The sequence below is a fragment of the uncultured Corynebacterium sp. genome, assembly GCF_937999985.1.
In the GTDB taxonomy this organism is placed as follows: Bacteria; Actinomycetota; Actinomycetes; order Mycobacteriales; family Mycobacteriaceae; genus Corynebacterium.
The window spans coordinates 1-55824 of record NZ_CALLDG010000201.1 but is presented as its reverse complement, the minus strand read 5'-3'; the positions used below and the strand labels follow the sequence as shown (position 1 = coordinate 55824).

Sequence of the window (55824 nt, the reverse complement as noted above, 5' to 3'; positions counted from 1 at the left end):
GAGCAGCTCGGTAGCTCGCTGGGCTCATAACCCAGAGGTCGTAGGTTCGAATCCTGCCCCCGCTACAAATTAATCCCCTCGCTGGTTGAAAGACCGGCGAGGGGATTTTGCGCATGTGGGGTTGTGGCCGGAGGCCTAAGGTTGTTGACATGTTTGAATCGACCAGTCTGGATGATCTGAAATACTCCTTCGACAGCATCCCCACCCGTCCTGCTCTTGCGCTTAAGGAGAGCACGCGGCCTGATACACCGACCACTTCGAAGGTGTGTGGCACTCCCTACCTGCCGGAGCATGCGCCCTACCCGTATTACGGTGGCCGGCCCATGTTCTTCATTGCCCAGTTTAATTTCTCCGAGCTAGAGCCCCTTCCAGGGTTCCCTACGGTTGGGCTTCTTCAGCTTTTTGTACCTGAAGACGATGGGTGGGGCATGGATGAATGGCTACGGAAAGACAGCCAGGGGCTGGGGGATGAGGCCACTCCGTTCGCCCGATACTTTGAGGATTTCTCTGCGCCGCATGTCGGCGAGATGCCCGAAGAAGAGATCGAGAATTCGGGCGAACATCCAGCCCCTAATCCATTCGATCCCTTCACTATCGACGGAGTCCGATTCGATCAAGAAGTGAATTGCAGCACTCACGAGTACGGTCGTGTCATTCTTGATCCGAAAGGCCCTCGTGCCTTGCTGAGGAGGGGGCGGGATTACGTGGATATTCACACGTATGAAGGAAACCTGGTTTCGCGATGGGTGGTCGGAGGGGAGACGACAATTGAGCAGCCCCACCTTAACCTCGGGAGAACGACAAAGGATGCGTTTGACGCGGCCGTCGCCCGTGCAGAAAAAGAGGGCTTCACTGTCTACCCTCACGCCGATGAATACTTGGAGCCCATTGGCTTTCCACAAGCAAACGGATCCTCGCTCGGTGGCTACACGATCATGCTGAACGGTAGCCCACTACTCCCATCGGATCCTCGGATCGTGCTTGCGACGATTGACCAGGATGGCCCATGTGAGTGGGGCGATTGCGGAGTTGGAAACTTCTACATCCATCCCGATGATCTGGCAGCACGTAACTTCGATCGGGTTATTTTCAGCTGGGACTGTGGATAGGGGGCAATCGCGCTGTCCGCGGCTTCCGCACTCTGCCGTTAATCTTCTGCTCAATCGTCGAGAGCACGTAGGTAGAAGCGGCGGATCAGGGCACGCCGCGGCAGGTCGATGACTGGGCGTAGGACGGGAAAACGGGCGGGCTGGGACTTGGCGTCAATAAGAAAAAGAACCCTACCGTCCTGCAACCGCTCGAGGGTGAAAGTCTCCTCGCCCCGCTCGACGTGACCGGGGAGAGTGCCATAAGTAAAGCCGCAGCGGCCGGGCGTGGAGAAAGTATCGACAACCCGGCAGCGGAACGCGCACGGCCCGAAGCCCAGTGCGACCTCGGCGCCAGTCTCCACAACCTCGTGGGTGGGGAGCACGCGGAAGAGGCCACTGCGCTGCACACCCCAGCGGAAAAGCCTGGCCGCGGCGGTCTCGAAGTCCGCAGTGATGACCCGCGACATGTGTAGCTCCGGAAAGCCGTCAGTCGAGGTATAGGAGAGGGGAGTCATAGAAAGTCCCAGGCTACTTGATGTGCCCGGCAATCTGCGCGTGCTCGGGGACATACGGGACGAAATCTTGCACGTAGGCACCCATGGCGATCAGGGCGTTGACCCTTTCCCAGATCGGCGGGTGGGTAGCGGAAAAGTTTCGTTTCTTCGTCATGGCGCGCTTGAAGACGGACCCCTTCTTGCCTGCGTCGGAATTGTGGAAGCCCTGGATGATGTCCTGCTCCGGTGCGTACAAAGCCAGGGAGCCGGGCGTGCCGTACATGGAGTTCTGCACCGTAGAAGGGTTCGTCTGGTGGAATGCGCGGATAGTGATCAAGGCTTGCGCCAGTGCGGTGGGGTTACGGCACAGGGAGACTCCTTGGCTATCGGCCTGCTGCTCGCGGTGGCGAGACATGTAGGCCCGGGCGATATTGGCCAGCGCTGGGGCGGCGAGGATAACGCAGAAGGAGATCAGCAAGATCACGATGGCAGCTACGGCATTTCCGCCACCGTTCGAGTTGGAGCTGGAGCGGCTCCGGTTGTTGTTGCTGAAACTGCCGTAGATAAACACCGACTGCAGGATGGAAATGACGGACGCGATGGCCACCAGCTGCGTCATCACGCGATTATCGTCGGCGGTCAGGTGGCTCATCTCGTGGGCGATGACCGCCTGCATCTGCTCGCGGTTCAGCAGGTACCCAAGCTCTTCGGTGACGACGATGGTGCCGGTGTGAGGCTTGTTGCGCTTGCCTCCCAGTGCGTAGGCGTTGGGTACTCCGGTGCCGATGAGCACATAGACCTTGGGTGGGGAGGGCATGCCCGCGGCGATCGACATCTCCTCCACAATGTTGTAGACCATGCCCTTTTCCACCTTGCGCTTCTCGCCACCGATGGCGGAGATCACGGTCTTGGTGGAAAAGAAATACGAATACAGCAGGATAAGCGCGGCAACCGGGATGGCGACCCCGGCGGAGATCAGGATGACCTTGCCCAGGGTGTTGTAGTCAATGTCGCTTCCTTGGATGCCAACGTAGGCTGCACAGGCACACGCGACGATGGAAAGCTGCAGAACAAATACGTTCGCGATCCACGCGACGGCGATGCCTTTGCGTAGCTGCGAAAGCGATTCGTCAAAGGTTCTTGGCTGGTTGGCCATTGTCCGTTATCCGTCCTTTCAGCCTCTTAGTGCGCAAGCGCGGCCGGGCAGAGCAAGAAGGCTAGAAAGAAACGTCCGGAGCCTGGCGCTTGGACTCTTCCACCTGGAAGAAACCAAAGGGCTGGAAGCCGTGGACGGAAGCGACAATGTTGGTCGGCACGGACTGGATTGCGGTGTTGTAGGTGTTCGTGGAGGCGTTGTAGTACTGGCGGGCGAAACCCACCTTGTTCTCGGTGGAGGCGAGCTCTTCCTGCAGCTGCTGGAAGTTGCGGGAGGCCTGCAGCTCCGGGTACGCCTCGGCGGTGGCGCGCAGGGTAGCCATGGTGCGACCGAATACGGCGTCGGCCTGGGAGGCATCCTGCACGTTGCCGGTTGCCTGCGCGCGTTCGGTGGCGGTGCGTAGCTCCGCGATGTCGTGGAATACCTTGGCTTCGTGGCTGGCGTAACCCTTGACGGTGGCCACCAGGTTGGGGATCAGGTCGCCGCGGCGCTGCAGCTGGGTATCGATCTGGGCGTAAGCCTCGTTAACTGTGTTCCGCTTCTTGACGAGGCTGTTGTACATGGCGAACCAGATGATGGCGAGGACTACGAGGATGGCGAGGATGATAACTGCGATGATCATGTAAGCAATACTTCCTTGGAAAACTCTTGAACGTACCTATCTAGAAATTCTCGGCGCGTGGCGGTTCGGTAGTGACCCGCACAGGCTAACAGTGTTGGAATGTATTATCGCTAACGTTTGTTCCCGGCGCAGGCCGGAAAACTTGGAAAAATCTCTAGCTAGGGTTGGGGCCATGCCTAAAAACACAAACTCTATGGTCGAACGCCAGCTTTCCCACCGCACGATCAGGGAGTTCACGGATCAGCCGGTGGACGGCCAGACCCTGGAAACCATCTATGACGTAGCCATGCGCACGGCATCTTCCCGCGGTATGCAGCAGGCCAGCATCATTCGCGTGACAGATACGCAGTTGCGGGAGCGCCTGGCGGAGATCGGCAACCAGGAGTATGTTCGCCGCGCACCGGTGTACCTGTTGTTCTTGGCGGATACGGCGCGGAATGCGCAGATCCTGCAGGAAAATGGCGGCGACCCGCGAGCCGCTGGGCGCACGAAGGCTTTTGTGGAGGCCTTCACCGACGCCTGCCTGATGGCACAGAACGTGGTGAACGCTGCCGAGTCCTTCGGCCTGGGCGCCAACTTCCTGGGCAATATCCACAACCACACGGCCGGGGTTATCGAACTGCTCGATCTGCCGCGCTACACCTTCCCGGTGGTTGGCCTTACCCTGGGCTGGCCGAACCAGGATCCGCAGCTGAAGCCTCGCATGCCGCGCAAGTTCCGCGTGATGGAAAACGGCTACCAGACCAGCGAGAACCTGACCGCCGACCTGGCGGATTACGATGCGGAGATGCGGACCTACTACGACCTGCGCAACGCCAACCAGCGCGTGGATAGCTTCACCAATCAGGTCTTAAAGAACTTCCCCTTCACCCGTGACAGCAACGATGACTCGCTGCAAGCCGCGCGCTGGCAAGGCTTTATTGTTTAGTGCTTTTCTTCCTGTCTTCTTTTTTGACGCCCACAGTGTCACTCGCGCCTAACCTCAAATTAACCTGACGTTCAGAAACCTGGGTTAGTGTCCGAAGGAGTTTATAAAACTATTGCAATAGTCGCCGGGCGGGCCTGGAAGCTTGGCGTCAAAAAAGAACTGCAGGACGAGACCTCAAAGGTGAGAGAAAAGTGACCAAGAATAAGAGCCTCAAAATCACGATGGCCACCGTGATGGCAACAACCATGTCCCTTTCCGCAGTGAACGTCGCGCCGGTGGAGGCTGCACCGAGCGTGCCGGCGGTTGCTGGCTCCGAGGGAGTGCCGGGCTACCCGCACCCGGTACAGCACCCGGGCGCCCCGACCCCGCAGCCTTTCGGTCCGGAGTACCTGGGCGGCTACATTTCTGACATCAGCTCCCACGGCTACGGCATTTACCTGGACGTCGTGGATGGCTTCAACGATGTGCGCGCCAACCACCCGGCGATCATGAAGCAGAACCTGGACAAGGTTGTGGAGATCAACAACGCTGCGCAGAGCAATCCGTCTGCTATCCAGCGCGCACAGAAGGACGCTCGCGCGGACAAGGCGGGCGTGCTGGATGCGTTCTCCGACTCGCTGGGCGACGAGCTTGGCCGCCACTTCCGCGACGCCCTGCGTGAGAATCGTCTGCCGAAGACCCAGTACCTGCTGGGCAACGGCTACCTGGCACGCGCAGGCGGAGTTGCATCCTCCACCTTCGTGGAGAAGATGGTGTTCGGTTACGACCGTCCGTTCGTGGTCGCCCCGGATCGCATCAAGAAGTACGAGGATGGCCAGAACAAGTACTACGGCACCTCCAAATCCTACCCATCCGGCCACACCAACCAGGCCGTGTGGTCCACCACTCTGCTGGCGCTGACCCTGCCGGAGCTGGCTCCGCAGATCCTGGCTCGCGGTTCCGAGGCTGGCAACAACCGCGTTGTCATGGGCGTGCACTACCCGCTGGACGTCATGGGTGGCCGCATGTCCGGCACCGCTGCTGCCGCCGACCGCTGGAACGATCCGAAGATGCGTGACGCGGTCCGACAGGCGGGCAAGGAGCTGCGCGCGGAGCTGGAGTGGCGCGCGGGTCGTCCGATTGCCGAGGTTGTGAAGAGCGACAAGGCATACCGTTCCACCGACCAGGCTGTGCGCGAGTACACCGACCGCATGACCTACGGCTTCCCGAAGATCTACCGCAAGGATGCGCCGATGATCGTGCCGCAGGCTGCGCCGGATCTGCTGCTGCCGAAGTTCCCGAAGTTGACCTACAAGCAGCGCGCCTCCATCCTGCGCCAGACCGCCATCCCGTCCGGTTCCCCGCTGGACGATCAGGGTCCGCGCGGATCCTGGCAGCGCCTGAACATGGCCGCCGCATTCGCCGCTAAGGTCAAGGTCAACGGCGACGGCAGCGTCACCGTTCTGCGCTAGTTGCCCGCTAACCGGCAGATGGTCGGCAGCTAATCGGCGCCTAGTCGGTGCCGCGCAGCACGAGGCGGGGGAGCAGGGGTAACCTTGTCCAAATTGTTACCTCTGTGACGCATGTGAAACCGAGCTTCTGCGCTAGGGTTAGGTGCATGTCAGCCGCATCTGTATCCACTCGCACCTCACCTGGGCGCTCCTTCCGCAGCGCCACCCGTCGCCGAATCGGAGCCCTGATGGCGGGCGTGGCGTTGGCTACCTCCGCCGTTTTTGGCTCCGCATTCACCGCGCCAGAGGCCGCAGCCGCGCCCGCTGGTTCCGCAGATGCATTCTTGCAGGCCACCGGCCAGCCCGGACCGCACCGCGTTCCGGGTCACTACTTCACCTCTCCAGGCATTCCGCAGGCTCAGCGTGCTGCGGCGCCCAGCGTTCTGGCTGGGCCTTCCATGCCGATCTACGTTGGCAACAACATTTGCACCCTGGGCGTGGTCGGCTACGACAAGGCCGGGAACAAGGTGGGCATCACCGCAGGTCACTGCGGTGGCCCCGGTGCCCCGGTCGTTTCTATGGACGCTGAACGCGCCGGCCAGATCGGCACCGTTGTCCGCAACGGCTACCCGGACTACGCAGTGATCAAGTTCAACAATAAGGTGCGCCTGACCCGCGGTTACAACAACGTTCACCTGAACTCCCTCGGCGGCCCCACCCCGGGCAGCCTGCAGCAGATGTGCAAGACCGGTGTGGCCACCGGTGTTTCCTGTGGCCCCATGCTGGCGATCTCCGGACCGTTCCTGGTTTCCCACCTGTGCGGCTCTATGGGAGATTCGGGTGGCCCGATCTACGTCGGCAACCGGTTGGTCGGCATCGTCAACGGTGGCGTGGCCAACCTGCCTTCCTGCACCACCCCGCTGCAGGGGCCGTTGCACGCGCCGACGGCGGGTGCAGCGTGGAACGTGATCGCCGCGGATCTTAATGCGGCCGGCGGGGTGGGAGCCGGATTCCGTCTGGCCTAGTTTAAGTTAGCCCAAGCGCCCTCTGCCTAGCTGCAGCAGGGCCTTTGCTATTTCTACGCCCTCGGAGCCAAACTCCGCGCGGAACTGGTTAATGATGGCGACCTCGCGGGTGTAGACCAGCTTCGTTCCGCCGGAGCCCAGGCGCGTTTTACCGATCGCTTTCGACACCTCGCTGCGACGGTGGATCGCGTCGATGATGACGCGGTCGAGGCGGTTGATCTCCTCGCGGTAGGATTGAATTTCTGAATCCGACAAGGGATCGTCCGTGCCCGAGGGCATGCGGACGGTGAACTCGTTGGGCTTCGACGAAGCCGCAGAATCGTTGTCGCTCATGCGTTGTATTCTACCGCTAGTCCGGAAGCTGAGATCCGCAAGAGCCCCCGGAGAGAGGCGCCAGCGGGTTTCGGGAAATTTTTGAGGGAGCACAAAGGGAAACATGAACAACCAGAACGATCCGTTCGCCGACCTGCCGCTGCCTGAAGAACCGACGCTTTTCGACGACGAGGTTCCGCCGCCAGCAGACGAGCTGCCGCCGGAAGGGTACGAAAGCGTGCTGGCGAACATGCGCTCCGATAGCTCACAGCCTGCCCCGCAGCCGTCACAGCCGCACCACACACCGGCGCAGTCGCGCAGGAATGCTGGGACGGTCGCGGGGGAGACGGAGCGTCACAAAGAAAAGCTCCTCGAAGGGCTCAACCCGCAGCAGCGGCAAGCGGTCGAGCACATGGGCAGCCCGCTGCTGATCGTGGCGGGCGCGGGCTCCGGCAAGACGAGTGTGCTGACGCGCCGTATCGCGTACCTGCTGGCAAACGGGGTGGCGCCGTGGCAGATTTTGGCGATCACCTTCACTAACAAGGCGGCGGCGGAGATGCGCGAGCGCGTGGTGGACATGGTCGGCCCGCAGGCGGAGCGCATGTGGGTCTCCACGTTCCACTCCTTTTGTGTGCGCGTGCTGCGCGCCAATGCGCACCTCGCGCCGGGGCTGAACACGAACTTCAGCATCTACGACTCGGATGATTCCAAGCGTCTGATGACGATGATCATCAAGGATGCCTCGCTGGATCTGAAGGAGTTTTCGCCGCGCGGGGTGCTGAACGTGATCTCCAATTGGAAGAACGAGCTGGTCGGTCCGGCCGGGGCGCTAGAGGAAGCGCAGCGCGACTCCAACCCCCACACCGCCCAGATCGCCACGTTGTACAAGACGTATCAGAACCGCCTGCGGGCGGCGAACGCGGTGGACTTCGACGATCTGATCGGCGAGGTCGTGGCGATCCTGAACAACAACCCGGACGTGCGCGAGCACTACCGGCGCCGCTTCCGCCACATCATGGTCGACGAGTACCAGGACACGAACCACGCACAATACGAGCTGGTGGCGGCTCTCGCGGGCAAGGGCAAGGCCGAGTGCGAGCTGTGCGTGGTGGGCGATGCCGACCAGTCGATCTACGCCTTTCGTGGCGCGACGATCCGCAACATCGAGGAGTTCGAGCGCGACTACCCGGATGCCCACACGATCCTGCTGGAGCAGAACTACCGCTCCACCCAGAAGATCCTGTCCGCCGCCAACGCGGTGATCGATCGGAACCAGGGGCGGCGCCCGAAGAAGCTGTGGACGGATTTGGGTGATGGCGAGCTGATCGGCGGCTACGTTGCGGACAACGAGCACGACGAGGCGAACTTCATCGTCGAGCAGATCGACGACTTGGTGGACAACGAGGGCTACTCCTACGGCGACATCTCGATCATGTACCGCACCAACAACGCCTCTCGCGCGATCGAGGATGTGCTGGTGCGCTCCGGCATGCCGTACAAGGTCGTCGGCGGTACGCGCTTCTACGAGCGCCGCGAGATCCGCGACATCGTGGCTTACCTCAAGGTGTTGGATAACGCGGACGACACGGTGGCGCTGCGACGCATCATCAACACCCCGCGCCGCGGAATCGGGGACAAGGCCATCGCGCAGGTCACTGTGCACGCGGAGGGCCAGGGGATCGGTTTTTCGGCTGCTCTTGGTGACGCCGCCGCGGGGAAGGTCGCCGGCCTTTCCGCACGCGGCCGCAATTCCATTGGCAAGTTCCTGGAGATGATGGACGCGCTGCGGGCGGAGACAGAGTCTATGGAGATGACGGCCTCAGACGGGTCCGGCCTGGGGCTGCCCGACCTGGGGCGGGTGATCTCCGCGGTGCTGGACGTGACCGGCTACAAGGAGCTGCTGGAGAAGTCCAACGACCCGCAGGATGGTACGCGCTTGGACAACCTGAACGAGCTGGTGAGCGTGGGGCATGAGTTCTCGCAGGAGTCGGCGAACCTGAAGGCGTACGAGGAGATGCCGGGTAGTGGCAGTACCGGTAGCGCCGGTAGCAGCGATGGCAGCGCCGACGACAGCGCCGACGCCATGCTCGCCGAAGGAGAGGCGCCGCTGGGCAGCCTGCAGGCCTTCTTGGAACGCGTGAGCCTGGTGGCGGACGCGGACCAGATTCCCGCGGACGAGCAGGACATGGTGACGCTCATGACGCTGCACACCGCCAAGGGGTTGGAGTTCCCCGTGGTGTTCCTGACCGGCTGGGAGGACGGACAATTCCCGCACATGCGCGCGCTGGGCGACCCAACGGAGCTGGCCGAGGAGCGGCGCCTGGCCTATGTGGGCATTACCCGTGCAAAGCAGCGGCTGTTCCTCACCCGTGCGATTACGCGCAGCGGTTGGGGCGCGCCGGTGAATAACCCGCCGTCGCGCTTTTTGTCCGAGGTGCCGGAGGATCTGATGGAGTGGATCCGCGAGGAGCCCGCCCGCTTCGGCAATGGTGTGGATTCCGCCTGGGGTGGCGGTGGCTATGCCGATGGCACCAGCTTCGGCAGCTCGGGTGGTTCGGGCGGTTCAGGCGGCTGGGGTACGCGTTCCAGCGGCTGGGGTGGCCAGTCCTACCGGAAGCCAGCAAAGAAGTCGAAGCCTGCCTTCGGAGCCGGAGCGAAGAAGGACCAGGATCTGGACCTGGCGGTGGGGGACAAAGTCAACCACGACAAGTACGGCCTGGGCACGGTGAAGAGCGTGGACGGTAGCGGATCGCACACGACCTGCATGATCGACTTCGGCAGTCAGGGCACGGTGCGTCTGATGCTGTTCGGCGGCGTGCCGATGGAGAAGCTCTAGCCCCTGGGGCTCTGGGGCACGCCCGAGCCAGTGTGTTGCTGGAGTGACGATTGTGTCTAATGGTGCGCAGAAAATGTTTTCTTAATGTAACGTAACAGCATCCTCTTTCGATGGGTTAGGCGTAACTAGAAGGGTATTAATGCAGAACAATCAACAAGTGACTTCCAAATTGCAAGACCTTAAGCACTTGGGCGAGGCCGCCTGGGCGGAGACACACGCTATTGCCACCGGCCTGGGAACTGCGCTGAAATCGGGCGTAGTCGTCAGGGGAGGCGGTATCAAGGGGAAAGCCAAGCTGGTCGAGAGTATTGCTCGCTACGGCTTCACCGCTGGGCGTCAAGCGTGGTACGCGGCAGAAGTGGCGCCGAACCGTACGGCCATCATCGATGACATCGGCGAGCGCACGTATGCGGAGGTTCGCAGCGATTCGCTGGCCTTCGCCCGCGCACTGCAGCGCATGGGTCTGGGGCCAGGCAAGAATATTGCGGTCATGGCCCGCAATTCCCGCGTGGTCGTCTACGCGCTGGTCGCCAAGGGATTCATCGGGGCGGACATTAGTCTGCTCAACCCGGCTTCCAGCCCAGTCCAGCTGCAGAAGAGTATGGAGGAGCTGGATGTTCACACCATCATCATTGATGAGGAGTTCGCGGACAGGCTGCCCGCGGACTATTCGCGCGCCAAGGTGATCATCGGCTATGCGGAGGATCTGGAGAACCCGCAGGCTCCGAACCCGGAATGGGAAACCTTCCAGCAGGTCATTGATCACGCCCCCTCCGAGGCGGAGGAGAAGCTGCCCACGATCCCGAAGCGCGGCTTCATCACCATCTTGAGCTCCGGCACCTCTGGCACTCCGAAAGCCGTAGTGCACCGGGAGCCGCCAATCCCGACTCCGCTGGCGGATCTTGTCACCTGGATCCCGTGGCGGGCGGAGATGATGATCCAACAGACCGCCTCCATGTTCCACTCGTGGGGCTGGGCGAACCTGAACCTGATTTTTGCCCACCGCGCGACAGTGGTGTTCCGCCGTGACTTTGATCCAGTGCAGGCAATGGAAGATGTAGAGCGCTACAAGGTCAACGGCATCATCACCTCGCCCATCTTTATTAAGGAGCAGCTCAAGGTTGCGCAGAAGGGCGACTACGACGCTTCGTCGATTGAGTTCATCGTGTCCTCCGGCAATGCCATGCACGAAGATCTGCTCCGCGGCCTGCACAAGCAGTTTGGGCCCGTGGTCTGCAACTTCTACGGCTCCACCGAAAACAGTGTGGTCGCCATTGCGAAGCGAGAGGAACTGGTCGAGAACCCGGCTCTCGCCGGACGGCCGGTTCGCGGCGTGCGCGTCAAAATCCTGGACGACGACGGCCACATACTGCCGCCGAACACCCCGGGTCGCATTTATGCCCGAGGCACTATGACTATGCGCCGTTATGCGCACACGCGCGATCAGATGAAGATAAAGCACGGCCTGCTGGAAATCGGCGACCGTGGGTACCTCGACGAGGACGGCCGCCTATTCGTGCTCGGCCGGGCGGACGACATGATCATCGTCGGTGGCGAGAACGTGTACCCGCGCAGCGTGGAAGAGGTGCTGGCGCCGATGCCTGGCGTTCGAGACCTCTACGCCAAGGGCGTGGACGACGAAGAGAGCTTCAAGCGCATGGCGGTGTGGATCGTGCGTGAAGACAACTCGGAGGGCGAGGCGCTGACCAAGGAGTCCGTACAGGAATGGGTCAGGGACAACCTGGCGGAGCACTCTGTTCCGCGCGAAGTTACGTTCCTGGATGAGCTTCCGCGGAACCCGACTGGTAAGGTCATGCCGGCAAAGCTTCCGAACAGCTAACATTTTCGATTCTCGATCGATAGCCTTAATACGGCACAAAAACACATACGGGAGAAACTGATGAAGAAATTTGCACGCATCCTGACTGCGGCGGTAGCCGTGGCGGGATCTGTCATGGGGCTGGCGCCTGCTGCCCAGGCTGCCCCGGGAAACACCGTGCTGCTTGGTGATTCCTACTTCGCTAACACGACACTCAACCAGATCATTGATGCCAAGCGTAGTGGTGCGCGTAAGTGCATCCACGGCAAGTTCCGCGTAGCCACTGAGCTGCAGCGCCTGACGGGCGCTCGCGTGGATGACTACTCCTGCAACGGCAAGGAGCTGTACCTGGGCCGCGAGCCGCTGGAGGCTCGCCTGGATCAGGCTATCCGCGACGGCAAGTTGAACCGCCACACGCGCAACGTGCCGATCATGGTTGGTGCAAACGACACCTACCGCACCCTGGATCCGATCAACAATCACGCAGCGGCTCGTTCCTACGACCGCCTCGCTAAGAAGATCAAGCGTGCTGCTCCGAACGCTCGCATCCAGTTCGTAAGCTACCCGCACCTCACGAACGATCGCGCAGGCCTGTGCCTGATCCGTCCGCACGGTTTGCCGCCGATTCAGGCTCCGTTCCCGATTGTGAAGGAAGCTGAGCGTCAGCTGTGGCGCCAGGCTCACGATGCAGCCAAGCGTAACGGTGGCGTGTTCGTTGACCTACACCGCTCCACCCGCGGGCACGATACTTGCCAGCCGGGTGGCAAGGCTTGGGTTGCCGGAGTTTTTGATAACCAGACTCCCCGCTACAACCTGACTCTGCACATGTCCCACGACGGTGTGACTAATGCAGCTAAGCAGATTGGTGCTGCTCTGAAGTAGCACGCACCGGCTTCCGGAAGGTGGGGGGGGATCCCCCTCACCTTGAAGAGTCTTGAAAAGCTGCACTGGGTAGACGAAAAACCTCCCGACCGCCGTACGGAGGCGGTCGGGAGGTTTTTTGTGGCTCTAATCGGCCAGAGGCTCAAAGCTCGGGCGTAGCGCTAAGCCTTAGAGCTGGATGCCGCGCTCAGCGAGCCAAGGCTTCGGGTCGATAGCCTCGCCGCCGTTCGGGTGAACCTCGAAGTGTAGGTGGGAGCCGGTGGAGAAGCCCAGGGAGCCCATGCCGGCGATCTTCTGGCCGGCGGTTACACGGTCGCCAACCTTAACGTCCAGGGTGGCCATGTGGCCGTAGACGGTGATGGTGCCGTCGTCGTGCTTGATGCGAATCCAGTTGCCGAAGCCGGAGGCCGGGCCGGAGTCAATGACGGTGCCGTCGTGTACGGCGCGGATGGCGGTGCCCACAGCGTTGGCGATGTCGATGCCCTTGTGGACGGTGCCCCAACGCGAACCGAAGCCGGAAGTGAAGGAGCCCTCGGCGGGCTTGACGTACTCGGGCATGCGAGCAGCCAGATCAGCCTCGGTGCGCTCCTTGGCGAAGCGCAGGGCGGAGTCGAGCTGCTGAGACAGATCGGAAACCGGCTTAGCCTGCGGAACCTCGAGGATCTGCGGAGCCTCGTTGGCGGTCGCCTGAGCGTCCGCCGGAGCTGCAGAGCCCTGAGCTCCCTCGCCCTGGGCGAGGATGGTGGTGTTCTCGGAAGCCAGGGCGATATCGTCCTTGGAGTTCTGGGATGCACCAGCGGTAGCGCCGGCAGCGCCAGCAGTAGTCACAGCGGTGGTGGCGACGGCCACGAGCGCGAAGCGGCGCTTCGCGGTGTGCTCCTGCTTGCGGTGGATGCCGGTACGGCTCGCTTCAGTAGTGTTTCGCACTGTCCTAGTAACCCTTTGACCTAATCGATGTTTCTTAACAACTGTCACATGTGATTTCGCGCTATCGCTTTCGCTCCTCCTCTAGCCTCACGGTTGGGGCTTGAGTCTGTTGCGAAAGCAATTTGTAACCACTTTGTTATCAACGAAACGTAACACTATCGGTTTGGCAACATTGCGGCAACTAAATCGGTCAAAAATAACGCTTTGGTTACATTGCGGGGGTGGTGGAGTTAGTCTTATCTGGCTATAAGAATTCATTCTCCCTGTTCTGGGCGATTTTTACTGGTTTTATGGCGGTCAAACCCCGCTAGTGATCTTGGTTACGTTACCCTCAAACCCTCAAGTATTACCTTAAGTGTGTCTGCGCTAAAGGGGGGTGGAGAGGGCACATTGTGGGTGCTGCATGGGCGCAGCGTGGGCGCAGCGTGGGCGCAGCGTGGGTGTAACGGGGTGCAGTCCGGACACACAGTGAATGCAGAACGGGCGTGGAAGGGGACCTAGAAGGTGGGTCAGTCCGCCAGGTAGCTGCCACTGTTAGGCACAATAGGACGGGTGAGTAAAGATTCTGCTGCCCAACGACCCGGATCCCGACGATCTGCGTCTTCCCGACGCCCCGGCTCCAGCCGCACCAGGCGGACGTCGGCTGCCAGCAGTGCAGACAGAGTTAAAGGCACTGGCAATAAAGGCACTGGCGCCCACATCTCCGAAGGTACGGGGCACGAACGCTTTGTGGCGGCGAAGCCCACCGGCGCCACGAGCGCTAAAGCCACCCCAAAGGCCAAGACCAAGGCCGCCGCTGATGCGTCGGTTGGCGGTGCGAAGGCTGCGGTTGTGAACTGGTGGTCGAAGTGGAAGCCCCACGTTAAGCGCTTCGGTCCCCAGCTGATGATTAATCACGCTGTAACTCTGGGCGTCATCGTCATCATCGCCGTACTTATCGGCATCGGCGCAGGTTTTAATAAGGTGCCCGCCAGCATCGCCTCGATGTGGATGGTGTTTAATCTGGCCCCCATTGAGATGGCGGGGGCGAAGCTGGGCTTTGTGCCGCTGCTGCCCGCGCTGGCGTTGGTGTGGGGGCATGCGAAGCGTGCAACCACGGTGCTGGGCAATTCGATAAGCGTGCGTGGCCTGCGGGTATTCACCACATTAAGTCTGCTGATTCCCATGCTGCTGACGTGCATCGCGTGGGTGATGCTGTGGGATGCCTCCAGGGTCTACGACATCACCCCGCCGAACCTGCTGGTGGCGCTGATCTCCACGGTGCTGGTGAACGGTGCTGCGATCGTCATCGGCATGCGGGCCCGCGTGTGGCGAGCACTGTTGCTGCGCCGTGGTTGGTCCACGTGGCCGGTGGAGTCGATGCTGCTGGCCGGGCGCTTCCTCAAGTGGATGGCCGCAGCCGGTGCTCTCGCTGCTGCCGTATATCTATTGACGAACATGGAAGCAGTCGGCAAGGCCTACGAAATCACTTCCTCCACCATGGGCGTGCTGGGTCTGACCTTCGTCGCGTTGCTTTATGTGCCCAATGTGGTGGTCGCGGCGATGGCGGTGCTGCTGGGCGGCGAGTTCCACGTCGGTAACGGCGCGGTCAGCCTCTTTACCGCCAACAATGTGAACCTGCCGCCGTTGCCGGTCTTGGCAGCGATCCCCAACGATCAGATTCCTTTCGGCGCTGTGTTGCTGGCTGTCCCCGCTTGTGTGGCGGTAGCGTGCGTTTACACGTTCCTGCGCGGCCGCACCTATGTGGAGGCGCCGCTGTTGCAGGGGGTGGGGGCTAGTGCCTGCGCCGGGCTGATCGGCTTCTGCGCCTCCTGGCTGGCCGGCGGTGAGCTGGGCGTGTACGGGCGCGCGGGTGCGGTCGAGTGGCTCTTTGCCGTGGAGCTCGCCTCCTGGCTGCTGGTGCCCGCCACCGTGATGTTCTTCACCGCCCGTCGCGGCGAGTCCGTGGTTGAAGACATCCCGGAGGCCGAGGTTGTGGAGCCGGGTGCATCCCAGCAGGCTCAGTCTGAAGATGACGCCCCTACGGAGGAACCGGAGGACGGGGAAGATGGGGGCGTCACTAAGAAAGAACAAGAAGACACAAGAAACACAGAAGACACAGAAGACACAGAAGACACAGAAACAGAGGAAGAAGCAGACGATGAGGATAGTGATTCTGGCGAGCGGGACGGGGACTCTGCTCCAGAGCGTGATTGATAACGTCGACCGCTCGCGGGTGGAGATCCTCGCCGTGGGTAGCGACCGACAGTGCGAGGCGCTGGAGCGCGCCGAGCGCGCGGGCATCGAAAACTTCCTGGTCGAATACGTGCCGAAGCAGACCGACCGGGAGAAGTGGAACGAAGAGCTGGCGGACAAGCTCGCCAGCTACGATCCTGATCTGGTGGTGAGCGCCGGCTTCATGCGCATCATCGGCCCGAAGGTGGTTGAGCGTTTCGAGGGGAAGATCATCAACACCCACCCGGCGCTGCTGCCCGCATTCCCCGGGGCGCACGCTGTTGAAGACGCACTAAATTACGGTGTTCGCGTAACCGGGTCTACAGTTCATGTTGTAGATAGTGGCGTGGACACGGGACCGATCATCGCCCAGAAGGCGGTGGAGGTCGCGCGGGACGACACGGTCGACAGCTTGCATGAGAGAATCAAGAAGGTGGAGCGCGCACTCTTGGTAGAGGTGCTGCACGATTTTCAAGAACAGGGAACCTTCTAAGAACGAAAGGCCAGGATCCAAAACCATGAGTGATGGCACTACAGCAACCAATGGCGCAGACAAGAAGGAAATCCGTCGCGCGCTGATCAGCGTGTACGACAAGACCGGCCTGGAGGAGCTGGCCAAGGGGCTGCACTCCGCGGGCGTGGACATCGTCTCCACCGGCTCCACCGCCAAGAAGATCGCGGAGGCCGGAGTGCCCGTGACCGAGGTGGAAGCGCTGACCGGATTCCCGGAGGTGCTGGAAGGCCGCGTGAAGACGCTGCACCCGCGCGTGCACGCGGGCATCCTGGCCGATACCCGCAAGGAAGACCACCTGAAGCAGCTGGAGGACCTGGACATTGAGGCCTTCCAGCTGGTCGTTGTGAACCTGTACCCGTTCACCGAGACCGTGGCCTCCGGCGCTGACTTCGACGCCTGCGTGGAGCAGATCGACATCGGTGGCCCGTCCATGGTCCGCGCCGCAGCGAAGAACCACCCGTCCGTGGCCGTTGTGGTGGACCCCAACCGTTACGAGGACGTCGTGGCTGCCGCCAATGCCGGGGGCTTCACCCGCGCCGAGCGCACCGACCTGGCCGTCGATGCGTTCCGCCACACCGCTGCTTATGACGTGGCCGTCGCAACCTGGATGGGTGAGCAGACCGCTGCACAAGCCGGGGCAGACGCAGAGTCTGATGCCGGCGTACAGTTCCCCGAGTGGATCGGCGCCTCCTATGAGCGCGCCAGCGTGCTGCGCTACGGCGAGAACCCGCACCAGGCTGCGGCGCTGTACTCCGACGGCACCGGCCTGGCCGGCGCCAAGCAGTTCCACGGCAAGGAGATGAGCTACAACAACTACACCGACGCGGATGCCGCCTGGCGCGCTGCGTGGGATCACAAGCGCCCGACCGTGGCCATCATCAAGCACGCCAACCCGTGCGGCATCGCGGTCTCTGACGAGTCCATTGCCGATGCCCACAAGAAGGCACACGCCTGCGACCCGATGTCCGCATTCGGCGGCGTGATCGCAGTGAACCGTGAGGTCAGCGTTGAGATGGCCAACCAGGTAGCCGAGGTGTTCACCGAGGTCATTATCGCGCCGGGCTACGAGGAAGGTGCTGTCGAGGTCCTGTCCCAGAAGAAGAACATTCGCATCCTGCAGGCAGATGCCCCGAGCGAAGAGCCGGAGCTGCAGGGGCGCGAGATCTCCGGCGGCCTGCTGGTACAGCAGGTGGACGCCATTGACGCGAAGGGCGACGACCCGAGCAACTGGACCCTGGCCGCTGGCGAAGCTGCCGACGAGGTCACCCTGCGCGAGCTGGAGTTCGCGTGGCGCACCGTGCGCGCGGTGAAGTCGAACGCCATCTTGCTGGCCAAGGATGACGCCACCGTGGGCGTGGGCATGGGACAGGTAAACCGCGTGGACGCTGCCAAGCTGGCCGTGGAGCGTGCAAACTCCCTGGCCGGTGACGAGAAGCGCGCCGAGGGTGCGGTTGCGGCATCGGATGCTTTCTTCCCCTTCGCCGACGGCTTTGAGGTGCTGGCTAATGCTGGCGTCCGTGCAGTTGTGCAGCCGGGCGGCTCGGTCCGCGACGCGGAGGTCATCGAGGCGGCGGAGAAGGCGGGCGTCACCATGTACCTCACCGGTGAGCGCCACTTCGCGCACTAGAGTGCGCACTCGCGGTGAGTGGGCTTAACGGTTCGCTACCCGCGAGGCCGGGAGAGCGCCTAAAGTTGGATTAGTTTAAATACTGACAAGACGTTTCAACGCAGGAGTTCCCCGGTTATGTCTAACGAGCACCCCACTGATCCCGGCGTCGGGAAAAACAACCCAGATCAGCCGGAACCGCCGCAGTACCGCCACAACGAGCAGGGTGCGGGGAAGAATCAGTGGCAGGTACCGTCGCAACAGAGCGGTAGCCCGGGTGCGCAGGGGACGCAGGGGGATCAGAGCCAGCAGCGCTGGCAGCAGTGGGAGGCTTCGCAGCCGCCCCAGAATCAGCAGCAGTACCGGCAGTACCAGCAGCCCCAGCAACCCCAGTACCAGCCCGACCAGCAACCCCAGCAGTATGCCTACGCGCAGGAGTCGGAGAAGGAAAGCAAGTTCCTGCCGATCTTAGGTGTCGTGCTGGCTGTGCTCCTTGCCCTTGCCCTGGTCGCGGGTGCCGCATATTACATGGGCTGGATTGGCGACAAGGACGGCACGGAAGGCAACGACGGCAAGGCTGCGAGCAGTTCCTCCCAGACGCAGGGCGAAGAAGGTGAAGGCACTGACGACGAGGATGCGGCCGCGGAAGGCGAAGACGCCGCAACCGACGATGAGGAAGAAGCCACGGACGACGAAGAGGGCACTGACGACGAGGCTAGCGAGGACGAGGAAGAGTCCCGCCCGGCTCATCCGAAACTGCCCTCTGGCGCAGTTCCGGCCAACAGCGCAGCTGAGGAAGGTAAGCCTGCGGGTGACTTCAACAACGTCTACACCGGCAGCGACCTTACTTCGAAGCCTTTCGCAGTAGCCGTACGCGATGCTTTTGTGACCCGCTACCTGGACACCGACAGGACAAACGGCACCGTTTCCGCGTATTCGTCCGTCACAGGGCAGACCTACTCCATGAAGTGCAGGGATAACGGTGAGTACGTGACCTGCACCGGAGGCAACAATGCCATCGTTTACATTTCCTAGCCCCAGCTCGCTTCGCCGCGGTCTGGTCGCCGCCGTGCTCTGCGCTGCGAGCGTTACCGTTGCGGGTTGCACGATTGGGGATGTGGAAAGGGATGACGCCACCGTCTCCGGCCAGTCAAACCAGTCCCGCCCAGCTAAACAGGACGGGAAGGCGAAGTCACGTGGTCCGCAGCCGACTACTGGGGCGTCCACACCAGAAAAACCGCAGGAAGAACCGCGCGGGGAGCTTGGCTACGACGGTGCAGCGGCCATCGCGGTAGCCGGGCTGGGTGGCGCGGGGGATACGACCGTGGCTCCGTGGTCGACCGCGAAGGTGCCGATTGCAATTGCCGCGCTGCGGAAGGATCCGAGCCTGCAGGGGGCGATGACGCAGGCGATCCAGAACTCCGACAATGCGGCCGCGGAAACGCTGTGGGGCTCGCTGGGGTCCCCGGAGCAGGCAGCGGAGGCGACCGGAGCGGTGATCCGCGAGGGCGGCAGTAGCGCACGGGTGGAGTCCCAGGTGGTGCGCCCGGGGTTTAGCTCCTTTGGGCAGAGCGACTGGTCGCTGAGCGCGCAGGCCGATTTCGCCTCCCACCTGCGATGCATTCAGGGAGCGGAGCCAGTAGTTTCCGCCATGGGCAACATCGGCAACGGCGGTGGCTATGGGCTGGGGACGATCCCAGGAGCGGTCTTCAAGGGTGGCTGGGGGCCGAACGCCGCGGGCGCGTATGGGCTGCGGCAGTTCGGGCTGATCCCGAAGTCCGATGGCGCGGGTTCGGGCTATGTGGCCGTTGCCATCGCCGTGGAAAGCCCGGATGGCAGTTACGAGGCAGGGCAGGCGGAGCTGACGGCGGCGGCGGAGTTCCTGCGGTCGAAGGTGGACAGCCTGCCGGAGGCGGCCTGCTAATCGCGGGGAAGGTATTCAGTTAGCGACGCTTAACCAGTAGGGTGTTGGTTATGCGTTCTCATTATCTGGCCGAGCCTGCCACAGAAGGCCTGTCTGCACGTGCCGCGGCAAAGGAACAGCGACGGGTGGAGCTGCTTCGCGCAGCTGCTGAGATCATGTCTGACAAGGGGTTCCACGGAACCCGCCTGGAAGAGGTCGGGCACGCAGTGGGGGTCTCCGGGCCGGCGGTGTACCGGCACTTTTCCGGCAAAGAAGAAATCCTGACGGAGCTGATGACGGGCATTTCGGAGCACCTGTTATCCGAGGCGTGCAAAATCGTCGACGGCCTGGTGGATCCGCGCGAGCGCCTGGCGGTGTTGATTGACTTTCAGGTGGACTTCGCGCTGTCCCAGCCAGAGCTAATTCGCCTGCATAACCGCGAACTTTTCCGTATGGGGGAGGAAGGTCGTGGCCGTGTGCGTTCCGCGCAGGGAAGCTATCTGAAGATGTTTGCGGAGGCGCTGGGGGAGATGGACGCGCGCTACAGGGGAGAGGCGGGGCGCATCACTGCACAGCTGGTGATGGGGATGATTAACTCCTCTGAGTTGACGCGCGGTTGGGCATCTACCGCGCTAGTGCGGCGACAGACAGTGGCTGCAGCGCGCGCGGCAGTGGGGCTGGCGTAGGGGTACCGCTTTCGGGGGTAGTTAAAGAGGGGAAACTTTTTAGATTCACTAGCAAAAGTGGTCTAGGTCACTTAAGGTGACGGCAACAAGTTAGTTAATCGCTTGTAACTGAAACTGAAGTGTGAGGCGCTCGACGGCTCTCCGGCGCTCGCATTTCGCCACCTTCCGTCATCTTCCGTTACCTTCCTAGGAGCTGCATACGTGGATACTGCAACCACCCAAGCGACAGATCCGGCTAACCCCCGTGGTGTCGCTCGAGAAATCCCGAGCCACCGCGAGCTCGTCGAAGAGCTTCGCCAGCGTCTCGCCCGTGCTCAGGCCGGAGGAGGGGAGAAGGCCCGCAAGCGCCACACCGACCGCGGCAAGCTGCTGCCGCGCGACCGCATCCGCTTGCTGTTGGACCCCGGCAGCCCGTTCCTGGAGATCGCGCCGCTGGCTGCAGAGGACATGTACGACGGCAAGGCGCCGGCGGCGGGTATCGTCGCCGGAGTCGGGCTCGTGAGTGGTCGCCTGTGCTTGATCGCCGCTAATGACGCCACCGTTTCCGGCGGCACCTACTACCCGATGACCGTGAAGAAGCACCTCCGTGCCCAGGAGATCGCCGAGCAGAATCACCTGCCGTGCATCTACCTGGTGGATTCTGGCGGCGCGATGCTGCTGCAGCAGGATGACGTGTTCCCGGACCGTAACCACTTCGGCCGCATCTTCTTCAACCAGGCCAACCTGTCGGCCAAGGGAATCCCGCAGCTGTCCGCAGTCATGGGCTCCTGCACCGCCGGTGGCGCCTACGTTCCCGCCATGAGCGATGAAACCATCATCGTGGAGAACCAGGGCACCATCTTCCTGGCCGGCCCGCCGCTGGTGAAGGCCGCCACCGGTGAGGACGTTACCCCCGAGGAGCTCGGCGGCGGCGCAATGCACTCCCGCATCTCCGGTGTGACTGACCACCTGGCAGCCGACGACGAGGACGCGCTGCGGATCATGCGCAACATCGTCGAGACCCTGCCGGAATCCAAGCCGACCCCCTGGAAGCGCAGCACTCCCGTACCGGCTCCGCGCCCGCAGGAGGACCTCTACGACATCGTGCCCACCGACCCGAAGATTCCCTACGATGCGCACGAGGTTATCGAAACCCTGTGTGACGAGGGCAGCCTGTCGGAGTTCAAGAGCGAATACGGCAACAGCATCATCACGACGTTCGCCCGGCTGGAAGGCCACCAGGTTGGAGTGATCGCCAACAATGGCATCATCTTCGCCGAAGCCGCCATGAAGGGCGCACACTTCATTGAGCTCTGCGAGCAGCGGAACATCCCCATCATCTTCCTGCAGAACACCACCGGCTTCATGGTGGGGCGTCAATACGAAGAGGGCGGCATCGCGAAGCACGGGGCGAAGATGGTGAACGCCGTGGCCACCGCATCGGTACCCAAGCTCACCGTCGTGACCGGCGCTGCCTTCGGCGCAGGCAACTACTCGATGTGCGGGCGGGCCTACTCGCCGCGCTTCCTGTGGATGTGGCCGAACGCGCGCATCGCGGTGATGGGCGGCCCCCAGGCGGCCATGACGCTCTCCACCGTCCGCCGCGCGCAGATCGAGCGCCGGGGCGAGGAGTGGTCGGCCGAAGACCAAGAGGCCTTCGAGGCTCCCATCCGCGAAATGTTCGACGAGAAATCCACCTGCTGGTACTCCACCGCGCGCCTGTGGGACGACGGGGTGATCGACCCCGCGGACACCCGCCGCACCCTTGCCATGGCTCTCGACATCTGCGCCCAGGCTCCGCGCGAGGAAACCGGCTTCGGCGTATTCCGCATGTAACTCCTGTTCAAGCTACCTAAGTATCCACCACAAGAAAGAGAATCTGACATGAGTGACACACATGCTCTCACCGGCTCGTTCGATACGGTGCTGGTCGCCAACCGTGGCGAGATCGCCCTGCGCGTGATCCGCACCGTGCACCGCATGGGGCTGAAGGCCGTGGCCGTTTACTCCGAGGCGGATTCCGCCGCGCCGCACGTGCACGCTGCCGACAAGGCCGTGTGTTTGGGACCTGCCGCCGCTGCGGAGTCTTACCTCAATATCGATAAGGTTATTGACGCCGCCAAGGCGACCGGTGCCGGCGCCATCCACCCCGGCTACGGCTTCCTCTCGGAGAACGCGACCTTCGCCAAGCGTTGCGAGGACGAGGGAATCATCTTCATCGGCCCGCCCGCCGGGGCTATCGACAAAATGGGCGACAAGATCACCGCCCGCGCCACCGTGGAATCCCGAGACGTGCCGACCGTGCCCGGTATCTCCCGGCCGAACCTGACGGACCAGGAGATCATCGACGCCGCCGATTCGGTGGGCTTCCCGGTGCTGATCAAGCCTTCCGCCGGCGGCGGCGGCAAGGGAATGCACCTGGTGGAGGAGCCAGAGAAGCTGGCCAGCGCTCTGGTTTCCGCCCGCCGCGAGGCCGCCAGCTCCTTCGGCGACGACACGCTGTTCCTGGAGCACTTCGTGGACACGCCCCGACACATCGAGGTGCAGATCGTCGCCGACTCCCACGGCAACGTCATCCACCTGGGTGAGCGCGAGTGTTCGCTGCAGCGCCGTCACCAGAAGGTCATCGAAGAGGCACCGTCGGCCCTGCTGGATGAAAAGACCCGGCAGGAGATCGGCGAGGCCGCCTGCGACGCAGCCCGAGCCTGCGGCTACTGCGGCGCGGGCACCGTGGAATTCATCGTCTCCGCTAAGCAGCCCGAGCGCTTCTTCTTCATGGAGATGAACACCCGCCTGCAGGTCGAGCACCCAGTCACCGAAATGGTTACCGGCCGCGACCTGGTGGAGTGGCAGATCCGCGTGGCTCGCGGCGAGGCTCTGCCAATTACACAGGACGACGTGCAGCTCAACGGACACTCGGTGGAGGCTCGCGTCTACGCCGAGGATGCCGCCGCCGGCTTCCTGCCCACCGGTGGTTTAATCACGGGTCTTTCCTGGCCGCGCGGGGAAGGGGTTCGTGTGGACGCCGGCGTGGTGGAGGGCCAAGAGGTCAGTTCCGATTACGACCCGATGCTGGCGAAGATCATCACCCACGCCGACACGCGTGAAGAGGCCCTCGAGCGCCTGGATCAGGCGCTTTCCCACACCCGCATCGAGGGACTGACCACCAACATCGACTTCAACCGCTTCCTGGTCACCCGCCCGGAGGTCGTGGCGGGAGACCTGCACACCGGGCTGCTCGACTCCATCGTCGAAGATTTCCAACCCCTCGAGGTCCCCACGGATACCTTCGCCGTCGCGCTGCTGCACCTGGCTGGGGCGTTGGCCGGCGGAGCCGAAGGGGCGTCCGAAACAAAGGCAACCGCAACCCCGCTGGGCAGTGTATGGACCGCCCGCGACGGCTGGCGCGGCGCTGGGCACCGCGCCCCGCTGCGGCTGGTGCTGGCGGATCCGAGTGGCGTCACGGCGCCGGTGGAATCCCGCGCGGAGTACAGCGACGGCATCTGGGAGGTGCAGCTCACTCCGCTGACCAGCGGTGACGACGAGGACGCGTCGGTGCAGACCGTGACCAGGCGCATCCAGGTGATCGCCAACCCGCAGGGCGGCGCCACCGAATGGCGGCTCTCCATTGACGGCGGCCCGGCCGAAAAGTGGAGCGCCACCGCCAACGGCAGTATCACCGGCCCGCACGGCACGCACGTGGTGGAGGTCTTCTCCGGCACTGCGCACGACGCGGAAGCCAGCTCGGAGGAGTCACCGGACATTCTGAGCCCCATGCCCGGAACAGTCATCGCCGTGGAAGTCGCCGATGGCGACGAGGTCACCGAGGGCCAGCCCGTGATCGTCATCGAGGCCATGAAGATGGAGCACACCCTCGAGGCCACCTGCGACGGACGGGTCAAGATCAACGCCACCGTCGGGCAGAAGGTCGGCACCGGAGAGGTCCTGGCGGAGGTCATCGCCGCCGACAGCGCCGATACTGCCGACAGCTAGAAACCTCACTTCACACGTATCTCCCTAACCCAGACACCCAACCCAAACACCCAACCCAGAAAGAGAACCCAAACCATGAGCCAGAGCACCAAGAACCGCAACCCCTACCTCTCCGACGAGCTGCACGAGCTGCGTGACGCAGTGGAGGACTTCGCCAACCGCGTGGTCGACCCCGTCGCCGCCCAGCACGACCGAGATCACACCTTCCCCTACGACGTCGTCCGCCAAATGGGAGAAATGGGGCTGTTCGGCCTGCCGATCTCCGAGGAATACGGCGGCATGGGCGGCGACTACATGGCCCTCGGCGTGGCCCTGGAAGAGCTCGCCCGCGTGGACCAGTCCGTCGCCATCACCCTCGAGGCCGGAGTCTCCCTGGGAATCATGCCGATCTACCGCTTCGGCAGCGACAAGCAGAAGGAGACCTACCTGCCCAACCTGGTGACGGGCAAGAACCTGGCGGGCTTCGGCCTGACCGAGCCCGAGGCCGGATCGGATGCTGGCGGCACCAAGACCACCGCCAAGCTCGACGGCGGCGAGTGGGTTATCAACGGCTCCAAGCAGTTCATCACCAACTCCGGCACGGACATCACCTCCCTGGTCACCGCCACCGCCGTCACCGGCCAGCGGGAGAACGGGAAGAAGGAAATCTCCGCCATCATCGTGCCCAGCGGCACTCCTGGTTTTACTGCCGAGCCCTCGTACAACAAGGTCGGCTGGAACGCCTCCGACACCCACCCGCTGACCTTCGACAACGTCCGCGTGCCGGAGGAGAACCTCGTTGGCGAGCGCGGCCGCGGCTTCGCCTACTTCCTGTCCATCCTCGAAGAAGGCCGCATCGCCATCGCCGCGCTGGCCACGGGTGCCGCCCAGGGCTGCGTTGACGAGTGCGTGCGCTACGCCAAGGAGCGCACCAGCTTCGGCAAGCCGATCTCCGAGTACCAGGCCATCAGCTTCAAGATCGCCCGCATGGAAGCCCGCGCCTGGACCGCCCGCCAGGCCTGGTACGCAGCGGCGGCGAAAATGGCCGCGGGGGAGAACTTCAGCAAGGAAGCATCCATCGCCAAGATGGTCGCCTCCGAGGCGGCGATGGATAACGCCCGCGACGCCACGCAGATCCACGGCGGCTACGGATTCATGAACGAATACCGCGTTGCCCGCCACTACCGCGACTCCAAGATCCTCGAGATCGGCGAGGGCACCACCGAGGTGCAGCAAATGCTCATCGCCCGATCTCTGGGCGTGTAAGCCACACGCCGATGGGCGCGGGGACGAGAAGGCGTCAATAAAAAGCACCAGCTAGCAAGCGAAAGGTATAGGAGACCAGCGACAATGAGCGCAGAAAAAGAAGTTGTGCAGCGCGGCCTGTGGTTCGAGGAGTTCACCGAGGGGGTGGTCTACCGGCACCAACCCGGGCGCACCGTCACCGAGGCGGATAACACCCTGTTCACCACCATGACCATGAACACCCAGCCGCTGCACATCGACGCGGCATGGGCCGCCACTCAGGACGGCTTCCGTGGCGAGCGGCTGGTGAACTCCATGTTCACCCTGTCCACGGTGGTGGGACTGTCCGTCAGCCAGCTTTCCCTGGGCACCATCGTGGCCAACCTGGGGTTCAGCGAGATTTCCTTCCCCGCGCCCATGTTCCACGGCGATACCCTGTACGCCGAAACGCGCTGCGTGGGTAAGCGATTGTCGAAGTCGCGCCCCGGGCAGGGCATCGTGGAGCTGGAGCACATCGGGCGCAACCAGGACGGCACCATCGTATGCAAGGCCACGCGCAAGACCTTGATGCAGTGCGCGCCGGAAGGGGCGGGTGACGATGTCTAACACTGCATGGTCTAACACTGCATGGCTACCACAGGGCCCCGCGCTGCTGTTCGCCCCGGCCGACCGTCCCGAGCGCTTCGCCAAGGCTGCCGACCGCTCCGACATGGTCATCCTCGACCTCGAGGACGGCTGCCGCGCCGAGAACCGCGCCGAGGCTAGGCAGAACGTGATCGACGCAGATCTGGACCCGGAGCGCACCATCGTGCGCATGAACCCCATCGATTCGCCCGATTTCGCCGCGGACCTCGCCGCCGTCACGGACTCGCCGTTTAGGACCGTGATGGTGCCGAAGGTGGAAAGCGCTCTTGTTCTTGGTGACGCCGACTCCAACCGCCGTGCGCTTCCCGAAGACTTTCGCGCAATCGCCCTGATCGAAACCCCCAGGGGCGTGGTGAACCTCGCGGAGATCGCGGCAGACCCGCAGGTGGTGGCCCTGTTCTGGGGTGCCGAGGACCTCACTGCGGCGCTGGGCGGGACGAGCTCCCGCTACGGCGCCGGGGAGGTTCCCACCCCCGGTGGCGGGCCGTCCGGCCACCCGGGAGGCTACCGCGAGGTCCCGCGCCTGACCCGAGCAATGGTGCTGCTGCATGCGGCCGCGGCGGGCATCGTGGCGCTGGATTCCATCCACGCGGACACCAAGGATACGGAAGGCGCCAGCGCCGAGGCCATCGACGCAGCCGCCAGTGGCTTCGCCGCCACTGTTTCGATCCACCCCGGACTGGTGCCCGTCATCCGCGAGGCCTACGCGCCCACCGAGGAGCAAGCCAGCTGGGCGCGCCGTGTCATCGAAGGGGCGGCCGAGAATTCCGGAGCGTTCGCGCTGGACGGCCAGATGATCGATGCGCCACTGCTGCGTCAGGCCGAAGTGATCGCCGCCAGGATTCGCTAGTTCCCCTTTTGCTGACCTGCTCTTTAACCCTGCCCATTCCACCCGCCCACCCGACTTTGCTTCAACGCAAGAATCCTTTCCCACGAAAAGGTTGATAACCATGACTACCCCGACTCGCAACGACCGCCCGATTGTTATTTCCGACCCGGCGGACCTGGACCCCACCCTGTCGCACCAGGTTGGACGCACCGACGTGGACCTGCTGGACGAGACTATCGGCCAGTGCCTCGCCCGTATCGTGGCCGAGTACCCGGACCACGACGCGATCATCGACTTCTACGGTGATGTGCACCTGACGTACACGGAGTTCTACCGCAAGGTGCAGCGCCTGGCTTCCGGCCTGCACGCCGCTGGCTACCGCAAGGGCGACCGCATCGGCATCTGGGCGCCCAACCGCTGGGAGTGGACGTTGGTGCAGTTCGCTACCGCCGAGATCGGCGCGATCCTGGTCTGCATCAATCCGTCCTACCGCCACAAGGAGTTGGTCTACGCCATGGGCCAGTCCGGCGTGAAGGGCTTGTTCTCCGCGGGCCGCTTCAAGGACTCGAACTACCGCGCGATGATCGACGCGGCGGAAAGCCAGTTCAGCCGCCACAACTACAAGGAGACGATCTTCTTCGGCTCCGAGCGCTGGGACGAGCTGGCCAACCACGCGATCCTGGATCTGAATCCGGTGCGCGAGCAGCTGCACCCGGACGATCCCATCAACATCCAGTACACCTCCGGCACCACCGGCATGGCCAAGGGCGCCACCCTGACCCACCGCAACATCCTGAACAACGGCTACCTGGTGGGGGAGACCCTGCAGTACACCGACCAGGATAAGGTCGTCATCCCCGTTCCTTTCTTCCACTGCTTCGGCATGGTGATGGGCAACCTGGGTGCCATCACCCACGGTGCAACGACGATCATTGCCGGCCCGGTGTTCAACCCACAGTCGGTGCTGGAGGCCGTCGAGCACGGCAAGGCCACCAGCCTGTTCGGCGTGCCGACGATGTTCATGGCAGAGCTCGACGAGATCGAGCACGCCAAGGCCAAGGGCAAGACCTATGACCTTTCCAGCCTGCGCACCGGCATCATGTCCGGCACCGCATGCCCCACCCGCACGATGCGGCAGGTGATGGACATTATGAACATCAACGAAATCACCATTGCCTACGGCATGACGGAAACCTCGCCGGTGAACCACCAGACGCTGGTGGACGACCCGATCGAAAAGCGCGTGGGTACCGTCGGCCGCCCCAACCCGCACATCGAAGTGAAGATCGTGGACCCCGAGACCGGCGAGACCGTGAAGCGTGGCGAGCAGGGGGAAATCCTGATCCGCGGATTCCTGGTGATGCAGGGCTACTGGGACATGCCCGGCAAGACGGCGGACGCCATTGACGAGGACGGCTGGATGCACTCCGGCGACCTGGGAACGATGGACGAGGAAGGCTACGCGCGCATCACCGGACGCGCGAAGGACATGGTGATCCGCGGCGGAGAGAACCTCTACCCGCGGGAAATCGAAGAATTCCTCATGACCCACCCGGACATCTCCGACGTGCAGGTCGTGGGCGTGCCGGACGAGAAGTACGGCGAGGAGCTGATGGCCTTCATCATCATGCGCGAGGACACCGAGCCGTTGGACCAGGCGGCAGTGCGCGAGTTCTGCGCTGGCGACCTGACCCGCCACAAGATCCCGAAGTACGTCGAGTGCGTGGACTCCTTCCCGATGACGCTTTCGGGCAAGGTCCGCAAGGTGGAGCTGCGCGAGCACGCAGTGGAGCTGCTCGGGATCTACCAGAAGTAGGCAACCATCCCCCCCAAAAACAGGGCCCAAACTGACTCAAACAGAAAGGAAGCAACCGTGAGCACCACAGCGCCACATCATTCAAAACTGCGCACTGCCGCGGAGGCAATCGCTGACATTAAAGACGGCGCCACCCTGGCCGTCGGCGGATTCGGGGTGTGCGGCATCCCGCAAGTTCTGCTCGAGGAGCTCAGCCGCGCGCAGGTTAAAGACCTGGAAGCGGTAAGTAACAACGCCGGCCTGGATGGCCGCGGCCTGGGGCTGCTGCTGGCGAACCACCAGCTGCGACGCATCGTGGCCAGCTACGTCGGCGAGAACAAGGAGTTCGCCCGCCAATACCTAGACGGCGAGCTCGAGGTAGAGCTCACCCCGCAGGGCACTCTGGCGGAGCGGCTGCGCGCCGGCGGTTCCGGCATCGGCGCCTTCTTCACCCGCACCGGCGTGGGCACGCTCGTCGCCGAGGGCGGCATGCCATGGAAGTACGACCAGGCGGACAAGACCAAGGTGGAGGTGGCTTCCCCTGCCAAGGAAACCCGCACCATCGACGGCGAGGACTATGTGCTGGAAACCGCCATCCGCGCCGACTTTGGCCTGGTCCGCGCCGCCGTCGCCGACAAGGACGGCAACCTGCGCTTCGCCAAGACCGCCCGCAACTTCAACCCCCTGGCTGCCATGAGCGGCAAGATCTGCATCGTGGAGGCCGAGAAGGTTGTGGAGGTCGGCGAGCTCGACCCGGACGACATTCACCTGCCCGGCGTGTTCGTCCACCGAATCGTGGAACTTTCCCCGGAACAGGCAGCCGACAAGATGATTGAAAAGGAGACCGTGCGATGACCGGCTGGACTAGGCAAGAAATGGCCGCCCGTGCCGCCCAGGAGCTCGAGGACGGCCAGTACGTAAACCTCGGCATCGGTATGCCCACTCTGGTGCCGAACTATGTGCCGGAGGGCGTGACCGTTTCTCTGCAATCGGAAAACGGCATGCTGGGCATCGGCCCCTACCCGGAAGCGGGCCACGCAGACCCTGACCTCATTAATGCAGGCAAGGAGACAGTGACGGCGCTACCCGGCACCAGCTACTTCGATTCCGCCCTAAGCTTCGGCATGATCCGCGCCGGCAAGATCGATGTCGCCATCCTCGGCGCTATGGAGGTCAACGCCCGCGGCGACATCGCCAACTGGATGGTGCCCGGCAAGATGGTCAAAGGCATGGGTGGCGCCATGGATCTGGTCGTTGGCGCGCGCCGGGTGATCGTCCTCATGGATCACACCACCAAGACCGGGGAGCCGAAGCTCATCGAGGAGCTCACTCTGCCGACTACCGGCCTCGGCGTGGTCGACCGGATCATTACTGACCTTGCGGTTTTCGACCGCGACGAAGATGGGCTGACACTGGTGGAGCTGGCACCTGGCGTCACCAAAGAAGAGGTAGAAGAAAAGACCGCAGTGCCGTTTAGGACGGCGCTGGGGTAGACCCCCAATCGGCTTCGCTGGGCCATCGTTCGTGCCATACTTGAGGGCACGACGCAGGCTTTTTTAAGCGATGACGCCACTAGTTTCGAAAGTTAGGATTTATCAGATGACCTTGCAGGAAGACCCGAAGGACATTGTCGTTGTAGGCGCAGCACGCACCCCGCAGGGACGCATGCTTGGCGCGCTGGCGAAGAAGAGCGCGGTCGATCTGGGCGCAGAGACCATCAAGGCTGTGCTGGAGCGCTCCGGTGTGGCTGCGGATGCCGTGGATTACGTGCTGATGGGCCAGGTTGTGCAGGCGGGCTCCGGACAGAACCCCGCGAAGCAGTCCGCGGTGGCCGCAGGCATCCCGATGAACGTTCCCGCTATGACGGTGAACAAGGTGTGCCTATCCGGCCTGGATGCCGTGATTAACGCCTCCCGCCTGATCCGTCTGGGCGACGCCAGCATCGTTGTCGCCGGTGGTCAGGAGTCCATGACGAATGCCCCGCACATCGCCGCGGGCGTGCGCGCGGGCAAGGGCTATGGCTCCCTGGCGCTGCAGGATTCCCTGGAGCGCGACGGCCTGTCCGACCCGAACGAGGGCACCGCCATGGGCCTGGAGACCGACGAGGGTAACGCCGAGCGCGGCATCACCCGCGAGGAGCAGGACGAGATCGCAGCCCGCTCCCACCAGCTGGCCGAGGCCGCTACCAACGATGGTGTCTTCAACGACGAGATCGTCTCCATCGAGGTCAAGGGTCGCAAGGAGACCGTGACCGTCTCCGCCGACGAGGGCATCCGCCCCGGCACCACCGCCGAGGGACTGGCGAAGCTGCGTCCGGCTTTTGTGAAGGACGGCACCATCACCGCCGCCTCTGCCTCCCAGATCTCCGACGGTGCGGCAGCCGTGGTGCTGACCACTCGCGAGAACGCTGAGGCCAAGGGGCTGGAGATCCTGGCCACCCTGGGCGAGTACGGCCAGACTGCCGGCCCGGACACCAAGCTGCACTCCCAGCCGTCGCAGGCCACCGCCGCGGCGCTGAAGAAGGCCGGCTGGGAGGCCAGCGACCTGGACTTCCTGGAGATCAACGAGGCATTCGCCTCCGTTGTCGCCCAGTCCATTAAGGACCTGGACTACCCGCTGGAGAAGACCAACATCCACGGCGGCGGCATCTCCCTGGGCCACCCGATCGGCGCCTCCGGCGCTCGCCTGGTGGTTCACGCGGCGCACGAGCTGAAGCGCCGCGGCTCCGGCAAGGCTGCCGTTTCCCTGTGTGGCGGCGGCGGTCAGGGCGACGCACTGCTGCTGTGGCGCTAGAAAGCTGACAGAGGAGAGACTGTGGCGAATATTTCAACGCATGTAGCCGAGCGGGTTGGGTTCATTGAGATAACACGGCCAGAGTCTCTCAACTCTCTGAGCCAGCAGACGCTGACGGACATACTCGAGGCCTGCATTAGCTTTGACGAATCGCGGACTGTTGGATGCATAGTCATTCACGGAAGTGAAAGAGCTTTTTCCGCCGGCGGTGACATTACAGAGATGGCGGAATACGATACGACTTCCGCCTACCTGGATGACATTTTCGACGCGAGTGAGCGCTTTTCCCGCATTAGGACACCGATCGTCGCAGCCGTCAACGGAGTTGCACTCGGTGGCGGATGCGAGCTTGCGATGGCCTGCGATTTCATTATCGCTGGTGACAAGGCGAGGTTCGGCCAACCTGAAATCAACCTCGGGATAATTCCCGGCATGGGTGGTACTCAGCGCCTAGCTTGGGCGGTTGGTAAGTCCAAGGCCATGGAAATGTGCCTGACCGGCCGCCTGATGTCTGCAGAGGAAGCCGAAAGCGCTGGCCTGGTGGCTAGGGTAGTGCCAGCTGATGAGCTGATGGATGTGGCCACCGACATTGCGAAAACCATCGCGAGTAAGTCGCTGGTCGCCTCCCGTGCCGCCAAAGAGGCGGTTAATGCGATGTTTGAAATGCCTTTGCAGCAGGGGCTGCGGTTTGAACGCAGGCTGTTCCATTCTCTGTTTGCCTCCGAGGATCAGACAGAGGGAATGGAAGCATTCATTGCGAAGCGAACCCCTGACTTCAAGCATCGTTAGTTCTTAAAACGAGTGTTCCCTTCGGGGAGCACTCTCTATTCATAATTAGGTTTGCAAAAGGAATATACCGCTGCGTGTAGCGGACTAGAAACTTTCTGAAGGAGGAGCGGATGTTCCTATCGATCCTGGGGATCATAGTCTCCCTAGCTCTACTGATTACTCTCGCCTACAAAGGCATGCCCGTCATTCTCGCGGGTCCGATTGCCGCGATCGTTTGCATACTTTTCTCTGGAGCCCCAATCCTGGCTTCCTATACGGAGATCTTTATGCCAGCGTTGGCGAATTTCGTCGGAAGCTACTTCGTTCTCTTCCTCTTGGGTGCGATCTTCGGCGTTCTGATGGCGGAGACGGGATATGCGAGGTCAATCGCAAAAACCATCACGAAATTCATCGGCTCCCGCAGTGCAATGGGAGCAGTCGTCATTACGTCGGCGTTGATGACCTACGGCGGTATCAGCCTGTTCGTCGTCGCATTCGTGATCTTCCCCATTGCGCTCGAGATTTTCCGTGAGGCCGGGATTCCCCGGCGCCTGATCCCGGGAACGATTGCGCTGGGCATTTTCACCTTTACGATGACCGCGCTGCCTGGATCGCCACAGGTACAGAACATCATTCCAGGGCAGTTCTTCGATACGAACTCTTATGCAGCTTCCGGGGTTGGCCTCTTGGGTGCGCTGATGATCTTCGGGCTGGGCCTTGCGTGGCTAGAATACCGGCGTCGCTCCCTCATTAAGTCTGGGGAAGGCTTCGAGATTCCTGAAAAGCTGAAGGGTGTTCCTCTCCTTGCAGGCGAGCAGTCCGATGAGGCCAAGACTGCTGTTGCAGTCTTGGAGCCGAAGGTGCACCCCATCGTTCCCTTCCTGCCAATTATGACCGTGATCGCAGTGAACTTCCTCTGCACGCTGGTGATCTTCCCGCGTCTCGATTGGTCGTACCTCTCGGAAGAGAAGTACGGCGGCGCTACAATTGAGGCTCGCGCAGGCCTCTGGGCTGTCATCGTCGGCATTGTATTGGCGATTCTGCTGCTCTCAGCTCTGAACCTGAAGAATATGCCGACCGTTATCACCGCAATCAACGCTGGTGCGAAGCAGTCCCTGCTGCCCATCTTCAGTACCGCATCTGAGATTGGTTACGGTGCGGTTGTGGCTTCGGTGGCAGGCTTTGCCGTTGTGCGAGATGCCGTCTTCAACATGGGTGCAAACGCCTTGGTTACGTCCGTGGTGACTACCTCCATTACAGCAGGTCTGACCGGTTCGTCCTCGGGCGGTATGACCATCGCCTTGAATGCCTTGGGCGAAGACTTGAAGACTATGGCTATGCAGGATGGCACCAGCCTTGAGCTAATGCACCGCCTGACAGCTATGGCTGCTGGAGGGTTGGATACACTTCCTCACTCCGGTGCAGTGGTGACACTATTGATCGTCTGCGGGCTTAACCACCGCCAAGGCTACAAGGACATTGGCATGGTCACCATCGTCATGCCATTGGTCAGCGTAGCGGCGCTGATGGGCCTGGTATCTATCACCGGCGCGTTCTAATAGTTGCTCTGATTTTTTGACGCCGCTTTTCCATAAAGTTACGGTTTGCGATGTGAAGCAGGTTTCTACAAAGCTGCTGCCGCTGGCAGTCGGCGCGGCAGCGGTATGTGCGTGCTGCGCCATAGCCGCAGCTGATCCGCAGACCCCGGGCGGGACGATCCCAGAATGCCCCACGAAGGCACTATTCGGATTCAACTGCCCCGGCTGCGGATCGATGCGCATGATCCAGGCGCTGGTTCAGGGAGACTTTGGCGCTGCACTGCACTACAACGCGGTGGGGATCCTCGCCGTCATCCTGCTGATTTGGAGCTGGTTAGCCTGGACCGCACGATCATGGGGGAAGCGGATTCCCAATTGGGAGCATTTCCGACATGCCCCCATGGCAGTGGGGCTAGTGATCGGGCTCTGGTTCATCGCGCGCATCCTGCCGTTCTCGCCGTTTCTAGAATTACGCGTATAGTTTCTTTCGGTTCGGGAACATTTTGCGCTGCTTTGGTATTTTAATGACGTATTTCAGTTACCAACCAACTCCAAGAAGTTAGCCGAGGAAGCTAGTGACCAACCCTTACGATCAGAACCCTTCCAACGAGGATCCTTTCGGCCAGCAGGGAAACCAGGGGTACCCCTACAACAGCGGGTACAACCAGAACCCGAGCCAGAACCAGCCCCCGAGTTACGGCAGCTATCAGAACAGCGGTTACCCGAATCAGTCCGCCGGCTACGGCGCGCAACTGGGTCAGAGTTACCAGCCGGGCGTGGGTAGCACCCCGCCGGATAACTGGATGTGGGCGACGATTCTAACTACCCTCCTGTGCTGCCTGCCCCTCGGCGCAGTAGGTATTTACTACTCCTCGCAGGTAGAAGGCCGCTGGTACCGCGGTGACTATGCAGGTGCACAGGATGCGTCGGACAAGGCGAAGAACCTGGCCATCGCATCCGCAGTGGTAGTTCCTGTCTTTATCTTCCTGTACTTCGGCATTTTCGTCGGAGTCCTGGGCCTAAGCTTGAGCGAACTATCTGAAACTTAGAAGCACCATAATCAGCGCCATCACCGGTAGCGCGAGCCCCGTGGAAACCACCGCGGTGTCTCGCGCTAGAACTTTATTCACACCGAAACGCTGGGCGTAGGTGAATACGTTTTGCCCGGTCGGGAGAGCCGCCAGGAGAACCATGGCCAAAAGCAACTGAGACGAGGCGTCACAAAGAAAGACACCGTAGAACGCGGCGACGGCGGGATGCACGACGGTCTTGACCAACGACGCCGCCCATACGGAGCGACGGGGTGATAGTCCGGGCTGGAGCACACGTACCTCCGCCATGGACATACCGAAGGCGATCAGTGCGCAGCCGACGGTGGCGTCCGCGATGATCCCCAGCGGATCCGCGACAATCGTCGGCAGGATAAAGTCCGTGTTGTGCTGCAACAGGGAGATGACGATGCCGATGGTGGCGCCGATGATCAGAGGGTTCTTCAGGATCGTCAGCAGGGTAGAACGCACAAAGTTCGTGGTCTGCTTGCCGGTGCGCATATCCAGGGCCAGTACACTCAGCGGGCCGTAGAAGCCGACCTGGAAGAGGATCACCGGAAGGGTGAGCGTGGGGTCGTCCATCAAATGGGCGGCTAGTGGGATGCCCAGGTTGGAGCCGTTGCAATAGGTACAGGCCAGCATCGCGATGATGGAATCCTCGGTGGACCGTCGCGTAATCCAGCGATAGCCGAGGAATGCCAAGAAGCCCGTGGTGAGCGTGGACAGAGCCACGACCAGAAGGTTTGGGCCGAAAAGCTGGGCAATGTCCGTCTTAGACATGAACGAGATTAGCGTGCAGGGTAGCGCGATCCAGAACACGAACATGTTCAGGGTATAGACCGCATTGGGGCCTAAAAGCCGAAGACGCCCTACTCCGAAGCCGATCGCTATGACGAAGATGACGACGGCAAACCCGGAGAGGACGTTCAACATGAGGCTATGTTAAGTGTTTGCGCCTTAAGCGCAGTAGTCGCGACCTGAGTTAACCCCGTAGTACGCGGACTTGTCCACTACGTAGGCGTTGGCGAACTTATCGGTGAAGGACTGCTTCTCCGGGCTCTGGCCAATAGTCACGCCCACGGCAATATAGATAGCCACCTGCGCAAAAGCACCTACGGTCGGGATCATACCCAGGATCGCGCCGATGATGTACCAACCGTTGCGCTTCAGCGACTCGACCGGCTGGATGTTCTGCCCGTCGGCGGTAACCACACGGGCGCCGATAGCCATCTTGCCGAGGGTGGCTCCCTTCTTGGACTCCATGAGAACACGGTAGGTCAGCCAAACGACCAGCATGATGATGCTGGAGATCATCACCTTGGTGGTCGGGTAGGGGACGTCCACGGCATCGGGGGATTCTGCATTGACGGTGGCCTGGAACCAGTCCATGAGCTCCTGACCGGCGATAGCGAACATCACAATGCTGCCGATAACCACCTGCACCAAGAGGCTGTCGATGATGAGCGCCAGAAGGCGCTTCCAGGCGCCCGGGCGGTCGTTGCCGAACATGGCACCGTTGTTGGCCGCAGCATTCGGGAATGCGGGCGCGCCATAAGCATTGGGATCCCCGGTGCCGTAGCTGCTCTGTTCAGCGCCGTAACCGGCCTGCTCGTAGGGGTTGGAGTCGCCGGAGTTTCCGCCGGTGTAGCTGTTGTAATCCGGCAGATCATTGGAACCAAAGTCGCCGTTGGGATAGTTGTTGTTATTGCTCAACTGCAGGCTTCCTAACTGTTGTTCGGCTTGCGTCCGATATGGGGCCAGCGCCCCTTCTCAACCCGGCGGGTAAGGGGAGCGCTTAAGAGTTTTACTGTGCAAGCTTAGCGAAGAAAGCCGCCAGGCCGCCGAACGGGTGGCAAAAAGGCACGAAAAAGACCCGCCGCCTAGCTCGCGCTTTCGCACGGGGCGGTGGGTCTTGATCGTGTCTGTTAAACGTCTCCAGGCTGCAGCCTTACGCTGCTAGCCCGAAAGGGCACAGCCGGCTTAGCGGCTGTGGAAGGGCAGCAGTGCCATCTCGCGCGCGTTCTTCACGGCGGTGGCAACCTGACGCTGCTGCTGCGGGGTCAGGCCCGTCACGCGGCGAGAGCGAATCTTGCCACGCTCGGAGATGAACTTACGCAGCAGGTCGTAGTTCTTGTAGTCAACCGTCTCAATGCCCTCGGCCTTGAGCGGGTTCTTCTTCGGGCGGCGGGACTGTTCCATCCGCGCCTTCTTCATGTTGGTGCGCTTCATTGTGAAAGCTCCCCCTTACCAGCTGGACTTGCGTACGCCCGGCAGCTCACCGCGGTGAGCCATGTTGCGGACACGTACACGGGACAGGCCGAACTTACGCAGGTAGCCGCGCGGGCGGCCATCAGCTGCATCGCGGTTACGGACGCGAACTGGGGAAGCATCGCGGGGCTGACGGTTCAGCTCCCACTGTGCATCCAGGCGCTCCTCGTCGGTGCTGTTCGGGTTCTTGATGATCTTCTTGAGCTCAGCGCGACGCTCCGCGTAGCGGGCGACGATTTCCTTGCGCTGCTCGTTCTTCGCGATCATGGACTTCTTAGCCATAAACTATCGCTCCTCGCGGAATTCGACGTGCTTGCGGGCAATCGGATCGAACTTCTTCAGGGTGATGCGATCCGGGTTGTTGCGCTTGTTCTTACGGGTGACGTAGGTGTAACCGGTGCCAGCCGTAGACTTCAGCTTGATGATTGGGCGGATATCGTTACGTGCCATAGTTAGATCTTCTCCCCACGGGCGCGGATCTTGGCAACGACAGACTCGATGCCGTCACGGTCAATGGTCTTCAGGCCCTTGGTGGACACGTTCAGCGTGATGGAACGGCCCTCAGAGGGCAAGTAGAACGTACGGCGCTGGATGTTCGGGTTCCAGCGACGGTTCGTGCGGCGGTGCGAGTGGGACACAGACTTGCCGAAGCTCGGCTTGCGCCCCGTGACCTGGCAATATGCCGACATGGGTTTTCTCCTTCCGCCGGAGATCTCAGGTGCCTGCGCCGCGCACTTCCAAAACCCATGGTTAGACGGGCCAAGAGTTTTAGGTGGTGGGGCGCTGCATCTAGCGTATCTAGCCTAAAATCTGTCCGGCGATGACGTTTACATAGACAACAGCGGGAGCTAACTTTACAGCACCGTCGCGCCATAACCTAATCGCTGTTTCTGACGCCCCTACGCCCCAGTTCGCCCCATTCCAGCTAGGGAAACGCGATTTTCTTTATGGCCTTATCTTTCGCTATGATAAACCCTCGTTGTGCGACCGACTTTGTCGCGCCCAAAATCCACCCGCTTAGCGGGATGGCCTGAAGGGCGTCAGTAAGAGAAGGCGCGCTGCTTTTTATGACCCGACTCAGGCACGACCCGCGCGAGTAGCGCACGGGACCGACCTGATGTACACGTACCTAAGGGAATAAGAGGAAACCATGAAGAAGGATATCCACCCCGACTACCACCCCGTAGTCTTCAAGGACGCGAGCACTGGCCACCAGTTCATCACTCGCTCCACCGCTACCTCCGACCGCACCGTTGAATGGGAAGATGGCAACGAGTACCCGCTCATCGTCGTTGACGTGACCAGCGAGTCCCACCCCTTCTGGACCGGCGCTCAGCGCGTCATGGATACCGCCGGCCGCGTGGAGAAGTTCCAGCGTCGCTACGGCAACATGACCCGCCGCAAGAAGAAGTAAGACCTCTTCACACCACGAAGATCACAAGAAACCTATTTCACACTTTCAATACCTTTAATTAGGAGGTAGAAGACAATGGCAGTTCCGAAGCGCCGTATGTCCCGTGCAAACACGCACTCCCGCCGTTCCCAGTGGAAGGCCGACAACGTTGCTCTGCAGCACGTTAAGGTTCAGGGGCAGGATGTTCAGATTCCTCGCCGTCTGGTGAAGGCAGCTCAGCTGGGTCTCATCGACCTGGATTAATACGAGCCCAGTAGCGTTACCCCGTCACACATGCACGTGTGGCGGGGTTTTGCATTGGCGAAACAGGCCTAAGAAATGCTGAGCTTTCCTTAAAAATGTGGGTCCGCACGGGCGTTATGCCAATTTCATAGGCACAATGGAGCACATGAAGATTCTTGTTGTAGATGATGATCAGGCCGTGCGCGAATCCCTGCGCCGTTCCCTGATCTTCAACGGCTACACCGTCGTCCTGGCAACGGACGGCGAGGAGGCCCTTAAGCTCATCGCTGACGAACGACCGGACCTGGCCATCCTCGATGTGATGATGCCAAAGAAGGACGGTCTGGACGTATGCCGCGAGCTGCGCAGCCACGGCGACGACCTGCCGATCCTGCTGCTAACCGCCCGCGATTCCGTCGAGGAGCGAGTCGCCGGCCTGGATGCCGGTGCAGATGACTACCTGCCCAAGCCTTTTGCTCTGGAGGAGCTGCTGGCTCGCACCCGTTCTCTGTTCCGCCGCGCGGCGCGTCCCGCGATTCAGGAAGGTGAGGCACACGAGCCGTTGCGCTTCGAGGACCTGACCCTGAACCCGGAGACACGCGATGTTTTCCGCGGAGACCGACAGATCAGCCTGACCCGCACGGAGTTCGCCCTGCTGGAGCTGCTGATGAACAACCCGCGCAAGGTGCTTTCTCGCAACACCATCCTGGAAGAGGTCTGGGGTTATGATTTCCCAACCTCCGGAAACGCGCTGGAGGTCTACATCGGCTACCTGCGCCGTAAGACGGAGGCCAACAACGAGACTCGTTTGATTCACACTGTTCGTGGGGTGGGCTACGCGCTGCGTGAGACCGCACCGTGATCCTGCGTAGGCTCCCGGAGGATTACCTCGCGGTAGAGCCCGAGCACGCCTCTGCAGAGAACGGGGGCACGGACACTCGAGGAGATAGCAGGAGGGACCGGCTGATCCAGTCCCTCCGTTTTTCCGTGCGCGGACTATCTCTGCGCACGCGACTGGCTGCCCTCACCGCCATGGTGGTGATGCTGTGTATCGCCATCATCACCATCTCCTCCTACGCCACCGTAAAGCAGGTGCTGTCGCAGGAGATGGATAAGACGCTGCAGACGCAGGCCCAGGCTTACATCGACTCGGGCTTTGAGTTTCCGGTCAGCGAGACAGGGGAGGGCGACGACTACCGCCCCCGCTTCTTCGACGCCGATAACAACATGAGTGTCCTCGTCGTGCCCGCTGACCAGGCGGGACGGCAGGCAGACGTGTACAAGTTCGAGGGCATCCTCAGCCCCAACGAGATCTCTGTCCTCGTCGGCGACGACCCCTACACTTTTGAATCGGAAGGCGACAAGCGCAGCTTCGCTATCGGCGCCCTTGACGGTCGCGTGATCGTGCTGCGCCTGGACATCGCATTTACGAACCAGACGCTGGAATCCCTCTGGTTGGTTCTGATCCTGATTGCGGTGACCGGCTTCATCGCCTCCATCATCGCGGGCATCGCGGTCGCGAACTCCGGCATTCAACCGATCACCCGCCTGCGCCGAGCGGCCGACGAGGTTTCCCGTACCGGCGAACTGCGCCAGATCCCCGTCTATTCCCATGACGAGCTCGGATCCCTCACGGACTCTTTCAATAACATGATGAACGCTCTCCAGGAGGCTCAGACGAAGCAGAAGAATCTCGTCGCGGATGCTTCGCACGAGCTTAAAACACCGTTGACTTCGCTGCGCACAAACGTGGAGCTGCTGATGTTGGCGTCACAAAGAAAAGACGGCGAAGGCCCCGGCATCAGCGAGGAAGACCGCAAGGACCTAGAGCGCGACGTGATCGCGCAGATCGACGAGATGAGTGGGCTGATCGGCGACCTGGTGGACCTTGCCCGCGAGGACTCCAACCCGGTGGTTCTAAGCATCGTCGAGATCTCCGAACTCATCACCCTGGGTATTGAACGCGTGCAGCGGCGCCGTCCGGACGTGACCTTCGATACGCACCTGATTGAGTGGCACCTGCGGGGAGATGCCTTCGCCCTGTCGCGCGCGCTGCTGAATCTGCTGGATAACGCGGCGAAGTGGTCACCAGAGGGCGGTGTGGTACGCGTCTGGATGCAGCCGATTGTTGTTGAGGAAGGGGACGCCGCAGGCTCCGATACCGGCGCTTCAGCGCATCAGGAAGTGGAGATCCGAGTGGCGGACTCTGGCCCCGGCATTCCAAAGGAGGACCGGGAGAATGTCTTCGACCGCTTCTACCGTTCGATCCAGGCGCGTTCGATGCCTGGTTCCGGCCTGGGGCTGGCGATTGTCAAGCAGGTCATCGAGCGGCACCACGGGGTGATCGTGGCCGATGAGTCGGACGACGGTGGTGCCCTGATGCGTGCGGTGTTGCCGGGAGAGCCGAGTTAGCTGGAATTAGACGGGGGTTTTGGGAACTTTTCTCTAAGGTTTTTCCTTAAACTGGCAGAAAAACTACAGCATTCGTAGTGCTGAACTACATACATAACGGACATACTGGTCGCTATGGACGAAAGGGAACACAATATGGGTGATAACAACTCGGGGGACGGGCAGCGGATGCCCGGCGAACCGGACTTTTCTAACCGTGGCCAGAAATCGGTGCGAGGGGGCGGCGGGCCGCAGGGTGGAGTTCACCGGGACCACATGCGCTGGGAGGCACAGCAGAGGCCGATGCAGGAGCCTGCCACTCAGGTAGGGCCGGCAGCGCAGCCAGCACAGCCGAGCTCGCAGCCCTTCCCACAGCAGCAGAGGCCACAGCAGTCGCCGCAGCCAACACCCGTGCAGGCTCCGCCGCAGCCGCCGCAGAGGCCTACAACACCGGCGGTGCCGGGGCAGGAAACTTTCGCAGATCCGTACCAGCCCCAGCTGAGCAGCCAGCCGCAGGAAAAGAAGCGCTGGTCCACCCCGGCTGTTGCAGCACTGCTGCTGGCGGGTGCTGTAGTTGCTTCCGCAGTCACATACGTGGGCATGGATTCGATCAACGGCAACCAGGCCAGCAACAACGCCACATCTTCCTTCGATAACTCCAACAGCGGTGGCAAGTCTTCGCAGGATAAGAAGGCCTCCAACCCGGTGAAGCCGGGCAGCACCACTGACATTGCCAACAAGGTTCTGCCCTCTGTGGTTTCCATCCGAGTTATGACGCCCCGAGGCGGAGAAGAAGGTTCCGGCTCGATCATTTCCTCCGACGGCTTGATCCTTACGAACAACCACGTAGTCGCGGGTGCCCAGGACGGGCGCGCGAAGATGGAGGTTACCCTCAACGACGGCCGTACCCTCGAGGCAGAGGTGGTGGCCACCGATCCGCCCACGGATATTGCGGTTATCAAGGCTAAGGACGTCACGGACCTGCAGCCCATCGAGTTCGGCGACTCGGACATGGTGAATGTCGGCGAGGACGTAATGGCGATCGGCTCCCCACTGGGACTGTCAGCCACGGTAACCACCGGCATCGTTTCGGCGAAGAATCGCCCCGTTCAAGCCTCGGGTGAGGACGGCGGCGAGGCCTCCCTCATCGACGCGATCCAAACCGATGCCTCCATCAACCCCGGTAACTCCGGCGGTGCCCTGGTGGACATGGAGGGCAAACTCATCGGCATTCCCTCCGTCATTGCTTCGACCGGTGGCGGGGAAGTGGCCGGTTCCATCGGCCTGGGTTTTGCCATCCCGATCAACCAGGCAGAGCGCATCTCCAAGCAGCTGATCGACAACGGCAAGGCCGAGCACCCGATCATCGGTGCGAAGGTCGATACCCGCTCTAACGAGAACGGTGCCGTCATCGCGGATGTGAACAAGGACAGTCCTGCGGATAAGGCGGGCTTGAAGAAGGGCGATCTGGTTACTCACGTGGATGACCGGCGCGTGGATTCGGGCGTGGGGCTGATCGCAGCTATCCGTTCGCACGCCGTGGGCGACAAGGTAAAGCTGAAGGTCAAGGACGGCCCCGATGGCGAGGAACGGGAGGTCGAGCTGACGCTCACCACCGCCGAGTAAACCCCCATTCCCGTTCGCCTGTACAGCCGAGGGCGAACGGGATACTTTATTAGTTACATCCATTTATCGATTCAGGAGGATCGCCGTGCCAGCTCGGAAGGCTAAGAAAGGGTCTGCGGATATCAACGCGGACATCAGCGACGTTATGGCCATGAGTTCCGTCGATCACACGCAGGTGGACCGTCTGGCAGAGGAGATCCCGGAGCCGGACGATGCACTGTTCCACACCCTGGATGCCCAGGAGCGCACCCGAGAACAGCTCAGCAACGAGCCGCCTCTGCGCGCCATGGTCGTGCTGGTCACCGACTTTCCCGAGGAAAAGGCCAAGAACGGCGAGCTGGTTGCAGAGCTGCTGGCAGAGGAAGGCTTCCTCGTCGATGCCGTGCTGAACGTCGAGTCCCGCAAGTCCGCAATCCGCAAGGTAATCCAGACCGCTGTGGTCGGCGGTGCCGATCTCGTCGTCACGATCGGTGGCACTGGCACTGGCCCGCGCGATAAGACTCCGGAGGCCACCCGCGCTGAGCTGGACCGCAAGGTCCCGGGCATCGCTGAAGCTCTGCGCGCCTCCGGTTTGGCGGCTAACTCCCTGGATGCGGGCCTGTCCCGCGGAGTCGCCGGTATTTCCGGTTCGACCGTGGTGGTCAACATTGCCGGGTCCCGCGGCGCGATCCGCGATGGCATGGCAACTCTTGGCCCCCTGGTTCGCCACGTTGTTGGCGACATGAATAACCGGGCCTAGCATGAGCACCGGCCGCTCAGGTAAGGGCCAGCCGGACCGCCGCCGTCGCCGGTTCTACGGCAAGGTAGGCAAAGCCGGCCAGGCTGGGGGTTCGGGTTCTTCTTTTATTGACACCATCGCTTCCGGCAAAGCAAAACCCCACTCAAGCCCTTCACGGGATGAGTGGGGTGACGATCGCCCTTCCGCAGAGCAGGAGCGCCGCTTCCTAGAGGAACAGCGCCCGCCGCATTGGGGCTAGCGGGGCTGGGGCACGTTAGTTTTCTGCGTGCTTGCCGGTCGGCTCTGCCTCGCCGCCACGCTGCTCCACCAGCAGGTCGCGGATCTCGGCCAGCAGCTCGGTCTCAGTAGCTGCAGCCTCCTCCGGCTCGATGCCCTTGCGGCGAGCGTTCAGCTCAGCCAGCTTGTTCATCGGCATGATCATCACGAAGTAGATGACGGCAGCGATGATCAGGAAGTTAACGGCAGCAGTCAGGACAGCGCCGATGTTGACGAACGTTGCATCGTTGCCCTCGCGGAGGTGGAAGCCCATTCCGAACTCGGGGGAGCCGCCGACTGCGGCCAGGAGCGGCTCGACGATGCCGTTGGTGAAAGCGGTGACGATGGCGGTGAAGGCACCGCCGATAATGACGGCTACGGCAAGTTCCATGACGTTGCCGCGCATGATGAACTTCTTAAAACCTTCAAGCATGGTGCAAAAGACCTTTCTTGTCCGCGACCTAGCGCAGACCTTGCAAAGCGACTAAAAAATGGGGAAGTATCCGAGGTCGTTGATCACAGCATCTACGACCAGATCGTGGTCTTGGCAGGGAACCTCGCGGGTGAATTCTTCGTGGTCTACCACAGCCCATACCTTCACATGCGATGGGCGATTGGCAAGAGTTCGATCATAGAAGCCACCGCCCTGTCCGAGCCGTGTCCCATAATAATCAATCGATAGAGCAGGTGTAACTATTACATCTGCGCATGTCGGGAAAGTGTGAATTACATTACTCACTGGCTTCCCCACCGGCTTCCCCACCGGCTCGAGTATTCCCCACGTGCCCTCGACGAGGTTTGGGTTGTCCGGCTGATATTCGATCCATTCGAGACTGGGGGCGTCACCACGAACAACGCGAGGAAGCAACACCCGCGCTCCAGTGCGCGCCAGAGTATCGGGAAGATCCGCGCCGCCCGGCTCACCCGGGAGGGGGACATATCCGCAGATGGTGGAAGGTGTGCAGGGGAGTTCCGCGAGAGCGTCCAAGAGGTGAGTCTGAATGCTTCGGTCGCGTAAGGGGCGCTCGTCGAGGCGGTCGACGCGGGCAGCGCGCACCTGGGCGCGGGCGCGCTTCTTCAGGTCAGCGGGGGTACTCATCGCCTAAGAGCCTACTGCAAAGGAAAATCTCCTTAAGTGGTGTGTAGAGCACGAAACCCGGAGCCTAAAGCGCTACTATTCCGGCATGACTTCTAGCCCTACGATCTCCACGTCCGAGCAAGCCGCACTGCGTACCGTCGTGGTCCCGGCCGCCGGGCTTGGAACCCGCTTCTTGCCCGCCACCAAAACCGTTCCCAAGGAACTGCTGCCCGTAGTGGACACTCCCGGGATCGAACTGATCGCAAAGGAAGCCGCCGATGCGGGCGCGGACCGCTTGGCGATCGTGACGGCTCCGAAGAAGGGTGGGGTGCTTGGGCACTTCGATACCGACGAAGAGCTGGAGCGCACGCTAGAACTGCGCGGCAAGACCGACCAGCTGAACAAGGTGCGCGCCACCGACGGGCTGATCGACGTGGTGGCTGTCGAACAGGAAAAGCCACTCGGCCTGGGGCACGCCATCGGGCTGGCCGAAGAGGTGCTGGATGACGATGAGGAATGCTTCGCCGTTATGCTGCCAGACGACCTGGTGCTGCCGATGGGTGTGATGGAGAAGATGCTGGCCGTGCGCAAGCAGTACGGCGGATCCGTGCTGTGTGCCTTCGAGGTGCCGCGCGAGGAGACGAGCAACTACGGAGTCTTCGAGATCGACGAGGCGGACCACGCCGACGTGAAGATCGTGAAGGGCATGGTGGAAAAACCGGCCGTCGAAGATGCTCCGTCCAACTTCGTAGCCACCGGGCGCTACCTGCTGGATCGACAGGTTTTCGACGCGCTGCGCCGTACCAAGCCGGGCAAGGGCGGGGAAATCCAGATCACCGACGCCATTGAGCTGATGATCACCGAGGGGCACCCCGTGCACATCATCGTCCACCACGGCCTGCGCCATGACCTAGGCAACCCGGGTGGGTACATTCGAGCTTGTGTCGATTTCGCGCTTCAGAATGAGACATATGGCCCCAGCCTGAAGACCTGGCTGCGGGAGCGCCTGAATCAGGAAAACTAGGGACAACAACATGCGATCGGTCGAAGAACAACTGGCAATCATCACCTCGGCGGCGGTGACCCCTGAGCCAGTGCGCATCGCCATTACCGAGACCCTGGGGCTGCGCTGCGCCGAAAGGGTCGAGGGTGCCGAACCGCTGCCCGGATTCGACCAGGCCGCCATCGATGGCTATGCCGTGCGCAGCGTGGACATCCGCCAAGCGTTGGCAGTTGCCCGGGGCGGCGACCCCGACCGTGACCCAGAAGATGCTGCGGCCGCAGAGAACACCAGCGGTGTAAAGGAAACCCTGCCGATCGTCGGCGACGTGACCGCCGGTTCCCTGCGCCCGATCCGTTTGCAGCCGCGCCAGGCAGTGCGCGTGGAGATGGGCGCACCTCTGCCGACGCTTGCGGATTCCGTGCTTCCGCTGGACTGGGTGGAAAAGGAAGGCCGCAAGATCCGTCCACTGGAGGCCATCGCCTCCGGCGAGTTCGTGCATCGGAAGGGCTCCGACGTGCAGCCCGGCGACGTTGTCGTGGAGGAAGGCGCCGTCATCGGCGCCGCCCAGGTGGGCTTGCTGGCCGCCGTGGGGCGATCCAAGGTGCTGGTTTACCCACGCCCGCGCCTGTCCGTGCTCTCCTTCGGCCGCGAGCTGCTGGACATCGACCGCGACCCGGCGGTGGGCCAGGTTTACGACGTGAACTCCTATGCCCTGGCCGCCGCCGCCCGCGAAGCCGGCGCGGACGTGCACCGCGTGGGCATCCTCAGCGGCGAGCCGCGCAAGATGCGCGAGGTGCTGGAAAGTCAGCTGTTACGCTCCGAGGTTGTGGTGATCTCCGGCGCGGTGGGAGGTGCGGCCAGCGACGAGCTGCGGGAAATCCTCTCCGAGATGGGGGAGATGGACATCCAGCGCATCGCCATGCACCCGGGTTCAGTCATGGGCTTCGGCACGCTGGGGCAGGACAAGGTGCCGACCTTCCTGCTGCCGGCCAACCCCTCCGCCGCCCTCGTTTCCTTTGAGGTCATGGTGCGCCCACTGGTGCAGCTGATCCGTGGCCGCCGTCAGGCCACCCGCCGCGTGGTGCCCGCCCGCACGATCGCAGGTATCGCCTCGGCCCCTGGCCGCCGTGGCTTTATCCGCGGCCAGTTGATGCGCGACCGGGAGACCCGCGAGTTCCTGGTGGATCCCCTCGGCGCCGTGAACGGCGGCGAGCCGACCCACCTGCTGGGCAGCCACGGGCAGGCCAACTGCCTGATCGTGGTGCCGTCCGACGTGACGGACGTGGCGCCGGGGCAGGAAGTGGACGTGCTGTTCCTCAGCAACAAGGATTAGCCCACCCGTGCTTCACCGACTGCGCGCCGCCTTCGCCCCCTCCGCGGCGCCCGAACAGCGCTCGCGAACCGTTTTGAGCCGTGGGCACATGTACGGAGATCTTAATGACGCCCCCGCGGCCGCCCTTCCGGTAACTTTGCGTCCCGTGCGAGCCACCGACGGGGCGCAGTGGAGCGCCGCTCGGATCGAAGACCAGAGACTACTGCAGCCTTTTGAGCCGACCGTGCAAGGGGACTGGGAAGCAGCGCACAGCCCGCAGGCCTGGCGGCAGACTTTCCACAACCTGCAGGTCCTGTCCGCCGATCGCCTGCTGGTGCCGATGGTCATCGACATTGACGGGGAGTTCGCGGGACAGCTGACGATCGGCAATATCCAATACGGAACCGTATCCAGCGCCTGGATTGGCTACTGGGTGCACTCACGGTTCCAGGGCCACGGTGTGGCCACCGCGGCGGTAGCGCTGGGCGTGGACTTGGGGATGCAGGTAGTGGGGCTGCACAGGATAGAGGCTACGGTCATGCCGGAGAACGTGGCGTCCAGAAAAGTCCTAGAGAAAACCGGCTTCCGCATCGAAGGGCAGCTACAGCGAAACCTGCACATCAACGGCGAATGGCGGGACCACCTACTGGTGGCGCAGACGCAGGAGGAAACGGCGCCGGACGGGGTGGTGCGCAGGCTGGTGAACCGCGGAATCTTGGGGCTGGCTGTGAACCGAAACTAGCCTCGGCGTGGCGAGCGCGGATATAGGGATTACGCGGGTAGCGTGGCAAGCACTTGACCATTCACGCTGCCCGCATAAGCTTCACAAACTTCGAGGAGAACTGATACACGTGTCCGGCTCCCTTTTGCTCATTGCCGCCGTTTGGTTGGTGCTGCTGGCGCCGCTTCTGCTGCGTAACCAGAAACCCGTGCGACGGACTGCCCAGGCACTGAGCGAGACCCGCGTACTGCACCGAGGCGGCAGCACCCTGAAGGCGAAGCGCAAGCTCAAGCCGGCCGAGGGCCTGTACATGTCCTCTGATGACGACGAGCTGGAGCTGGTCGACGCAGAGCCGGAGTATGTCCTGCTGGAGGACGAAGACTCTGTAGTCGGCACGAAGTCGGGCAAGCCGCGGGGACTGCGGGCGCTGATGAACGCGAAGGGCAGTGAGCGCAGCGCGGATAGTAAGGGCAACGAGCGCAGCGCGGATGCCGAAGTCGTTGACGGCGAAGTGGTAGACGCTGAGATGGTCGATGCTGAGGTAGTGGACGCCGAAGCAGCAGATGCCGAGGCGAAGACCACCGAAGCGACCGAGCAGACGGCCGCGAACGCCGATGAATCTGACGCAGCAGATAAGGGCTCCGGCAGGGGCGCTGAGAAGGGCTCCGAGAAGGTCGTGGCAGCGGCATCTGCGGGCAGCGCAGTGCGTTACACCGCCCAGGATGAAATGGACACCGGCGAGTTCTCCCCGGTGAAGAAGGCGGAGTTGAGCGCCGACGCTGCGGCGGCAGGCGCTGAGTCTGCTAAGTCTTCTGAGTCCGCTGAGTCCGCTGAGTCTTCTGAGTCCAGCGACTCCAGCGATTCCACGGAGCACGCCGAGCAGTCCGAAGAGCAGAGCGCCCGCCAGGCCGCATACGCCGCAGTCCCGACTGAGTACGTTCGCGGTGGGGACGTGAAGGCGTCACCAGATTTGGTAGACCACGTCGATGAAGCACCGACGGGCAAGAACCTGGACATCCTCGAGGACTCCGACGAGCTGAGCGAGGCCGACCTGCAGTACCTGGCCTCCCGTCGTGGCCGCGGCGTGTACGACCCGGTAGCCTCCGCGCGCCTGGCCCGTGAGCGACAGAACCGCCGCAAGAAGGTGCTGCTGGTACTGCTGGCACTGTGCGCCCTGACCTTCGGCGCCAGCCTGGCCCTGGGTAGCGGCGTATGGCTGACCTTCGTGGCCATGGTGGCCTTCACCGCCTTCTACCTGGTGATGCTTCGCCGCCAGGCCATCGAGGAGCGCGAGCTGCGCCACCGCCGCCTGGTGCGTATGCGCCGCGCCCGCCTGGGCGTGCGCAACACGGAGGACGACGAGCTGGGCGTGCCGGATCGCCTGATCCGCCCGGGCGCCGTGATCCTGGAAACCGACGAAAACGACCCGGCCTTCAGCAACCTGGAGTACGCCGACGGCAGCGACTTCTTCGACGTACCGGGCGGGGTCTCCGACGCGGGCGCGCCATCCGCTTCCGCCGCAGACGAGGAATACCTCGATCCGCGCTCCGGCATCCGCGCGGTCTAGGAGTAAACCTCCCGCATGCTCAACCACCCTGCAGCGCGTGACGCGGCCCTGCTGCTCCTGCGCCTTGTCACCGGCGTGATCTTCATTGCCCACGGCTGGAAGAAGGTCTTCATCGACGGCATGGGCGGAGTAACCGGAACCGTCGCCACCTTCGACCGCCTGCACATTCCACAGCCAAAGGTCAGTGCCTGGGCAGCGGCCAGTTTCGAGATGCTAGGCGGCGCGATGCTCATCGTTGGTTTGCTGACCACGGCAGTCGCAGGACTCTTCGCCATCTACAGCGCACTGGTACTGTACTTCGTGCACTGGTCCAACGGTTTCTTCGTCGCCGATGGGGGCATGGAGTTTGTGCTGCTCCTGGTCGTCTCGCTTATGATGATTGTTGTTTTCGGCGCGGGGCGCGCGAGCCTGGACAAGGCTCTCTCGCGCTTCGGCTGAAGTTGAGTCAAGCACGCAAGAGGCGGGATTAAGCGCATGGACTGTCAAGCGGTCAGAACCTCGATGTCCGCCCGGCTCGACGGCGAAACCGCCGAGCTGTCCGACGACCTAGTCGACGCGCACCTAGCCGCCTGTGAAGACTGCCAACGTTGGTATGCCACCGTCACCGCGCTGGGCCGCCGGATGAACGTTTCCGCCACCCCAACGGATGATGGCCCCACGACGGAGCCGGGCGATGAACAGAAAGCGGCGCTCCTCGCACAGGTGCTCGAACAGGCCGATCGCAACCCCCAGATCAGCGGAGACCTGCGTCGCCGTCAGTTGCCCCTTTACTTTGGTCGCTTCGCTCTTGTTGCGGTGGCGCTGGTTTATGTTGTGTGGGGCCTGTCGCTGTTGTTCGGCTCGCCTATTGGGGATGACGCCGACTCGTCTCAGCTCCGACTAGTCTCCGACGCGGCGACGATGCGCTTTGCGCTGGCCGGTGGCCTCCTGTGGGCAGCTTGGCGCCCGAAAGGGGCTGCCGCAGTGTTGCCGATCTACCTGGGGTTATGGGCTTTCGGTCTGGGGTTTGCAACGCGGGAGATCGTGCTGAGCATGGTCGGGGAAGGTGGCAGCCTGGCCACCCTCTGGCTGCTGCTGGTGCACTTGGCGGCGGTCGTGGCCCTGGTCGTGGTGTGGGCTGGCAGGCAGAACGTGTTCATGCCGCTGCAACAGTCGCTGCGCGCGCTGATGGCCCAGCCGGTGAACTTCAGCCCGAGCGACGCCCGACGCAACTCCACCTTCGAGCTCGGCGAGCCGCGACCGCGGGGCTGGGATTAGCGCCAGGAAGGCAGCCACATCCGCATGTCGAAAGCGAAATCGGAAAGTGGAGTGGCCGTGTAGATCGGCAGGAAGTAAAGAAAGTTCCAGACCACCAGCATCAGGTAGATCACTACCAGCAGCTGGCCAGGGCGAGCTTTCACGAAGGCTTTGGGGGAGGAGTGCGGCTGGGCGGCAACGCCCGGGCGCTGCCAGCACAGTAGCTGCCCCAGAGCCATCGCCAGCGCAATCGCCAGGAACGGAGCCAAGTTAGCTGCGTAGAACAGGTACATCTGGCGATCGAGGTTGACTAGCCAGGGCAGGAAGCCGGCTGCAAAACCGATGACGGGAACCACCCATCGGCGATCCTTGTGCACTATCAGGCACCACAGTCCCCATAGCATGACGGGCACGCAGAACCACCAGATAGCGGGGGTGCCGACCAGCAGGATCACCTTGTGGATGCCCTCGTCGCTGGACGGGTTGTAGTACATCAGCGAACGGCTGGAAACCAGCCAGGACCACGGCTTGGACTCCCAGTTGTGGTGGTGGCCGTTAGAGTTCGTCAGCTCCGTGTGAAAGCGCATGACGGACACGTGATAGTAGATGAAGTTCTGCAGGGTATCGGGCAGGAAAGACCAGAACCAATCCCCGGTGGTGTTGGTGTACTGCTCGGACTCCACGGCGTGGCGGAACACGCCGGTTTCGGAGGCGAACCAGGCCCGCCAGCTGACCAGGTACAGGATCGCGGGGACGATCACGATGGAGAAGAAGGAGGGCAAAGCATCGAAGAAGGCGGTCCCGAGGAGGGGACGGCGCACGCCGAAACGGCGGCGTCGAAAATAATCAACCGCAACAATCGTCACCCCGAAGAAGGCCATGTAGTACAGGCCATTCCACTTCACCGAGAGCGACAAGCCCAGCGCCACGCCCGCGGCGAAACGCCACCAGCGGTAGCCCATGCGCGGGCCGAGGGCGAAATCGTGGATCCGCTCAGCGGCCCATACGCGCTGGAAGCGGGCCTCCATCTGCTCGGCATCTCGCACCGCGAAATAAGTCGCCAGGCACACCAGGAATACTTGGAAGTGGTCCAGCATGGCCGAGCGCCCCGTGACGAAGAGGATGCCGTCGCACAGGGCAATAATGCCGGCGAACAAGCCGATGAGGTCGGACTTCGACACTCGGCGCGCAATCGTGGCAATCAGCAGGATCGTCACCACAGCCAGCAGGGCGGACATGATTCGCCAACCCCATGGCGTATAGCCGAACACCGCCATGCCCAGCGCCTCGAGCTGTTTGCCCAGGGGCGGGTGGACGACCAGACCGTAGCCTGGATTGTCCTCAATGCCGCCGATTAGTGGGTTAGACCAGCTCTGCAGAATCTGCCAGGCCTGCGGCACATAGTGCTTTTCGTCGAACACCGGGGTGCCCGCGTCGGTGGGGCGCTGCAGCATGAGCAGGCGACTGAGCGCGCCGAACAGGCCGAGGACAATCAGGATGCCCTTCCACCGGGTGAAGGCGAACGTGCGCCGGCCGGACGCAGCGGTAGGCACGCGACGGGTCACGTCGGTCGTGTCGCGCTGGTCGGCGGACACTTCATGGCTGTCCGCTAGCGGGGGAGTCGGTGTGGTCGGCACGAAAGCCAACTGTAGTAGAAGCTCCGGACAATCGGACGCACTGGCGGGCATACTGGCGGGTATGAGTGAACCCGTAGAAGCCAAGCCCCTCCCCGCAGACGCAGTCGCTGCGCTGCTTGCCCGCGCCGCCGAGAATCGACCTCTGCCGCAGGGGGGAATCATCTTGGCGGCCACGCCGCTGGGCAATCCGCTGGATGCTTCGGTGCGGCTGATCGACGCTCTGGCCAGCGCAGACATCGTGGCAGCGGAGGATACTCGCCGCACCCGGGCGCTCGCGGACACGCTGGGAGTGGAGATTTCCGGTCGAATCTACTCCAACTTCGACCACAACGAGGCCGAGCGGGCGGAGTTCTTCGTCGAGCAGGCCGAGCAGGGTCGGCGCGTGCTGGTGGTGACAGACGCCGGCATGCCCTCCGTCTCCGATCCCGGTTTCCCGCTGGTCGTCGCTGCCCGTCGTGCTGGAGTGCCGGTGACATGCCTGCCGGGCCCTTCCGCGGTGCCGACCGCTCTGGCACTGTCTGGCCTGGGGGTGGGGCACTTCGCGTTCCTGGGCTTCGCCCCACGCAAGGACGGCGCCCGGCGTTCGTTTTTTAGTTCTTTTAGTGACGCCCCCTACGCCGTCTGCTTCTTTGAATCCCCGTATAGGCTGGCGAAGACTCTGCAGGTGGCAGCCGAGGAGTTGGGGGATCACCGACAAGCGGCGGTGTGCCGCGAGCTGACGAAGACCTTTGAAGAGGTGAAGATTGGCGGGTTACGCGAGCTGGCCGAGTGGGCGGAGAGCGGTGTGAAGGGGGAGATCTGCGTGGTGGTGGATGCCGCGGACGAGCAGGCGGAGCCGGACGTGGAATCGTTGGTCGAGTTGGTGGAGCAGAAAGTGGCGGAGGGGGAGCGTCTGAAGGCGGCGGCCGGAGACGTGGCAAAGGCCAAGGGCGTGAGCAAACGTGAGCTCTATGAAGCTGTGCTGCGCGGACGCGAGGAAAATTAGAGATTTTTAAAATTTTTTAGCTGAGCTGAGAGGTGGGTGGCCTGTGTGGGAGATAAGGGCAGGTGAATAGGGGGTTAGGGGAGATGGAAGCCGGGGCTAAAGGCGTCGTCCGGACGTGGTTGGGGCACCACTGCGGTTGAAAAGCGCACGCAATACCCCCCAGTATTGAGGAATGACTGTATCAAGAGAAGAAGCAACGCCGACTGAGGCTGATCAGGAACAGTCCATCGACTGGGTGGTCACGGGCTGCGCGGCAGCCCTCATCCTGGCTGTCGTGCTGTGGGGCGTATTTGGTGGCGATAGCTTCGCCGCCTTCGCCTCGACGGCGTTGAGCTATGTCGTAGGTGACTGGGGCTGGCTGTATGTCCTCGCCGGCACGGTGTTTGTAGGGTTCATTCTGTTCATTGCGTTCAGTAAGTTCGGGCACATTCGCCTGGGCAAGGATAACGAGCCGCCGGAGTTCAATAGCATTTCCTGGGTGGCCATGATGTTTGCCGCAGGCATGGGCATTGGCCTGATGTTCTACGGTGTGACCGAGCCACTGACTTACTACCGCGACGGCGTGCCGGGGGAGCAAAAGAACGATGTGGCTAGCTCCTTCGCCTCCACGCTGTTCCACTGGGGCCTGCACCCATGGTCGCTGTACGCCATCGTGGCGCTGGCCATTGCTTACGGCACCTTCCGTCTGGGCCGTAAGCAGCTGCTGTCCGCGGCGTTTATTCCGTTGATCGGGGAGAAGCGCGCCGAGGGCGCGCTGGGCAAGATCATCGATATTGCCGCCATTTTCGCGACGGTCTTCGGTACCGCGGCTTCCCTGGGCTTGGGTGCAGTGCAGATCCAGTCCGGCCTGGGTGCCACGGGGCTGATTTCTAATCCTGGCACGTGGGTGATCGTCGGCACCATCGTGATCCTGGGGCTGTGCTTCTTGGCTTCCGCTGCTTCCGGCGTGGGCAAGGGCATTCAGTACCTGTCCAACACCAACATGGTTCTGGCTGGTCTCATTGCGCTGTTTGTCTTGATTCTCGGGCCGACCGTGGTGATTCTGAACCTGATCCCGACCTCCCTGGGTAACTACCTGTCCCAGTTCTTCCAGATGGCCGCCCGCACCGCTAACTCCGGCGATGGTGCGGATGAGTGGCTGGGTACCTGGACCATCTTCTACTGGGCATGGTGGGTCTCCTGGTCTCCGTTCGTCGGCATGTTCGTCGCCCGCATTTCCCGCGGCCGTACGATCCGCGAGTTCGTGTGTGTCGTCCTGATGGTTCCAACCATGGTGACCATCATCTGGTTCTCCATCTTTGGCGGCGCTGCCGTTAATGCGGAGGAAACCGGCAATTCCATCTGGGGCGATGGCGAGGCCACCAGCCAGCTGTTTAACCTGCTGCAGACCCTGCCGATGGGACAGGTAGCAAGCATCGTTGCGATGATCCTGCTGGCTACCTTCTTCATTACCTCCGCAGACTCCGCCTCCACCGTCATGGGTTCCATGTCGCAGCGTGGACAGCTGGTCGCCAACCGTGGCGTCACTGTGCTGTGGGGTGCGCTCACCGCGGGTATCGCCCTGATGCTGCTGCTTACCGGCGGCGACGAGGCACTGACCAACCTGCAGAACGTGACGATCATCGCCGCCAGCCCGTTCTTGCTGGTGATTATCGCCCTGATGTTCTCCATCTACAAGGCTCTGTCTAACGACCAGCTGTACCTGGACGAAAAGGCACAGCGGGAATACGCCCTGCGTATGGCTCGCGAGCGTCGCATCAACCAGTCGAGCGAAGCTAAGGCCGCTAAACGCAGCCGTCGTTACGGCGGGAGTGATGTTCCGCAGGCCGTCGCAGACGGCAACGCAGAGCATTCCTAAGCCGGGCTGCTTTCGCGTCGTAGTAGGGGATCACCTAATCTAAGGGTTATGTCGAAACGAGTTCTCACCTCAGTTGCATGGCCCTACGCTAACGGCCCCCGCCACATCGGCCACGTCGCCGGATTCGGCGTGCCTTCGGACGTTTTCGCGCGTTATCAGCGAATGGCTGGCAACGAGGTACTCATGGTTTCGGGCACCGACGAGCACGGCACCCCGTTGCTGGTGCAGGCGGAGAAGGAAGGCACGACCGTCCAGGAGTTGGCGGATCGCTACAACCGCATCATCGTCGAGGACCTCGCGGGCCTCGGCCTTTCTTATGACCTGTTCACCCGCACCACCACCCGCAACCACTACGCGGTCGTGCAGGAGCTCTTCACCGGCCTGTACAACAACGGCTACATGGTCACTCAGACCACCCGCGGTGCCATCAGCTCGTCCACGGGCCGTACTCTCCCGG

At 62.4% G+C, this 55824-nt stretch carries 56 protein-coding genes; 42 read left to right on the top strand and 14 right to left on the bottom strand.

What is annotated here, in order from left to right:
- The first annotated feature begins 149 nt into the window (after window positions 1-149).
- Complete coding sequence (locus Q0331_RS10010) at window positions 150-1109, top strand: YwqG family protein (protein ID WP_298076204.1); 960 nt, start codon at window positions 150-152, stop codon at window positions 1107-1109.
- Between the two features lie 50 nt (window positions 1110-1159).
- Here Q0331_RS10010 and Q0331_RS10005 read toward each other — a convergent pair whose 3' ends face one another.
- From Q0331_RS10005 to Q0331_RS09995, 3 genes are all read right to left on the bottom strand, one after another.
- The gene (locus Q0331_RS10005; RefSeq protein WP_298076203.1) at window positions 1160-1603 is read right to left on the bottom strand and encodes a DUF1990 domain-containing protein; all 444 of its coding nucleotides are present in this window, start codon (window positions 1601-1603) and stop codon (window positions 1160-1162) included.
- Window positions 1604-1616: 13 nt separating this feature from the next.
- On the bottom strand, window positions 1617-2738 hold the full coding sequence (locus tag Q0331_RS10000) for a M48 family metalloprotease (RefSeq protein ID WP_298076202.1): 1122 nt from the start codon (window positions 2736-2738) through the stop codon (window positions 1617-1619).
- Between the two features lie 61 nt (window positions 2739-2799).
- Window positions 2800-3360, bottom strand: a complete 561-nt coding sequence (locus Q0331_RS09995) for a LemA family protein (RefSeq protein WP_298076201.1) — start codon at window positions 3358-3360, stop codon at window positions 2800-2802.
- A 172-nt stretch (window positions 3361-3532) separates the two neighbouring features.
- On the opposite strand from Q0331_RS09995, the gene Q0331_RS09990 reads away from it, so the two are divergent.
- From Q0331_RS09990 to Q0331_RS09980, 3 genes are all read left to right on the top strand, one after another.
- A complete protein-coding gene (locus Q0331_RS09990) occupies window positions 3533-4288 on the top strand; it encodes an NADPH-dependent oxidoreductase (protein WP_298076200.1) in 756 nt (251 codons plus the stop codon).
- 191 nt (window positions 4289-4479) lie between these two features.
- The gene (locus Q0331_RS09985) at window positions 4480-5739 is read left to right on the top strand and encodes a phosphatase PAP2 family protein (protein WP_298076199.1); all 1260 of its coding nucleotides are present in this window, start codon (window positions 4480-4482) and stop codon (window positions 5737-5739) included.
- Between the two features lie 146 nt (window positions 5740-5885).
- Window positions 5886-6743, top strand: coding sequence for a S1 family peptidase (locus Q0331_RS09980; protein WP_298076198.1), 858 nt, complete (start codon window positions 5886-5888; stop codon window positions 6741-6743).
- A gap of 6 nt (window positions 6744-6749) precedes the next feature.
- Here Q0331_RS09980 and Q0331_RS09975 read toward each other — a convergent pair whose 3' ends face one another.
- Window positions 6750-7076 carry a chorismate mutase gene (locus tag Q0331_RS09975; protein WP_011273975.1) on the bottom strand — a complete coding sequence of 109 codons (327 nt, stop codon included), beginning with the start codon at window positions 7074-7076 and terminating at the stop codon, window positions 6750-6752.
- Window positions 7077-7179: 103 nt separating this feature from the next.
- On the opposite strand from Q0331_RS09975, the gene Q0331_RS09970 reads away from it, so the two are divergent.
- From Q0331_RS09970 to Q0331_RS09960, 3 genes are all read left to right on the top strand, one after another.
- Window positions 7180-9891: an ATP-dependent helicase gene (locus Q0331_RS09970; protein WP_298076197.1), complete on the top strand. Its 2712-nt coding sequence runs from the start codon at window positions 7180-7182 to the stop codon at window positions 9889-9891.
- A 157-nt stretch (window positions 9892-10048) separates the two neighbouring features.
- Window positions 10049-11731: an acyl-CoA synthetase gene (locus Q0331_RS09965; RefSeq protein ID WP_298076196.1), complete on the top strand. Its 1683-nt coding sequence runs from the start codon at window positions 10049-10051 to the stop codon at window positions 11729-11731.
- A gap of 60 nt (window positions 11732-11791) precedes the next feature.
- Window positions 11792-12592, top strand: a complete 801-nt coding sequence (locus Q0331_RS09960; protein WP_298076195.1) for an SGNH/GDSL hydrolase family protein — start codon at window positions 11792-11794, stop codon at window positions 12590-12592.
- Window positions 12593-12760: 168 nt separating this feature from the next.
- Here Q0331_RS09960 and Q0331_RS09955 read toward each other — a convergent pair whose 3' ends face one another.
- A complete protein-coding gene (locus Q0331_RS09955; RefSeq protein WP_298076194.1) occupies window positions 12761-13519 on the bottom strand; it encodes a M23 family metallopeptidase in 759 nt (252 codons plus the stop codon).
- 729 nt (window positions 13520-14248) lie between these two features.
- Here Q0331_RS09955 and Q0331_RS09950 point away from each other — a divergent pair.
- The 19 genes from Q0331_RS09950 (at window position 14249) to Q0331_RS09860 (ending at window position 35055) form a co-directional block, all read left to right on the top strand.
- Window positions 14249-15715, top strand: coding sequence for a DUF6350 family protein (locus Q0331_RS09950; RefSeq protein WP_298076193.1), 1467 nt, complete (start codon window positions 14249-14251; stop codon window positions 15713-15715).
- Entirely contained in the window at window positions 15660-16226 is a 567-nt protein-coding gene (gene purN / locus Q0331_RS09945; protein ID WP_298076192.1) for a phosphoribosylglycinamide formyltransferase, read from the top strand. The genes Q0331_RS09950 and purN overlap by 56 nt, the downstream gene beginning before the upstream one ends.
- A gap of 25 nt (window positions 16227-16251) precedes the next feature.
- Complete coding sequence (purH, locus tag Q0331_RS09940; RefSeq protein WP_298076191.1) at window positions 16252-17874, top strand: bifunctional phosphoribosylaminoimidazolecarboxamide formyltransferase/IMP cyclohydrolase; 1623 nt, start codon at window positions 16252-16254, stop codon at window positions 17872-17874.
- 117 nt (window positions 17875-17991) lie between these two features.
- Window positions 17992-18888: a hypothetical protein gene (locus Q0331_RS09935; RefSeq protein WP_298076190.1), complete on the top strand. Its 897-nt coding sequence runs from the start codon at window positions 17992-17994 to the stop codon at window positions 18886-18888.
- 82 nt (window positions 18889-18970) lie between these two features.
- A complete protein-coding gene (locus tag Q0331_RS09930) occupies window positions 18971-19777 on the top strand; it encodes a hypothetical protein (protein WP_298076189.1) in 807 nt (268 codons plus the stop codon).
- A 50-nt stretch (window positions 19778-19827) separates the two neighbouring features.
- Entirely contained in the window at window positions 19828-20442 is a 615-nt protein-coding gene (locus Q0331_RS09925; RefSeq protein WP_298076188.1) for a TetR/AcrR family transcriptional regulator, read from the top strand.
- Between the two features lie 261 nt (window positions 20443-20703).
- Window positions 20704-22257 carry an acyl-CoA carboxylase subunit beta gene (locus Q0331_RS09920; protein ID WP_298076206.1) on the top strand — a complete coding sequence of 518 codons (1554 nt, stop codon included), beginning with the start codon at window positions 20704-20706 and terminating at the stop codon, window positions 22255-22257.
- Between the two features lie 48 nt (window positions 22258-22305).
- Window positions 22306-24414, top strand: coding sequence for an acetyl-CoA carboxylase biotin carboxylase subunit (locus Q0331_RS09915; RefSeq protein ID WP_298076187.1), 2109 nt, complete (start codon window positions 22306-22308; stop codon window positions 24412-24414).
- A 75-nt stretch (window positions 24415-24489) separates the two neighbouring features.
- Window positions 24490-25659 carry an acyl-CoA dehydrogenase family protein gene (locus tag Q0331_RS09910; RefSeq protein WP_298076186.1) on the top strand — a complete coding sequence of 390 codons (1170 nt, stop codon included), beginning with the start codon at window positions 24490-24492 and terminating at the stop codon, window positions 25657-25659.
- An 84-nt stretch (window positions 25660-25743) separates the two neighbouring features.
- Window positions 25744-26244 (top strand): MaoC family dehydratase, encoded by a 501-nt coding sequence (locus tag Q0331_RS09905; protein WP_034988116.1) that lies wholly within the window; start codon window positions 25744-25746, stop codon window positions 26242-26244.
- The gene (locus Q0331_RS09900; protein WP_298076184.1) at window positions 26237-27133 is read left to right on the top strand and encodes a CoA ester lyase; all 897 of its coding nucleotides are present in this window, start codon (window positions 26237-26239) and stop codon (window positions 27131-27133) included. The genes Q0331_RS09905 and Q0331_RS09900 overlap by 8 nt, the downstream gene beginning before the upstream one ends.
- A 100-nt stretch (window positions 27134-27233) precedes the next feature.
- A complete protein-coding gene (locus Q0331_RS09895; RefSeq protein ID WP_049049219.1) occupies window positions 27234-28928 on the top strand; it encodes an AMP-binding protein in 1695 nt (564 codons plus the stop codon).
- Between the two features lie 57 nt (window positions 28929-28985).
- Entirely contained in the window at window positions 28986-29762 is a 777-nt protein-coding gene (locus Q0331_RS09890; protein WP_239201854.1) for a CoA transferase subunit A, read from the top strand.
- Window positions 29759-30400 (top strand): CoA transferase subunit B, encoded by a 642-nt coding sequence (locus tag Q0331_RS09885; RefSeq protein WP_035009459.1) that lies wholly within the window; start codon window positions 29759-29761, stop codon window positions 30398-30400. The genes Q0331_RS09890 and Q0331_RS09885 overlap by 4 nt, the downstream gene beginning before the upstream one ends.
- Window positions 30401-30506: 106 nt before the next feature.
- Window positions 30507-31700, top strand: a complete 1194-nt coding sequence (locus Q0331_RS09880; RefSeq protein WP_269944379.1) for an acetyl-CoA C-acetyltransferase — start codon at window positions 30507-30509, stop codon at window positions 31698-31700.
- A gap of 21 nt (window positions 31701-31721) precedes the next feature.
- Window positions 31722-32489, top strand: a complete 768-nt coding sequence (locus Q0331_RS09875) for an enoyl-CoA hydratase-related protein (RefSeq protein ID WP_298076182.1) — start codon at window positions 31722-31724, stop codon at window positions 32487-32489.
- A gap of 110 nt (window positions 32490-32599) precedes the next feature.
- Window positions 32600-34027 (top strand): GntP family permease, encoded by a 1428-nt coding sequence (locus Q0331_RS09870; RefSeq protein WP_298076181.1) that lies wholly within the window; start codon window positions 32600-32602, stop codon window positions 34025-34027.
- Window positions 34028-34079: 52 nt separating this feature from the next.
- On the top strand, window positions 34080-34487 hold the full coding sequence (locus Q0331_RS09865; RefSeq protein ID WP_298076180.1) for a DUF2752 domain-containing protein: 408 nt from the start codon (window positions 34080-34082) through the stop codon (window positions 34485-34487).
- 94 nt (window positions 34488-34581) lie between these two features.
- A complete protein-coding gene (locus Q0331_RS09860) occupies window positions 34582-35055 on the top strand; it encodes a CD225/dispanin family protein (RefSeq protein WP_298076179.1) in 474 nt (157 codons plus the stop codon).
- On the opposite strand, the gene Q0331_RS09855 is transcribed toward Q0331_RS09860, so the two are convergent.
- The 6 genes from Q0331_RS09855 to rpmB all read right to left on the bottom strand — a co-directional run bounded on the left by Q0331_RS09855 (window position 35041) and on the right by rpmB (window position 38012).
- Window positions 35041-35988, bottom strand: coding sequence for an AEC family transporter (locus tag Q0331_RS09855; RefSeq protein WP_298076178.1), 948 nt, complete (start codon window positions 35986-35988; stop codon window positions 35041-35043). The two genes, Q0331_RS09860 and Q0331_RS09855, sit on opposite strands and share 15 nt — an antisense overlap.
- A gap of 24 nt (window positions 35989-36012) precedes the next feature.
- Window positions 36013-36768 carry an RDD family protein gene (locus Q0331_RS09850; protein ID WP_298076177.1) on the bottom strand — a complete coding sequence of 252 codons (756 nt, stop codon included), beginning with the start codon at window positions 36766-36768 and terminating at the stop codon, window positions 36013-36015.
- A gap of 267 nt (window positions 36769-37035) precedes the next feature.
- Window positions 37036-37284, bottom strand: coding sequence for a 30S ribosomal protein S18 (gene rpsR, locus Q0331_RS09845; RefSeq protein WP_005293672.1), 249 nt, complete (start codon window positions 37282-37284; stop codon window positions 37036-37038).
- A gap of 15 nt (window positions 37285-37299) precedes the next feature.
- Window positions 37300-37605 (bottom strand): 30S ribosomal protein S14, encoded by a 306-nt coding sequence (gene rpsN / locus Q0331_RS09840; RefSeq protein WP_005293669.1) that lies wholly within the window; start codon window positions 37603-37605, stop codon window positions 37300-37302.
- Between the two features lie 3 nt (window positions 37606-37608).
- On the bottom strand, window positions 37609-37773 hold the full coding sequence (gene rpmG / locus Q0331_RS09835; RefSeq protein ID WP_005279910.1) for a 50S ribosomal protein L33: 165 nt from the start codon (window positions 37771-37773) through the stop codon (window positions 37609-37611).
- A 2-nt stretch (window positions 37774-37775) separates the two neighbouring features.
- Window positions 37776-38012, bottom strand: a complete 237-nt coding sequence (gene rpmB, locus Q0331_RS09830) for a 50S ribosomal protein L28 (protein ID WP_005293665.1) — start codon at window positions 38010-38012, stop codon at window positions 37776-37778.
- A gap of 461 nt (window positions 38013-38473) precedes the next feature.
- Between rpmB and Q0331_RS09825 the strand changes: the two genes are divergently transcribed.
- From Q0331_RS09825 to Q0331_RS09795, 7 genes are all read left to right on the top strand, one after another.
- A complete protein-coding gene (locus tag Q0331_RS09825) occupies window positions 38474-38737 on the top strand; it encodes a type B 50S ribosomal protein L31 (protein ID WP_005293662.1) in 264 nt (87 codons plus the stop codon).
- Window positions 38738-38812: 75 nt separating this feature from the next.
- Window positions 38813-38980: a 50S ribosomal protein L32 gene (gene rpmF / locus Q0331_RS09820; RefSeq protein ID WP_011273951.1), complete on the top strand. Its 168-nt coding sequence runs from the start codon at window positions 38813-38815 to the stop codon at window positions 38978-38980.
- Window positions 38981-39125: 145 nt separating this feature from the next.
- Window positions 39126-39821, top strand: a complete 696-nt coding sequence (locus Q0331_RS09815; RefSeq protein WP_034988140.1) for a response regulator transcription factor — start codon at window positions 39126-39128, stop codon at window positions 39819-39821.
- Window positions 39818-41371: a HAMP domain-containing sensor histidine kinase gene (locus tag Q0331_RS09810; protein WP_298076176.1), complete on the top strand. Its 1554-nt coding sequence runs from the start codon at window positions 39818-39820 to the stop codon at window positions 41369-41371. Before Q0331_RS09815 ends, Q0331_RS09810 begins: the two co-directional genes overlap by 4 nt.
- Before the next feature lie 135 nt (window positions 41372-41506).
- A complete protein-coding gene (locus Q0331_RS09805) occupies window positions 41507-42976 on the top strand; it encodes a S1C family serine protease (protein ID WP_298076175.1) in 1470 nt (489 codons plus the stop codon).
- An 85-nt stretch (window positions 42977-43061) separates the two neighbouring features.
- On the top strand, window positions 43062-43715 hold the full coding sequence (locus Q0331_RS09800; protein ID WP_298076174.1) for a molybdenum cofactor biosynthesis protein B: 654 nt from the start codon (window positions 43062-43064) through the stop codon (window positions 43713-43715).
- Between the two features lies 1 nt (window position 43716).
- The gene (locus Q0331_RS09795) at window positions 43717-43953 is read left to right on the top strand and encodes a hypothetical protein (protein WP_298076173.1); all 237 of its coding nucleotides are present in this window, start codon (window positions 43717-43719) and stop codon (window positions 43951-43953) included.
- 15 nt (window positions 43954-43968) lie between these two features.
- Here Q0331_RS09795 and mscL read toward each other — a convergent pair whose 3' ends face one another.
- Both mscL and Q0331_RS09785 read right to left on the bottom strand, forming a co-directional pair.
- Entirely contained in the window at window positions 43969-44403 is a 435-nt protein-coding gene (gene mscL, locus Q0331_RS09790) for a large conductance mechanosensitive channel protein MscL (protein ID WP_298076172.1), read from the bottom strand.
- 51 nt (window positions 44404-44454) lie between these two features.
- Window positions 44455-45069 (bottom strand): 5-formyltetrahydrofolate cyclo-ligase, encoded by a 615-nt coding sequence (locus Q0331_RS09785; protein ID WP_298076171.1) that lies wholly within the window; start codon window positions 45067-45069, stop codon window positions 44455-44457.
- Between the two features lie 85 nt (window positions 45070-45154).
- On the opposite strand from Q0331_RS09785, the gene Q0331_RS09780 reads away from it, so the two are divergent.
- The 6 genes from Q0331_RS09780 (at window position 45155) to Q0331_RS09755 (ending at window position 50908) form a co-directional block, all read left to right on the top strand.
- Complete coding sequence (locus Q0331_RS09780) at window positions 45155-46072, top strand: UTP--glucose-1-phosphate uridylyltransferase (RefSeq protein ID WP_298076170.1); 918 nt, start codon at window positions 45155-45157, stop codon at window positions 46070-46072.
- A 10-nt stretch (window positions 46073-46082) separates the two neighbouring features.
- Complete coding sequence (glp, locus tag Q0331_RS09775; RefSeq protein WP_298076169.1) at window positions 46083-47384, top strand: gephyrin-like molybdotransferase Glp; 1302 nt, start codon at window positions 46083-46085, stop codon at window positions 47382-47384.
- A 7-nt stretch (window positions 47385-47391) separates the two neighbouring features.
- Window positions 47392-48105: a GNAT family N-acetyltransferase gene (locus tag Q0331_RS09770; protein WP_298076167.1), complete on the top strand. Its 714-nt coding sequence runs from the start codon at window positions 47392-47394 to the stop codon at window positions 48103-48105.
- A gap of 109 nt (window positions 48106-48214) precedes the next feature.
- Window positions 48215-49651 (top strand): gephyrin-like molybdotransferase receptor GlpR, encoded by a 1437-nt coding sequence (gene glpR / locus Q0331_RS09765; RefSeq protein ID WP_298076165.1) that lies wholly within the window; start codon window positions 48215-48217, stop codon window positions 49649-49651.
- A gap of 15 nt (window positions 49652-49666) precedes the next feature.
- Window positions 49667-50089: a DoxX family protein gene (locus tag Q0331_RS09760; protein ID WP_080722694.1), complete on the top strand. Its 423-nt coding sequence runs from the start codon at window positions 49667-49669 to the stop codon at window positions 50087-50089.
- Window positions 50090-50125: 36 nt separating this feature from the next.
- On the top strand, window positions 50126-50908 hold the full coding sequence (locus Q0331_RS09755) for a zf-HC2 domain-containing protein (protein WP_298076164.1): 783 nt from the start codon (window positions 50126-50128) through the stop codon (window positions 50906-50908).
- Here the strand turns inward: Q0331_RS09755 and Q0331_RS09750 are convergent.
- Window positions 50905-52341, bottom strand: a complete 1437-nt coding sequence (locus Q0331_RS09750; RefSeq protein ID WP_298076205.1) for a dolichyl-phosphate-mannose--protein mannosyltransferase — start codon at window positions 52339-52341, stop codon at window positions 50905-50907. The two genes, Q0331_RS09755 and Q0331_RS09750, sit on opposite strands and share 4 nt — an antisense overlap.
- Before the next feature lie 244 nt (window positions 52342-52585).
- On the opposite strand from Q0331_RS09750, the gene rsmI reads away from it, so the two are divergent.
- The 3 genes from rsmI to Q0331_RS09735 form a co-directional block, all read left to right on the top strand.
- A complete protein-coding gene (gene rsmI / locus Q0331_RS09745) occupies window positions 52586-53509 on the top strand; it encodes a 16S rRNA (cytidine(1402)-2'-O)-methyltransferase (protein WP_298076162.1) in 924 nt (307 codons plus the stop codon).
- 172 nt (window positions 53510-53681) lie between these two features.
- A complete protein-coding gene (locus Q0331_RS09740; protein ID WP_298076161.1) occupies window positions 53682-55367 on the top strand; it encodes a BCCT family transporter in 1686 nt (561 codons plus the stop codon).
- 48 nt (window positions 55368-55415) lie between these two features.
- Window positions 55416-55824, top strand: a 409-nt coding sequence (locus tag Q0331_RS09735; protein ID WP_298076160.1) for a class I tRNA ligase family protein, incomplete at its 3' end; no start/stop codon positions are given.

Coding starts and splice junctions, on each gene's coding strand:
- Q0331_RS09795 (WP_298076173.1), top strand. CDS start 43,717: ATGAGCACCGGCCGCTCAGGTAAGGGCCAGCCGGACCGCCGCCGTCGC.
- rpmB (WP_005293665.1), bottom strand. CDS start 38,012: ATGTCGGCATATTGCCAGGTCACGGGGCGCAAGCCGAGCTTCGGCAAG.
- Q0331_RS09990 (WP_298076200.1), top strand. CDS start 3,533: ATGCCTAAAAACACAAACTCTATGGTCGAACGCCAGCTTTCCCACCGC.
- Q0331_RS10010 (WP_298076204.1), top strand. CDS start 150: ATGTTTGAATCGACCAGTCTGGATGATCTGAAATACTCCTTCGACAGC.
- Q0331_RS09825 (WP_005293662.1), top strand. CDS start 38,474: ATGAAGAAGGATATCCACCCCGACTACCACCCCGTAGTCTTCAAGGAC.
- Q0331_RS09935 (WP_298076190.1), top strand. CDS start 17,992: ATGTCTAACGAGCACCCCACTGATCCCGGCGTCGGGAAAAACAACCCA.
- rpsN (WP_005293669.1), bottom strand. CDS start 37,605: ATGGCTAAGAAGTCCATGATCGCGAAGAACGAGCAGCGCAAGGAAATC.
- Q0331_RS09780 (WP_298076170.1), top strand. CDS start 45,155: ATGACTTCTAGCCCTACGATCTCCACGTCCGAGCAAGCCGCACTGCGT.
- purN (WP_298076192.1), top strand. CDS start 15,660: ATGAGGATAGTGATTCTGGCGAGCGGGACGGGGACTCTGCTCCAGAGC.
- Q0331_RS09785 (WP_298076171.1), bottom strand. CDS start 45,069: ATGAGTACCCCCGCTGACCTGAAGAAGCGCGCCCGCGCCCAGGTGCGC.
- Q0331_RS09760 (WP_080722694.1), top strand. CDS start 49,667: ATGCTCAACCACCCTGCAGCGCGTGACGCGGCCCTGCTGCTCCTGCGC.
- rpmG (WP_005279910.1), bottom strand. CDS start 37,773: ATGGCACGTAACGATATCCGCCCAATCATCAAGCTGAAGTCTACGGCT.
- Q0331_RS09885 (WP_035009459.1), top strand. CDS start 29,759: ATGACCGGCTGGACTAGGCAAGAAATGGCCGCCCGTGCCGCCCAGGAG.
- mscL (WP_298076172.1), bottom strand. CDS start 44,403: ATGCTTGAAGGTTTTAAGAAGTTCATCATGCGCGGCAACGTCATGGAA.
- Q0331_RS09925 (WP_298076188.1), top strand. CDS start 19,828: ATGCGTTCTCATTATCTGGCCGAGCCTGCCACAGAAGGCCTGTCTGCA.
- Q0331_RS09905 (WP_034988116.1), top strand. CDS start 25,744: ATGAGCGCAGAAAAAGAAGTTGTGCAGCGCGGCCTGTGGTTCGAGGAG.
- glp (WP_298076169.1), top strand. CDS start 46,083: ATGCGATCGGTCGAAGAACAACTGGCAATCATCACCTCGGCGGCGGTG.
- Q0331_RS09880 (WP_269944379.1), top strand. CDS start 30,507: ATGACCTTGCAGGAAGACCCGAAGGACATTGTCGTTGTAGGCGCAGCA.
- Q0331_RS09970 (WP_298076197.1), top strand. CDS start 7,180: ATGAACAACCAGAACGATCCGTTCGCCGACCTGCCGCTGCCTGAAGAA.
- rpmF (WP_011273951.1), top strand. CDS start 38,813: ATGGCAGTTCCGAAGCGCCGTATGTCCCGTGCAAACACGCACTCCCGC.
- Q0331_RS10000 (WP_298076202.1), bottom strand. CDS start 2,738: ATGGCCAACCAGCCAAGAACCTTTGACGAATCGCTTTCGCAGCTACGC.
- purH (WP_298076191.1), top strand. CDS start 16,252: ATGAGTGATGGCACTACAGCAACCAATGGCGCAGACAAGAAGGAAATC.
- Q0331_RS09755 (WP_298076164.1), top strand. CDS start 50,126: ATGGACTGTCAAGCGGTCAGAACCTCGATGTCCGCCCGGCTCGACGGC.
- Q0331_RS09815 (WP_034988140.1), top strand. CDS start 39,126: ATGAAGATTCTTGTTGTAGATGATGATCAGGCCGTGCGCGAATCCCTG.
- Q0331_RS09995 (WP_298076201.1), bottom strand. CDS start 3,360: ATGATCATCGCAGTTATCATCCTCGCCATCCTCGTAGTCCTCGCCATC.
- Q0331_RS09895 (WP_049049219.1), top strand. CDS start 27,234: ATGACTACCCCGACTCGCAACGACCGCCCGATTGTTATTTCCGACCCG.
- Q0331_RS10005 (WP_298076203.1), bottom strand. CDS start 1,603: ATGACTCCCCTCTCCTATACCTCGACTGACGGCTTTCCGGAGCTACAC.
- Q0331_RS09960 (WP_298076195.1), top strand. CDS start 11,792: ATGAAGAAATTTGCACGCATCCTGACTGCGGCGGTAGCCGTGGCGGGA.
- Q0331_RS09915 (WP_298076187.1), top strand. CDS start 22,306: ATGAGTGACACACATGCTCTCACCGGCTCGTTCGATACGGTGCTGGTC.
- Q0331_RS09980 (WP_298076198.1), top strand. CDS start 5,886: ATGTCAGCCGCATCTGTATCCACTCGCACCTCACCTGGGCGCTCCTTC.
- Q0331_RS09910 (WP_298076186.1), top strand. CDS start 24,490: ATGAGCCAGAGCACCAAGAACCGCAACCCCTACCTCTCCGACGAGCTG.
- Q0331_RS09870 (WP_298076181.1), top strand. CDS start 32,600: ATGTTCCTATCGATCCTGGGGATCATAGTCTCCCTAGCTCTACTGATT.
- Q0331_RS09855 (WP_298076178.1), bottom strand. CDS start 35,988: ATGTTGAACGTCCTCTCCGGGTTTGCCGTCGTCATCTTCGTCATAGCG.
- rsmI (WP_298076162.1), top strand. CDS start 52,586: ATGAGTGAACCCGTAGAAGCCAAGCCCCTCCCCGCAGACGCAGTCGCT.
- Q0331_RS09900 (WP_298076184.1), top strand. CDS start 26,237: ATGTCTAACACTGCATGGTCTAACACTGCATGGCTACCACAGGGCCCC.
- rpsR (WP_005293672.1), bottom strand. CDS start 37,284: ATGAAGCGCACCAACATGAAGAAGGCGCGGATGGAACAGTCCCGCCGC.
- Q0331_RS09740 (WP_298076161.1), top strand. CDS start 53,682: ATGACTGTATCAAGAGAAGAAGCAACGCCGACTGAGGCTGATCAGGAA.
- Q0331_RS09975 (WP_011273975.1), bottom strand. CDS start 7,076: ATGAGCGACAACGATTCTGCGGCTTCGTCGAAGCCCAACGAGTTCACC.
- Q0331_RS09805 (WP_298076175.1), top strand. CDS start 41,507: ATGGGTGATAACAACTCGGGGGACGGGCAGCGGATGCCCGGCGAACCG.
- Q0331_RS09750 (WP_298076205.1), bottom strand. CDS start 52,341: ATGCTGCAGCGCCCCACCGACGCGGGCACCCCGGTGTTCGACGAAAAG.